General features: G+C 59.2%; 53 protein-coding genes (2 of these 53 cut by a window edge). 39 read left to right on the top strand and 14 right to left on the bottom strand.

The features are described from left to right. Positions 1-1,581, top strand: partial view of an FAD-binding dehydrogenase gene (locus WNZ14_RS11370; RefSeq protein ID WP_342868767.1) — the 3' portion only. The gene continues 72 nt to the left of window position 1, outside the view; only the last 1,581 of its 1,653 coding nucleotides appear in the window; its start codon lies off the left edge, out of view; the stop codon is at positions 1,579-1,581. Here WNZ14_RS11370 and WNZ14_RS11375 read toward each other — a convergent pair. Then, complete coding sequence (locus tag WNZ14_RS11375; protein WP_342868768.1) at positions 1,578-2,549, bottom strand: LysR substrate-binding domain-containing protein; 972 nt, start codon at positions 2,547-2,549, stop codon at positions 1,578-1,580. The genes WNZ14_RS11370 and WNZ14_RS11375 overlap by 4 nt on opposite strands. A gap of 96 nt (positions 2,550-2,645) precedes the next feature. Here WNZ14_RS11375 and WNZ14_RS11380 point away from each other — a divergent pair, with 96 nt between their 5' ends. The 14 genes from WNZ14_RS11380 to WNZ14_RS11445 all read left to right on the top strand — a co-directional run bounded on the left by WNZ14_RS11380 (position 2,646) and on the right by WNZ14_RS11445 (position 17,614). After that, on the top strand, positions 2,646-3,695 hold the full coding sequence (locus WNZ14_RS11380; RefSeq protein WP_342868769.1) for a class 1 fructose-bisphosphatase: 1,050 nt from the start codon (positions 2,646-2,648) through the stop codon (positions 3,693-3,695). 20 nt (positions 3,696-3,715) lie between these two features. After that, positions 3,716-4,585 (top strand): phosphoribulokinase, encoded by an 870-nt coding sequence (locus tag WNZ14_RS11385; RefSeq protein ID WP_342868770.1) that lies wholly within the window; start codon positions 3,716-3,718, stop codon positions 4,583-4,585. 10 nt (positions 4,586-4,595) lie between these two features. Further along, entirely contained in the window at positions 4,596-6,611 is a 2,016-nt protein-coding gene (tkt, locus tag WNZ14_RS11390; protein ID WP_342868771.1) for a transketolase, read from the top strand. Next, positions 6,608-7,087 (top strand): phosphoglycerate kinase, encoded by a 480-nt coding sequence (gene pgk, locus WNZ14_RS11395; RefSeq protein WP_342868772.1) that lies wholly within the window; start codon positions 6,608-6,610, stop codon positions 7,085-7,087. Before tkt ends, pgk begins: the two co-directional genes overlap by 4 nt. 12 nt (positions 7,088-7,099) lie before the next feature. Next, positions 7,100-8,179, top strand: coding sequence for a class II fructose-bisphosphate aldolase (fba, locus tag WNZ14_RS11400; RefSeq protein WP_342868773.1), 1,080 nt, complete (start codon positions 7,100-7,102; stop codon positions 8,177-8,179). Positions 8,180-8,209: 30 nt separating this feature from the next. Beyond that, a complete protein-coding gene (locus WNZ14_RS11405; RefSeq protein ID WP_342868774.1) occupies positions 8,210-9,673 on the top strand; it encodes a form I ribulose bisphosphate carboxylase large subunit in 1,464 nt (487 codons plus the stop codon). Positions 9,674-9,695: 22 nt separating this feature from the next. Further along, positions 9,696-10,088, top strand: a complete 393-nt coding sequence (locus WNZ14_RS11410; protein ID WP_342868775.1) for a ribulose bisphosphate carboxylase small subunit — start codon at positions 9,696-9,698, stop codon at positions 10,086-10,088. A gap of 72 nt (positions 10,089-10,160) precedes the next feature. Further along, positions 10,161-11,108: a CbbX protein gene (gene cbbX, locus WNZ14_RS11415; protein WP_342868776.1), complete on the top strand. Its 948-nt coding sequence runs from the start codon at positions 10,161-10,163 to the stop codon at positions 11,106-11,108. Further along, positions 11,105-11,779 carry a ribulose-phosphate 3-epimerase gene (rpe, locus tag WNZ14_RS11420; RefSeq protein WP_342868777.1) on the top strand — a complete coding sequence of 225 codons (675 nt, stop codon included), beginning with the start codon at positions 11,105-11,107 and terminating at the stop codon, positions 11,777-11,779. The genes cbbX and rpe overlap by 4 nt, the downstream gene beginning before the upstream one ends. A gap of 34 nt (positions 11,780-11,813) precedes the next feature. Next, positions 11,814-12,371 (top strand): thioredoxin family protein, encoded by a 558-nt coding sequence (locus WNZ14_RS11425; protein WP_342868778.1) that lies wholly within the window; start codon positions 11,814-11,816, stop codon positions 12,369-12,371. Continuing rightward, positions 12,368-13,090 (top strand): HAD-IA family hydrolase, encoded by a 723-nt coding sequence (locus WNZ14_RS11430; RefSeq protein WP_342868779.1) that lies wholly within the window; start codon positions 12,368-12,370, stop codon positions 13,088-13,090. Before WNZ14_RS11425 ends, WNZ14_RS11430 begins: the two co-directional genes overlap by 4 nt. 302 nt (positions 13,091-13,392) lie before the next feature. Then, positions 13,393-14,058 (top strand): Crp/Fnr family transcriptional regulator, encoded by a 666-nt coding sequence (locus tag WNZ14_RS11435; protein WP_342868780.1) that lies wholly within the window; start codon positions 13,393-13,395, stop codon positions 14,056-14,058. 174 nt (positions 14,059-14,232) lie between these two features. Then, the gene (locus tag WNZ14_RS11440) at positions 14,233-15,435 is read left to right on the top strand and encodes an arginine deiminase family protein (RefSeq protein ID WP_342868781.1); all 1,203 of its coding nucleotides are present in this window, start codon (positions 14,233-14,235) and stop codon (positions 15,433-15,435) included. Positions 15,436-15,607: 172 nt separating this feature from the next. Continuing rightward, a complete protein-coding gene (locus WNZ14_RS11445) occupies positions 15,608-17,614 on the top strand; it encodes a CocE/NonD family hydrolase (RefSeq protein WP_342870216.1) in 2,007 nt (668 codons plus the stop codon). Positions 17,615-17,638: 24 nt separating this feature from the next. Here the strand turns inward: WNZ14_RS11445 and WNZ14_RS11450 are convergent, their stop codons facing one another. Continuing rightward, positions 17,639-18,586: an alpha/beta hydrolase gene (locus WNZ14_RS11450; RefSeq protein WP_342868782.1), complete on the bottom strand. Its 948-nt coding sequence runs from the start codon at positions 18,584-18,586 to the stop codon at positions 17,639-17,641. An 83-nt stretch (positions 18,587-18,669) separates the two neighbouring features. On the opposite strand from WNZ14_RS11450, the gene WNZ14_RS11455 reads away from it, so the two are divergent. Then, entirely contained in the window at positions 18,670-19,389 is a 720-nt protein-coding gene (locus WNZ14_RS11455) for an HAD family hydrolase (protein WP_342868783.1), read from the top strand. On the opposite strand, the gene WNZ14_RS11460 is transcribed toward WNZ14_RS11455, so the two are convergent. Genes WNZ14_RS11460 through WNZ14_RS11470 form a run of 3 tightly spaced genes read right to left on the bottom strand, consistent with a single transcriptional unit; the run spans position 19,390 to position 22,915 of the window. Further along, positions 19,390-21,027: an ABC transporter ATP-binding protein gene (locus WNZ14_RS11460; RefSeq protein ID WP_342868784.1), complete on the bottom strand. Its 1,638-nt coding sequence runs from the start codon at positions 21,025-21,027 to the stop codon at positions 19,390-19,392. It abuts the gene before it with no gap. Beyond that, the gene (locus WNZ14_RS11465; protein WP_342868785.1) at positions 21,024-21,938 is read right to left on the bottom strand and encodes an ABC transporter permease; all 915 of its coding nucleotides are present in this window, start codon (positions 21,936-21,938) and stop codon (positions 21,024-21,026) included. The genes WNZ14_RS11460 and WNZ14_RS11465 overlap by 4 nt, the downstream gene beginning before the upstream one ends. Continuing rightward, complete coding sequence (locus tag WNZ14_RS11470; RefSeq protein WP_342868786.1) at positions 21,935-22,915, bottom strand: ABC transporter permease; 981 nt, start codon at positions 22,913-22,915, stop codon at positions 21,935-21,937. The genes WNZ14_RS11465 and WNZ14_RS11470 overlap by 4 nt, the downstream gene beginning before the upstream one ends. Before the next feature lie 394 nt (positions 22,916-23,309). Here WNZ14_RS11470 and WNZ14_RS11475 point away from each other — a divergent pair, with 394 nt between their 5' ends. After that, entirely contained in the window at positions 23,310-24,917 is a 1,608-nt protein-coding gene (locus tag WNZ14_RS11475; RefSeq protein ID WP_342868787.1) for an ABC transporter substrate-binding protein, read from the top strand. 96 nt (positions 24,918-25,013) lie between these two features. Here the strand turns inward: WNZ14_RS11475 and WNZ14_RS11480 are convergent, their stop codons facing one another. The 7 genes from WNZ14_RS11480 to WNZ14_RS11510 all read right to left on the bottom strand — a co-directional run bounded on the left by WNZ14_RS11480 (position 25,014) and on the right by WNZ14_RS11510 (position 32,883). Continuing rightward, on the bottom strand, positions 25,014-25,439 hold the full coding sequence (locus WNZ14_RS11480; protein WP_342868788.1) for a PACE efflux transporter: 426 nt from the start codon (positions 25,437-25,439) through the stop codon (positions 25,014-25,016). Between the two features lie 137 nt (positions 25,440-25,576). Beyond that, positions 25,577-27,160, bottom strand: a complete 1,584-nt coding sequence (locus tag WNZ14_RS11485; RefSeq protein ID WP_342868789.1) for an indolepyruvate oxidoreductase subunit beta family protein — start codon at positions 27,158-27,160, stop codon at positions 25,577-25,579. 3 nt (positions 27,161-27,163) lie between these two features. Further along, the gene (locus WNZ14_RS11490) at positions 27,164-29,311 is read right to left on the bottom strand and encodes an indolepyruvate ferredoxin oxidoreductase subunit alpha (RefSeq protein WP_342868790.1); all 2,148 of its coding nucleotides are present in this window, start codon (positions 29,309-29,311) and stop codon (positions 27,164-27,166) included. A 35-nt stretch (positions 29,312-29,346) separates the two neighbouring features. Then, positions 29,347-29,943 (bottom strand): VOC family protein, encoded by a 597-nt coding sequence (locus WNZ14_RS11495; protein WP_342868791.1) that lies wholly within the window; start codon positions 29,941-29,943, stop codon positions 29,347-29,349. A gap of 55 nt (positions 29,944-29,998) precedes the next feature. Beyond that, entirely contained in the window at positions 29,999-30,490 is a 492-nt protein-coding gene (locus WNZ14_RS11500) for a MarR family transcriptional regulator (protein WP_342868792.1), read from the bottom strand. Continuing rightward, a complete protein-coding gene (locus tag WNZ14_RS11505) occupies positions 30,487-32,064 on the bottom strand; it encodes an NAD(P)/FAD-dependent oxidoreductase (RefSeq protein WP_342868793.1) in 1,578 nt (525 codons plus the stop codon). The genes WNZ14_RS11500 and WNZ14_RS11505 overlap by 4 nt, the downstream gene beginning before the upstream one ends. Before the next feature lie 27 nt (positions 32,065-32,091). Then, positions 32,092-32,883 carry a cyclase family protein gene (locus tag WNZ14_RS11510; RefSeq protein ID WP_342868794.1) on the bottom strand — a complete coding sequence of 264 codons (792 nt, stop codon included), beginning with the start codon at positions 32,881-32,883 and terminating at the stop codon, positions 32,092-32,094. A 138-nt stretch (positions 32,884-33,021) separates the two neighbouring features. Between WNZ14_RS11510 and WNZ14_RS11515 the strand changes: the two genes are divergently transcribed. From WNZ14_RS11515 to WNZ14_RS11620, 22 genes are all read left to right on the top strand, one after another. Continuing rightward, complete coding sequence (locus WNZ14_RS11515; RefSeq protein ID WP_342868795.1) at positions 33,022-34,596, top strand: NAD(P)/FAD-dependent oxidoreductase; 1,575 nt, start codon at positions 33,022-33,024, stop codon at positions 34,594-34,596. A 26-nt stretch (positions 34,597-34,622) separates the two neighbouring features. Then, positions 34,623-36,155: an ABC transporter substrate-binding protein gene (locus WNZ14_RS11520; RefSeq protein WP_342868796.1), complete on the top strand. Its 1,533-nt coding sequence runs from the start codon at positions 34,623-34,625 to the stop codon at positions 36,153-36,155. A gap of 63 nt (positions 36,156-36,218) precedes the next feature. After that, the gene (locus tag WNZ14_RS11525) at positions 36,219-37,229 is read left to right on the top strand and encodes an ABC transporter permease (RefSeq protein ID WP_342868797.1); all 1,011 of its coding nucleotides are present in this window, start codon (positions 36,219-36,221) and stop codon (positions 37,227-37,229) included. Continuing rightward, positions 37,222-38,073, top strand: a complete 852-nt coding sequence (locus WNZ14_RS11530; protein WP_342868798.1) for an ABC transporter permease — start codon at positions 37,222-37,224, stop codon at positions 38,071-38,073. The genes WNZ14_RS11525 and WNZ14_RS11530 overlap by 8 nt, the downstream gene beginning before the upstream one ends. After that, positions 38,070-38,948, top strand: a complete 879-nt coding sequence (locus WNZ14_RS11535) for an ABC transporter ATP-binding protein (RefSeq protein ID WP_342868799.1) — start codon at positions 38,070-38,072, stop codon at positions 38,946-38,948. The genes WNZ14_RS11530 and WNZ14_RS11535 overlap by 4 nt, the downstream gene beginning before the upstream one ends. After that, positions 38,938-39,777 (top strand): ATP-binding cassette domain-containing protein, encoded by an 840-nt coding sequence (locus tag WNZ14_RS11540; RefSeq protein WP_342868800.1) that lies wholly within the window; start codon positions 38,938-38,940, stop codon positions 39,775-39,777. The genes WNZ14_RS11535 and WNZ14_RS11540 overlap by 11 nt, the downstream gene beginning before the upstream one ends. 70 nt (positions 39,778-39,847) lie before the next feature. Then, complete coding sequence (locus WNZ14_RS11545) at positions 39,848-41,002, top strand: aminotransferase class V-fold PLP-dependent enzyme (RefSeq protein WP_342868801.1); 1,155 nt, start codon at positions 39,848-39,850, stop codon at positions 41,000-41,002. Positions 41,003-41,265: 263 nt separating this feature from the next. Next, positions 41,266-43,560, top strand: coding sequence for a bifunctional salicylyl-CoA 5-hydroxylase/oxidoreductase (locus WNZ14_RS11550; protein ID WP_342868802.1), 2,295 nt, complete (start codon positions 41,266-41,268; stop codon positions 43,558-43,560). A gap of 2 nt (positions 43,561-43,562) precedes the next feature. After that, positions 43,563-44,324, top strand: a complete 762-nt coding sequence (locus WNZ14_RS11555; RefSeq protein WP_342868803.1) for an SDR family NAD(P)-dependent oxidoreductase — start codon at positions 43,563-43,565, stop codon at positions 44,322-44,324. Beyond that, positions 44,321-44,821 (top strand): MarR family transcriptional regulator, encoded by a 501-nt coding sequence (locus WNZ14_RS11560; RefSeq protein ID WP_342868804.1) that lies wholly within the window; start codon positions 44,321-44,323, stop codon positions 44,819-44,821. Before WNZ14_RS11555 ends, WNZ14_RS11560 begins: the two co-directional genes overlap by 4 nt. A gap of 4 nt (positions 44,822-44,825) precedes the next feature. Continuing rightward, complete coding sequence (locus WNZ14_RS11565) at positions 44,826-45,629, top strand: enoyl-CoA hydratase family protein (RefSeq protein ID WP_342868805.1); 804 nt, start codon at positions 44,826-44,828, stop codon at positions 45,627-45,629. Further along, positions 45,629-46,795 (top strand): acyl-CoA dehydrogenase family protein, encoded by a 1,167-nt coding sequence (locus WNZ14_RS11570; protein ID WP_342868806.1) that lies wholly within the window; start codon positions 45,629-45,631, stop codon positions 46,793-46,795. Before WNZ14_RS11565 ends, WNZ14_RS11570 begins: the two co-directional genes overlap by 1 nt. Before the next feature lies 1 nt (position 46,796). Then, positions 46,797-48,425, top strand: a complete 1,629-nt coding sequence (locus WNZ14_RS11575) for an AMP-binding protein (RefSeq protein ID WP_342868807.1) — start codon at positions 46,797-46,799, stop codon at positions 48,423-48,425. Between the two features lie 37 nt (positions 48,426-48,462). Continuing rightward, positions 48,463-48,873: a RidA family protein gene (locus WNZ14_RS11580; RefSeq protein WP_342868808.1), complete on the top strand. Its 411-nt coding sequence runs from the start codon at positions 48,463-48,465 to the stop codon at positions 48,871-48,873. A 4-nt stretch (positions 48,874-48,877) separates the two neighbouring features. Further along, positions 48,878-50,071, top strand: a complete 1,194-nt coding sequence (kynU, locus tag WNZ14_RS11585) for a kynureninase (RefSeq protein WP_342868809.1) — start codon at positions 48,878-48,880, stop codon at positions 50,069-50,071. Continuing rightward, the gene (gene kynA / locus WNZ14_RS11590) at positions 50,068-50,910 is read left to right on the top strand and encodes a tryptophan 2,3-dioxygenase (RefSeq protein WP_342868810.1); all 843 of its coding nucleotides are present in this window, start codon (positions 50,068-50,070) and stop codon (positions 50,908-50,910) included. The genes kynU and kynA overlap by 4 nt, the downstream gene beginning before the upstream one ends. 143 nt (positions 50,911-51,053) lie before the next feature. After that, positions 51,054-52,145, top strand: a complete 1,092-nt coding sequence (locus WNZ14_RS11595) for a cupin domain-containing protein (protein WP_342868811.1) — start codon at positions 51,054-51,056, stop codon at positions 52,143-52,145. 70 nt (positions 52,146-52,215) lie between these two features. Beyond that, a complete protein-coding gene (locus WNZ14_RS11600; RefSeq protein WP_342868812.1) occupies positions 52,216-53,418 on the top strand; it encodes an ABC transporter substrate-binding protein in 1,203 nt (400 codons plus the stop codon). A 145-nt stretch (positions 53,419-53,563) separates the two neighbouring features. After that, complete coding sequence (locus tag WNZ14_RS11605; protein WP_342868813.1) at positions 53,564-54,337, top strand: ABC transporter ATP-binding protein; 774 nt, start codon at positions 53,564-53,566, stop codon at positions 54,335-54,337. Further along, on the top strand, positions 54,334-55,053 hold the full coding sequence (locus tag WNZ14_RS11610; protein WP_342868814.1) for an ABC transporter ATP-binding protein: 720 nt from the start codon (positions 54,334-54,336) through the stop codon (positions 55,051-55,053). Before WNZ14_RS11605 ends, WNZ14_RS11610 begins: the two co-directional genes overlap by 4 nt. Beyond that, entirely contained in the window at positions 55,050-55,940 is an 891-nt protein-coding gene (locus tag WNZ14_RS11615; RefSeq protein WP_342868815.1) for a branched-chain amino acid ABC transporter permease, read from the top strand. Before WNZ14_RS11610 ends, WNZ14_RS11615 begins: the two co-directional genes overlap by 4 nt. After that, positions 55,940-56,884 (top strand): branched-chain amino acid ABC transporter permease, encoded by a 945-nt coding sequence (locus tag WNZ14_RS11620; protein ID WP_342868816.1) that lies wholly within the window; start codon positions 55,940-55,942, stop codon positions 56,882-56,884. Before WNZ14_RS11615 ends, WNZ14_RS11620 begins: the two co-directional genes overlap by 1 nt. Before the next feature lie 20 nt (positions 56,885-56,904). Here the strand turns inward: WNZ14_RS11620 and WNZ14_RS11625 are convergent, their stop codons facing one another. Further along, a complete protein-coding gene (locus WNZ14_RS11625) occupies positions 56,905-57,342 on the bottom strand; it encodes a thioesterase family protein (protein ID WP_342868817.1) in 438 nt (145 codons plus the stop codon). Between the two features lie 172 nt (positions 57,343-57,514). Further along, positions 57,515-57,671, bottom strand: partial view of a host attachment family protein gene (locus WNZ14_RS11630; RefSeq protein ID WP_342868818.1) — the 3' end only. Its footprint extends 254 nt past the window's final position; only the last 157 of its 411 coding nucleotides appear in the window; its start codon lies off the right edge, out of view; its stop codon occupies positions 57,515-57,517.

The following is a 57,671-nucleotide window of genomic DNA, read 5'->3' on the forward strand; positions in this document are numbered from 1 at the left end:
CGTGGCACACGAGTCACGATCCTCGATCAGGAGCCCGAGAATTCTCTGGGCGGGCAGGCCTTCTGGTCGCTTGGCGGGCTGTTTCTGGTCGATACGCCGGAACAGCGGCGGATGGGCATCAAGGACAGCCGCGAACTGGCGCTGAGTGAATGGATGGGCTCGGCCCAGTTCGATCGCGAGGAAGATTACTGGCCGCGCAAATGGGCCGAAGCCTATGTGGATTTTGCCGCCGGCGATATGCGGCCCTGGCTGCATGAGATGGGGATGCGGTGGTTTCCGATTGTTGGATGGGCGGAGCGTGGCGGCTCCTTTGCCGATGGCCATGGCAATTCCGTTCCGCGCTTTCACATAACCTGGGGTGTTGGCCCCGGCACAGTTGAGCCGTTTGAGAAACGCGTGCGCGCTCATGTGAAGGCGGGACTGATTGACCTCAAGTTCCGGTATCGCTGCTCCAGCATCATAACTGAAAACAATGCCGTCAAAGGCGTGTCTGGCGAGATCTTGGCGAATGACGCCAAGGAGCGCGGACAATCGACAAGCCGCGAGATCGTCGGCGAGTTCGAGTTGCGTGCGCCGAGTGTGCTGGTGACGTCGGGCGGCATTGGTGGAAACTTCGATCTGGTACGCAAGTCCTGGCCGCGCGACCGGCTGGGCGAACCACCGCAGGATATGATCGCAGGCGTGCCTGCGCATGTTGATGGTCGGATGATTGCGATCACCGAAGCGGCCGGCGGTCGGGTGATCAATGCCGACCGGATGTGGCACTACACCGAAGGCGTCAAGAACTGGAACCCGATCTGGCCCAATCACGGAATCCGCATTCTGCCCGGTCCGTCGTCGATGTGGTTCGATGCGGAAGGAAACCGGCTCAGGCCGCCATGCATGCCGGGATTTGACACGCTGTCGACGCTCAAAGAGATCCTTTCGACCGGGCATGACTATTCCTGGTTTGTGATGACCCAGAAGATCCTCAAGAAGGAAGTGGCGCTTTCGGGGTCCGAGCAGAACCCGGACTTCGCTGCCAAGAGCTGGCTCAAGGTTATCCAGCAGCGTCTGTTGAACAAGAAGGCGACACCGGCGGTCGAGGCCTTCAAGCGGCATGGCGAGGATTTCGTCGTTGCCGATACGCTGGAAGACCTTGTTGCAGGCATGAACAGCAAGGGTGGTGACCTGATCGATCTAGATAGATTGCGAGCGCAGATCGCGGCGCGGGACAGCCAGATCGACAACCCTTTCACCAAGGATGCGCAACTGATGGCGGTTCATGCCGCGCGCAACTACCGTGGCGACAAGTTGATGCGCACGGCAAAGCCGCACCGGTTGCTCGATCCCGCAAACGGACCGCTGATTGCGGTCAAGCTGCACATCATCACCCGCAAGACGCTTGGCGGGTTCGAGACCGATCTCAACGGTCAGGTGCTCAATGCGCAGGGCGAGCGGATAGAGGGGCTGTTTGCCGCCGGTGAAGTCAGCGGCTTTGGCGGTGGCGGTTATCACGGCTACAACGCGCTGGAAGGCAGTTTCCTCGGGGGCTGCATCTTCTCGGGCCGCCAGGCCGGGCGCGGCGACGCGATCGCTTAGCTTTGCTGGGGCTTGCCGGAGAGCTGGTTGCTGGCCGGTGCCGCCTGATAGGGCTTGCTCAGTACCGGCAAAAGGCTAGGGCCGCGCAGCCTGAGGAAATCATCCAGCGCCTGCAGGGCTGGCGTCGAAGATCGGCTGGCATGACGGATTGAATACCATTGCCGCCGGATCGGGGTTTCCACCACATCGAGGATCACGATGCTGCCGGCCCTGCATTCCTGCTCGATCGTATGGCCTGAAATGAAGGCGATCCCCAGTCCGGCGATCACGGCCTGCTTGATGGTTTCGTTCGAATCCATTTCCGTCGGCACTGTGCGCAAGCCATCAAGTGTGTCTGACATGAAAAACTCGAAGGACGACCGCGTGCCCGAACCTCGCTCCCGGACAATGAATTTCTGTTCGGCCAGTTCTTCCTTGCTGATGTCGAGCTGGCCCACCAGCGGGTGATCCGGACTGGCGATGAAGACCAGCGGGTGATCGCCGAACAGCGTGGCGTTGACCTTGAAGTTGGTCGGCGGTCGTCCCATCAGGGCGACGTCAATATCGTGATCGTGCAGCTTCCGGATGATCTCGGAGCGGTTGGCTGCGACCAGCGTCATCGACATGCCCGGGTGGACCGCGGTGAAGGCAGCGATGACCCTGGGTGCAAAGTACTTTCCGGTTGACACCACGCCGAGCCTTATGGTGCCCGCAGCAACACCTCTATGGGCCTGAACGGTTTCTTCAAGCGATGTCAGCTCGTTGATCACCCGATAGGCGGTATCAATTGCGACTTGGCCGATTTCGGTTGGTTGTGATCCGGATTTTGAGCGCAGGAACAGCTGGCAGCCGAGTTCCTGCTCCAGTTGCTGGATCTGCAGGGTGACCGCAGGCGACGTCAATCCAAGCGCTCGGGCAGCCGCGGATATCTTTCCGTGTTTCTGAATGGCGAGAAGAGTGCGCATCTGGCGCAGGGAAATGTTGAGCATGTTTTATGTAAGAAAAACTTATGTAAACTGTCAATAAGTTAAAATTTACATACATAAGAATTCATTTATCCATTGTGGCCAGGGAGGAATGCCACAATGTCAGGTCAGTCGCTGCTTGCCTTTTTGCGGTCTGGATCGTTTGCCCAGAAACCGCACAGTGACGCCATATCGGCAACGATCGGTGCCCTGGCTCAGGCTGCTCTTGACGTGCGCAAACTCACAACGCAAGGCGCGCTCAATGCCGGTTTCGCTTCGTCGCGCGGCAGTGAAAACTCCGATGGCGACATCCAGAAAGACCTGGATGTGGTGGCGGACGGGATCTTTCTCGAGGCTATCCGCCAGGTTCCCGTCGCCCTCTACGGATCAGAGGAAAGCACCGGTGCCATCCTTATTGATCCAGAGAAGCCGCTGGCGCTGGCAATCGATCCGCTCGACGGATCTTCCAACATTGAAACCAATGTCTCGATCGGGACCATCTTTTCGATAATGCCGGTTTTTGGCGATCCGAAATCCGATCCGGAGCAGTCTTTCCTGCAACCGGGAACCAGCCAGCTGGCCGCCGGGTTCTTTATCTATGGGCCGCAACTGGCGCTGGTTCTGACAGTGGGGTCGGGCACACGGATCTTCATCCACTCAAGCAGGTACGGCGATTTCATCGAGGCCTACGATTCCGTCTCGATCCCGATGCACGCCTCCGAGTTTGCCATCAACGTGTCCAATTACCGGCACTGGGAAGCACCTGTCCGGCTTTACATTGATGATTGTTTCGCAGGCGCTGAAGGCCCGCGGGAAAAAGATTTCAACATGCGCTGGATCGCATCGCTGGTGGCTGATTGCTACCGCATTCTGATCCGCGGCGGCGTGTTCCTGTATCCCGCCGACAGCCGCAAGGGCTATGGCTCAGGGCGTATCCGGCTGGTCTATGAAGCCAATCCGATCGCGTTCCTGGTCGAGCAGGCCAATGGCCTGGCCACCGATTCCATTCACCGCATCCTCGATATCACACCGTCCAGCCTGCACCAGCGCGTTCCGCTGGTGTTCGGCTCGCGAGCAAAAGTCGAGCGGGTGGCCCGCTATCATGTCGATCCCGAGATGATGAGCGAGCGCTCACCCTTGTTCGGCAACCGGGGTCTTTTCAGGGTCTAATTTTTCAGGGTCTTTTTCTCATGTCAGCCAAGTTTCCCATCATCTCCATCACCGGATCGTCAGGCGCCGGCACCACGACGGTCGAGCAGACGTTCAAGAAGATCTTTGCCCGCGAGAAGATCACTGCCTCCTTTATTGAAGGCGATGCGTTTCACCGGTTTGACCGGCAGACGATGAAGGACAAGATTGCCGACGAGAAGGCGATGGGCCGTGATTTCACGCATTTCAATTCGGAAGCCAATGAGCTCGCAATCCTCGAAGGCGTGTTCGAGGAATATGGAAGGCGCGGCAGGGGCCGGACGCGCCATTACATCCATGATGACGATGAAGCCGAGTGCTACGGCGTTGCGCCCGGCACTTTCACCGAGTGGGAGGAATTCGGCGACAGCGATGTGTTGTTTTACGAAGGACTTCACGGCTACGCTGTTACCGACGAGGTCAATCTGGCGCAGCATTGCGATCTGAAAATCGGCGTGGTGCCGGTGATCAACCTCGAATGGATCCAGAAGATCCATCGCGACAAGGCCGCGCGTGGCTATTCCACCGAGGCCGTGACCGACACGATCCTGAGGCGCATGCCCGACTATGTGCTTTACATCTGCCCGCAGTTCTCGCTGACCGACATAAATTTCCAGCGCGTGCCGATTGTCGATACATCGAACCCCTTTGTCGCGCGCTGGATCCCGACGCCGGCTGAATCGATCCTGGTGATCCGCTTCGCCAATCCGCGCGGCATCGATTTTCCTTACCTGCTGTCGATGATCCAGAACAGCTACATGTCGCGCGCCAATTCGATTGTTGTGCCGGGCGACAAGCTCGATCTCGCCATGCAGCTCATTTTCACGCCGCTGATCCACAAGCTGGTCGAGCGCAAGCGCCGCATGTCCTGAGGAGGCTTACATGAACGTAACGCAGAATGTTTCCGCTCCTGATGTTGTCAGCGAACGCGACATGGCGAACTCCATCCGGTTTCTGGCAATGGACGCAGTCCAGGCCGCCAATTCGGGCCACCCCGGCATGCCTATGGGTATGGCCGATGTCGCCACCGTCTTGTTCAACCGCTTCATCAGGATCGATCCTTCAATGCCCGATTGGACGGACCGCGACAGGTTCGTGCTGTCAGCTGGCCACGGCTCGATGCTGATCTACGCCATCCATCATCTGCTCGGCTATTCCGACATGCCAATGGAGCAATTGAGACACTTCAGGCAGTGGGGATCAAAGACACCGGGACATCCCGAATATGGGCACACGCTCGGTGTCGAGACCACCACAGGGCCTTTGGGGCAGGGGATAGCGACAGCGGTCGGAATGGCCATTGGCGAAGAGATGATGGTCGCACGCTTCGGCAAGAAGCTTGTCGATCACTACACTTACGTCATCTGCGGTGACGGTTGCCTGCAGGAAGGCATCAGCCACGAGGCAATCGATCTCGCCGGTCACCTCAAGCTCAAGAAGCTGATCGTGCTGTGGGACGACAACGAGATTTCCATCGACGGAGCCACCTCACTCTCCACGTCGATGAACCAGCCGATGCGGTTCAAGGCCGCGGGCTGGGATGTTCAAAGTGTCGACGGCCATGACCCTGAGGCGATTGCGGCTGCGATCGAGAAGGCTCGCAAGAGCACCAAGCCGTCGCTGATCGCCTGCCGCACCACCATCGGGAAAGGCGCGCCGATGATGCAGGGCTCGCACAAGACCCACGGTGCGCCACTGGGCAAAGAGGAAATTTCGAGAGCCCGGGAAGCGCTCGACTGGCCCTATGAAGCCTTCACAGTTCCCTCTGTCATCAAGTCTGCCTGGGAGGCGGTTGCTGCGCGCGGTGAGGCTGCCCGGAGCCAGTGGCAGCAGCGTCATGCAAGCGCACGAAACGCCGCAGCGTTTGACCGGATGGTGTCGGGCGAACTGCCTGAGAACGTGTTCCGCAAACTGGCTGCCTTCCGCAAAGAGCATCAGCAGAAAGCCACCAAGGTCGCGACCCGTCAGGCATCGCAGATGGCGCTTGAGGTGATCAATGGCGCCACCACGCTGACGATCGGCGGGTCGGCGGATCTGACCGGATCAAACCTGACGCAGACATCGCACACCGAACCCATTGGTTCCCGCCGGTTCAAGGGCCGCTATCTTCACTACGGCATCCGCGAACACGCGATGGCAGCCGTGATGAACGGGCTGTCGCTGCATGGCGGCTTCATTCCTTATGGTGGCACGTTTCTGGTATTTTCCGATTACGCCCGCGGCGGCATGCGGCTGTCGGCGCTGATGCAGCAGGGGGTGGTCTATGTGCTGACGCACGATTCCATCGGACTTGGCGAAGACGGTCCGACGCACCAGCCTGTCGAGCATCTGGCTATGCTGCGCGCAACGCCTAACATCAATGTCTACCGGCCCGCCGACATCATTGAGACGGCAGAGTGCTGGGAGCTGGCGCTGAGGGATCGGTCGACGCCGAGCGTGCTGGCGCTGTCGCGTCAGGGGCTGCCCATGTTGCGGGAGACCGGTTCGGCTGAAAACCTTTCTGCACGCGGCGCCTATGTGTTGCACCAGCCGAAGGGCAAGCGGGACGTCACGCTTCTTGCGACCGGATCGGAGGTCGAGATTGCGCGTAAGGCGTCGTCTCAACTGTTGGACCTGCATGGTGTCCGCGCCGCGGTTGTCTCTATGCCATGCTGGGAGAAATTTGCGGTGCAGGATCAGCTCTACCAAAAGAATGTTCTTGGAGCCGCCCCGCGCATCGCGGTTGAAGCGGCTGCCCGGATGGGCTGGGACCGCTGGATCGGACCAGACGGCGCATTTGTCGGCATGGACGGATTTGGCGCTTCGGCGCCTGCGACCGAGCTCTACGAGCATTTCGGGATCACGGCCGACCGCGTGGCCAGTCTGGCCCTCGATCTTGTCGGGAGGTCCGGATCATGATGGGCACAATGGATCTCGAGGGGCAAACTGTGCTGGTCCGCTCTGACTTGAGCCAGGGGTTGGATGGCAGATTCGCAGCCTATCTGCGCGATCTCGCTGAACGCGGCGCCCGGGTTGCTGTGATCGCCGGATATGACAATCCCGGCGGAGATGTGAACCCGACGCTGTCGTTGCGCCATCTGGTGCAGCCGTTGCAGAGCTTGACCGGAATGCCCGTGCATTTTGTCGGCGACAGCGTCGGTCCGGTCGCTGAATCGGGTCTTGCCGCAACGCCTGCCGGCGCGATCGCGCTTCTCGAGAATTTGCGGTTCCATCCTGAAGCCCAGCGTCGCAGCAGAACCTTCGCCATCCGCCTGAGCGCGCTTGGTGATTTCTTCGCCGTGCCCGGCGGCATGCCCGAAACCGCATCGATCTGGATCCGGGAACTGGCGAAACTGCTGCCTGAACCGACACCCAATCTCGCGCCTTCAGCCTGACAGGAGATCCCAATGGCCCGTATCACCCTTCGTCAATTGCTCGATCACGCCGCAGAACAGAGTTACGGCGTGCCGGCCTTCAACATCAACAATATGGAGCAGGGGTTTGCCATCATGGAGGCAGCCAAGGCTTGCAATGCGCCGGTTATCATGCAGGCGTCGCGCGGCGCCCGCTCCTATGCCGGCGACATCATGCTCTCCAAGATGATCGACGCGCTGGCGGAAATGTATCCCGAGATACCGCTCTGCCTGCACCAGGACCATGGCAACAACGAAGCCACCTGCATGACCGCGATCCGTCATGGCTTCACCTCGGTGATGATGGACGGCTCGCTCGAAGCAGACATGAAGACGCCGGCGTCGTATGATTACAACGTCGCGATTACCGAACGGGTGGCCAGGGTGGCGCACTGGGTTGGCGCTTCGGTGGAGGGCGAGCTGGGTGTTCTGGGCTCGCTTGAAACTGGCGAGGCGGAAGCGGAGGACGGATCGGGCGCGGAAGGCAAGCTCTCGCACGATCAGCTGTTGACCGATCCGGACCAGGCGCTGGATTTCGTTCTTCGGACCCAGGTCGATGCGCTGGCAATCGCCTGCGGCACCTCGCACGGCGCCTACAAGTTCTCGCGCAAGCCTGATGGTGACATCCTGGCGATGAACGTGATCGAGGCGATCCACCGCAAGATCCCGGATACGCATCTGGTCATGCATGGTTCCTCTTCGGTGCCGCAGGAATTGCAGGACATCATCAACGAGTTTGGCGGCGAGATGCCGCAGACCTTTGGGGTTCCGGTCGAGGAGATCGTCCGCGGCATCCGGCATGGCGTGCGCAAGGTCAATATCGACACCGATTGCCGCATGGCGATGACCGCGCAGTTCCGCAAGATCGCCACCAGCAAGGCAACCGAGTTCGATCCGCGCAAGTTCCTCAAACCGGCCATGGACGCCATGCGCGATCTTTGCCGTGAGCGGTTCGAAGCCTTTGGAACCGCCGGACAGGCATCGAAAATCAGGGTGATCGCCATGGATGACATGGCGGCACGCTACGCAAGTGGCGCGCTCGATCCGCAAACTGCAGCTGCCAGGGCTGCCTGAAAAAGAGATTCAAACAGAAAGGTCAACGCCATGAATACGGACGCAAAAACCGAGATCAAGGGCAAGGAACGCTACAAGGCCGGCGTGCTCAAATATGCGCAGATGGGCTATTGGGACGGCGACTATGAGCCCAAGGCCACCGACCTGATCGCGCTGTTCCGGATCACACCGCAGGAGGGCGTCGACCCTATCGAAGCCGCGGCTGCGGTGGCGGGTGAGAGCTCGACTGCGACATGGACCGTGGTGTGGACCGACCGTCTGACGGCCTGCGACCAGTACCGGGCCAAGGCCTACCGGGTAGACCCGGTGCCGGGGCAGGATGGGCAGTATTTCTGCTATGTGGCCTATGATCTGATCCTGTTCGAGGAAGGCTCGATTGCCAATCTGACCGCGTCGATCATCGGCAATGTGTTTTCGTTCAAGCCGCTCAAGGCTGCGCGGCTTGAGGATATGCGGTTCCCGGTCGCCTACTGCAAGACCTTCAAGGGGCCGCCCACGGGCATCGTGGTGGAACGCGAACGGCTCGACAAGTTCGGCAAGCCGCTGCTGGGTGCCACGACCAAGCCGAAGCTTGGCCTCTCGGGCAAGAATTACGGCCGCGTGGTCTATGAGGGCCTCAAGGGCGGTCTCGACTTCATGAAGGATGACGAGAACATCAACTCGCAACCGTTCATGCACTGGCGCGACCGGTTCCTCTACTGCATGGAGGCGGTCAACAAGGCGTCAGCCGAGTCCGGCGAGATCAAGGGCCACTATCTCAACATCACCGCCGGAACGATGGAAGAAATGTACCGGCGCGCCGAGTTCGCCAAGGAACTGGGCTCTGTGATCGTCATGGTCGACCTGATCATCGGCTGGACCGCGATCCAGTCGATCTCGGAATGGTGCCGTCAAAACGACATGATCCTGCACATGCACCGCGCCGGCCACGGCACCTACACGCGCCAGAAAAACCACGGCATTTCGTTCCGGGTGATAGCCAAGTGGCTGAGGCTCGCGGGCGTCGATCACCTGCATTGCGGCACGGCGGTGGGCAAGCTCGAGGGCGATCCGCTGACCGTGCAGGGCTACTATAATGTCTGCCGCGAAACCCACAACACGGTGGATCTTCCGCGCGGCATCTTCTTTGATCAGGACTGGGCCGACATCAAGAAGGTGATGCCGGTGGCCTCGGGCGGCATTCATGCCGGCCAGATGCACCAGTTGCTCGATCTGTTCGGAGACGATGTGGTGCTGCAGTTTGGCGGCGGAACCATAGGTCACCCGATGGGCATCCAGGCGGGGGCAACGGCCAACCGTGTTGCGCTCGAGGTCATGATCATGGCCCGCAACGAGGGCAGGGACATCGCCAATGAAGGCCCTGAAATCCTGCGCTCAGCTGCCAAATGGTGCAAGCCGCTTGAAGCTGCGCTCGAGACCTGGGGCAACATCACCTTCAACTACACCTCGACCGATACGTCGGACTATGTCCCGACGCCGTCGGTCTCCATGTGAGCCAGATTGAGGAGACCACACAATGCGTATTACCCAAGGCTGCTTTTCCTATTTGCCAGACCTGACCGACGAACAGATTTCCGCGCAGGTTGAATATTGCCTGTCGCGCGGATGGGCTGTCGGCCTCGAATACACCGACGACCCGCATCCAAGGAACACCTACTGGGACATGTGGGGCCACCCGATGTTTGATCTCAACGATCCGAAGGGTGCGATGATGGAGCTCGATGATTGCCGCAAGGCGCATGGCGACAGCTACATCCGGATCAATGCGTTTGATTCCTCGCGCGGGTTTGAAACGGTGATGATGAGCTTCATCGTCAACCGCCCGAAGGAGGAGCCCAAGCTGCACATGATCCGCACCGATGCGCGCTCGCGCAGCCAGAACTATTCCTGGGACGTGGTGCGGCGCTGATCTGACCGCTGACCGACTTCAATCCGTTCGCCCTCTCAGATGGGCGGACGGCAATGCTGATGGAGAGAGCAGATGACTGAGGCCGCCGACACGATTGCGCCCGATGAAACACAGGCAAAGCCTACTGCGATTGATCTGCGCGTGGAATACGAGAAGTCCGGTGTCGCAGAGGTGTTGGCCGAGCTTGACCGTGAGTTGATCGGCCTCAAACCGGTCAAGCAACGGATTGGCGAAATCGCCGCCATGCTGATTGTCGAGCGTGCCCGCAAGGCGATGGGGCTCAGCCATGAAACGCCGACACTGCACATGAATTTCGCCGGCAACCCGGGGACCGGCAAAACCACGGTGGCGATGCGGATGGCCAATATATTGCACAGGCTCGGCTATGTCCGCAAAGGTCATCTGGTGTCGGTCACCCGCGATGATCTCGTCGGCCAATATATCGGCCACACTGCGCCCAAGACCAAGGATATCCTGAAGAAGGCGATGGGCGGCGTGTTGTTTATCGACGAGGCCTATTACCTCTACCGGCCGGACAACGAACGCGATTATGGACAGGAAGCCATCGAGATCCTGCTGCAGGTGATGGAAAACAACCGTGAGGATCTGGTGGTCATTCTGGCCGGATATTCAGACCGGATGGACAAGTTCTTTGAAAGCAATCCAGGCTTCCGCTCGCGCATTGCACATCATATCGAGTTTCCTGATTACGGTGATGAAGAATTGCTGCAGATCGCGGATGGCATGCTGGCGCAGCAGAATTACCAGTTCGATGATGAAGCCCACGATCTGATGCAGCGCTATGTGCGGCTGAGAAGGCAACAGCCGCATTTTGCCAATGCCCGATCAATCCGCAATGCGCTTGACCGGGCCCGGCTGCGGCAGGCTAACCGGCTTTTCGTAACTTCCACCGGACCGGTGACCGCGAAGGAGCTCTCGACCATCACCGCCGAGGATCTGAAAGTCAGCCGCGTGTTCACCATGGGCATGCCCGACGGCCAGCCTGAGGCGGGAGCATGAGGTCAACCATCATCGCGCCCTCGGTTCTGTCGGCTGATTTCTCCCGGCTCGGCGAGGAAATCGAGGCCGTGGTTGCGGCAGGGGCGGACTGGATCCATCTCGATGTGATGGACGGACATTACGTGCCCAACATCACCTTTGGGCCGCCGATCATCAAGGCCGTGCGCAACCGCACCGACAAGATCTTCGACTGCCATTTGATGATCGAGCCATGCGATCCGTTTCTGGCAGCTTTCGCTGATGCAGGTTGCGACATCATCACCGTGCATGCCGAAGCCACCAAGCACCTCGACCGGTCACTGCAGGCGACCCGTGATCTCGGCAAGAAGGCCGGGGTGTCGCTCAATCCATCAACGCCTGAAAATGTACTTGAGTATGTTCTTGAGCGGCTTGATCTTATCCTGCTGATGACGGTCAATCCCGGCTTTGGCGGCCAGACATTCATCCCTGCAGTGGTCGACAAGGTGGCGCGGGTGAAGAGCATGATCGGCGAACGGCCGATCGACATTGAAATTGATGGCGGCGTGACGCCAGAAACTGCGCCGCTGGTGGCGGCTGCCGGCGCAAATGTGCTGGTTGCGGGCTCCGCGGTGTTCAAGGGGGGTACACAGGCGGCGTACAAGACCAATATAGAGGCTATCCGGGCTGCATCGGACTGCGCCATGCGATAAGACGTAGACTGGTGATTGATTGAGGAGATGAGGAATGGCTGCAATCCCCCCGCTATGCGACTTTGGCTGGAAACCTGGCAACGCCACCTTGCGCGGCGTGGACGGCACTAATCACAGCATCCTTGCTGAGGCCGGGCCGAATGGTCTGGTTGTGGCCTTCATCTGCAACCATTGCCCCTATGTCAAAGCGGTGATCGACCGGATCGTGCGTGATGCCGACGAGCTGGCAGGCCTTGGCGTGGGGTTCGTTGCCATCTCTTCCAATGATGTGGATGCCTATCCGGAAGATTCGTTTGAGAACATGAAGATCTTCGCCGATGCGCACCGGTTTCCGTGTCCGTATCTCTATGATGCGGATCAGTCGGTGGCGCGGGCCTGGGACGCGGTCTGCACGCCGGATTTCTTTGGCTTCAATTCGGCGATGGAACTGCAGTATCGCGGTCGGCTTGACGCGTCGCGCAAGCAATCGGGACCGGAGGATCTGCGCCGGGACCTTTTCGAGGCCATGCGGCAGGTGGCTGAAACCGGCAAGGGTCCGGCAGAGCAGGTTGCCTCGATGGGCTGCTCGATCAAATGGAAGGAAACTGCGTGACCGAGATTTTTGCGAGTGACGACGACCGCCATGGATGGCCGCAAGCCATCCTCTTTGATCTCGACGGGACGCTGATCGACTCCGCGCCAGATATTGCGGCCGCGGTGAATGAGCTTTTGTCAGGCGACGATCTGCCGACACTCAGCGTGGATGCGGTTCGGGGCATGATCGGCAACGGGGTTAAGAAGCTCGTCGAGCGCGCCTATGCGTCCCAAGGCAAGCCGGTTGAAGGTGACGCGTTGAATACCGTGACCGGCCGGATGATGGGGATTTACGGCAAGCATCTCACAAAGGCCACGACCGCCATGCCCGGAGCGCTGGAGTTGATCGCCGCCTATCACGATGCCGGCGTCAAGATTGCCGTGGTCACCAACAAGCCAGAAGCTTTTACCCACGAGATTTTGAAGCATTTCGGGATCGATGGCCAGGTTGATGTGGTGGTCGGGGGGGACACCGGTCCGGCGCGCAAACCTGAGCCGGACATGCTCTATCACGCGCTTTCGGTTCTGGGGTTGCCGGTCAGTCGTGCCCTGATGGTTGGCGACAGTCCGGCCGACATTGGTGCGGCAAGAGCTGCGAAGATGGCAAGTATTGCTGTGCATGGCGGCTACACCAACGTTCCTGTCGATCAGCTCGGGGCAGATGTTGTAATCTCCGACCTGACCGGCTTGGCCAGCGCGATTGAATTTCTCAAGGCACCGGTCAAGGGGCAAAGCTGAGCTCACGGACCGGTTTCCAGTACGGTCATGAGAGCCATTTATGCTTGCACTTAGTTCCCCATTCTCAATCAAAGGTCGTGTGAAGCGGTCCTCTGTGCTTCATTGTCAGCGCGATTGATGCTAGGAGAACGCAGGTGGGCAAGGCTGTTCCGCGATAGGATCAGTCATCTGGTAGACACGCGCCCCGAACAAGCAAGGATCAGCATATGAACTCTGTTGCCGATGTTGCCTGTCTATGCGGAAAATGCACGAAATGCCCAGTTTACAACCGATCCGTTTGCAGCGCGGCCTCTGAAGAGGCGATGGTGCAGCTCGACCGTATTTCTCACATGCGGAAGTTTTCCCGTGGCACTGTCATTCAGGCGCAAGGCGAAGCCTGCGATATCGTGGGCAATATTGTCGAAGGCGTGGTCAAGCTTTCCAGCGCATCGGCCAATGGCGATGATCATATTGTCGGCCTGCTGTTTCCGTCAGACTTTTTCGGCCGCCTGTTTTCCGAGGAATTGCAGTTCTCCTATGAAGCGGTCACCGACGTGACGCTGTGCGCCATGAACAAGATGGATTTCGAACGTTTCCTTGGTGAGCATCCGGATGTTGAACACGAGATGCTAAAGGCAAAGCTTGATGAACTTGATGCGGTGCGTGAATGGGCGGCGATCACCAATGGCCATACCACGATGCAACGCGTCGCCACCTTGCTCTATGTGTTTTCGAGACGGTCGAAAAACCAGCATCTGGATATCACGGCGCCGACCCAGCTTGTCGTTCATGTGCCGCTCAGCCGCCGTGATATTGCCGACTATCTTGGAACGACACCAGAGACGTTGAGCCGCAATATCCAGACCCTGGCGCGGGGCAAGGTCATCCGCATCATCAACGCCAAACATTTCGAACTGCTCAACCCAGGCGAGCTGATCAGACATTCGGGCGAATCCCGCGCCGATCTCGACAGGATCGCTTCCCATTGAGCGCCCCGGCGCCTGGCGCAATCGCGCCGGTCAGATGACTGGAAATTCCATTCTTCGACAACACAACCAAGCGAGATGCCGAGGCATTGACGCTCATCAATGTGAACACCGCGCTTTAGGCCGAGCATGATTTGCACAGACCCTGGCCACTTTTGCCTCGGGAGTGGGGAGAACATGGTCAAGGCAGGCACAGCAATCTCGGTGATCGACGACATTGGCGTTTTGAAGGAGGCTCTCGTTCAGGGGCCGTTTTGCAATCCTCTTGGGGAAACGACCGGGCTTGCAGAAGACGAGAGCCAAGAGGCGGCGCAGCAACATGGGCGACTGGTGCGGGAACTTGAGACGGCTGGTGTGACCGTCCGGCATCTTGATGCGCAACTTTATTCCGCCCTTGGATTTGCTGATGCGCGAGACTGGATTCTCGAACGACGGATTTCTGAATTGAAGGGTGATCAAAGCGGATCCTGCGATATCATTTCGTGGTTGAGCGAGCAGCCTGCCCAAGCACTGACAGGCTATCTGATGGACGGCATGTACGATGCTGATCTGCCTGCCGGTCTTGCTCGTCCGCATGAAGGCGCCACCCAAGACGACGGATGGTTCATCGCGCCGCTTGCCAATGTTGCCAATTTGGGCGGATGGTTTTGCGTCATCGGCGGTGGCGTGCTGTTGTCCCAACCGGAGCTGCAGCAAAGCCGTGCTGCGGCAATAACCGCGGGCGCGGTTCTCAATTTTGCACCAATGTTTGATCAATCGAGGTTTGAGTTCTGGTTGACCGCCGACGGCGCTGAGCGATCCTGCCCGCCGCTCGACGTAAATGACATCGCCATGCCGGGCGAGAGGGTTTGCGTCGCAGCAATAACCAAAGGCACAAGCGTGCGGGCGCTGTCATTGCTGGCAGAATCGCTGTTTCGGGAGAACAAGGCCGGGACAATGTTGTGGCTCGACCTGACCGGAACCGATTGTGCGTGCCTCGACGATTGCTTCCTGCCGCTCAGTCGCGAGTGCCTGCTTGTCGACATGAAGCTGCTGAAAACGGTCAATTCTTTCGTGGTGCGTGCCAATCATCGGGGCGCGGTCCTGGCGATCGAGGCCTGCAGAACGTCGTTCGTCGATGAGCTGGCACGGTCCATGGGGACCGCTGATCTTGTTCTGATCGACATGAAGCGGCAGCCTGAACCGGTCGCAGACGCGCTCACGCGGCTGGCGCCCATCGTCTTGTCGCCGGGGAGAATCATAGCGTTTGAGGAGCATGCAGCCGCATTTCGATTGCTCGAGCAGCATGGTGTTGAAATAGTGTCGACATTTCCGGGCGCTGCAGTTTCCGGTCAAGGAAAGGGCCCTCGCGGGCTGATGACAGCACTCCACGCCACCTAAAATTGGTGGAACAAAGAGATCCGCCGTCGGATCACTCCCGGATCATGGCGTAACGCGCCAATTGATTGGTTCTGTTTTGGAAATTTACCCAATCAACCATTGCATGACCCTGCACTGGCGTGACATTTTCCGGGCTGCTTATCTTTCCTGGAGACATATCGTGGCGTCATTCATGCCGGAAACACAGACCGCGTTTGGGCGCGAGGTTATCGAGATCGAAGACCAGCCAATCGAGATGCCTGATGGGTGCCGGTTGTCGGCTCGGATCTGGATGCCGAAGGACGCGGTTGAACAGCCCGTACCGGTGATTCTGGAGCATCTACCCTACCGCAAACGCGATGGCACAATCGTGCGCGACAGCCTCACCCATCCATGGATGGCAGGTCAGGGATATGCCTGTATCCGGGTTGATATGCGGGGGAATGGCGATTCCGAAGGTCTGATGACGGATGAATATACGCCGCAGGAATTGCAGGACGCTTGCGATGTCATCGCCTGGGCGACCGCACAGCCTTGGTGTTCCGGCACTGCGGGCATGATGGGGATTTCGTGGGGCGGGTTCAATTCGCTGCAGGTGGCAGCGCTCAGGCCGCCGGCGCTGAAGGCGATTATCACGATCTGCTCGACGGTTGACCGCTTTGCTGACGACATTCATTTCAAGGGCGGGTGTCTGCTTGGCGAGAATTTCGGCTGGGCAGCAAACATGCTGTCCTATTCATCGCGTCCGCCCGATCCGTTGCTTCTTGGACCGGGCTGGCGCGAGTTGTGGCTCAACCGGCTCAGGGAAATGCCGTTTCTGGCGCGCGAATGGATCTCGCGGCAGACGCGCGACGACTACTGGAAGCATGGCTCGGTTTGTGAAGATTACAGTGCTATCGAGGCAGCGGTGCTGTCTATCGGCGGTTGGCATGACGGCTACCGCAACACGATTTCGCATCTGGTCGAAAATCTCGACGCGCCTGCCAAAGGCATGGTCGGGCCGTGGATCCACAAATATCCGCACTACGCGGGACCCGAACCGCGGATCGGTTTTCTGCAGGAAGCCAAGCGCTGGTGGGACCATTGGCTCAAGGGCATCGACAATGGTGCCGAGAGCCTTCCGGCCTACCGGACTTGGCTAATGGACAGCATTGCACCAGAGCGATGGGTGGATGAGCGCCCGGGCCGCTGGATCGCGGAACCGGAATGGCCATCGGCAGGTATTGCGGACACTGTGCTGGCACTGGGGGATGGTACCCTTGGACCGTCGTCAATGACTGCACCGGTTCCGGTGTGTTCGCCGTTCGATTGCGGCAGCCAGGCGGGTGAGTACTTCCCCTTCGCATACGGACCGGAATTGCCGGATGAACAAACACCAGATGATCTGCGATCAGCCTGCTTCGATGGAGATGTGCTGGACATCCCGCTCGATATTGTCGGTGCCCCGAGCCTTGTGATCCGAGCCAGATCAGACAAGCCAATGGCGCAGGTGGCTGTGCGGCTTTGTGATCTGAGACCGGACGGAACCTCGGCGTTGATCACCATGGGCGTGTTCAACCTGACACACAGGAACTCAGCCGAGGATCCGGAACTTCTGACGCCTGGAGAGGCGTTTGAAACCACGCTCACACTCGATCAGATCGCCTATCGCATTCCGGCAGGCCATCGTTTGCGGATCGCAATCTCGACCAGCTACTGGCCGTTCATCTGGCCGGCACCTGAGCAGGCCACTGTGACGCTTGAGGCGGGGACATTGAAGCTTCCCTGCCGCTCGACGTCGGCTGATCAAGACGAATGCAGATTTGAAAAGCCGGTCGGGGCATCTCCATGGCGGCATGAAAACCTGAGGCCTTCCGCATCCACCCGGATTGCCGAGACCGATCCGGAAACCGGTGTGGTGACCACATCCATTTTCAATGACGCGGGCGAGGATCGCGATCTTGAGCATGGACTGATATCAGGCAGCACCACGTGCGAGCGCTGGTCGATCCACCCGGAAGACCCGCTATCGGCCACGGCCCATATCCGCTGGGAGCAGACCGGCGGGCGTGACAAATGGTGGACTGAAACTGTCGCCGAGATGGAGATGCGGTGTGATCAGGACTGGTTCTACATCACCGGAAAACTGGTGGCGACGGAGAACGACACGGTCATGTTCGAGAAGGAATGGGACGAACGGATTGCACGCCGGTTCGTCTGACCCAGAAGGCCAGGCGAATAAGGCTCAATAGGGCCATTCGCCTGCGCCAAGTGCCCTGATGCCGGCAATCATCCGGGTGAAGCTTCCGCGGGCACGGTCGACCGAGTGCCGGGCGCGAAGATATCCGTGGACCAGGCCTTTCTCCTCAAAGCAGAAGGCCTTGCCGCCGGCATTGATGATGTGAGCGCAGTAGTCGGGACCATCGCCAGAGAGCGGATCGCACTCGGCGGTAAACACCAGCGTTGGCGGCATTTCCGTGAAGTCGGTCGCGGCAAGTGGCGTAAAGGAAGGGTCATCAGTCGGGGAGGCGCCACCTGAGCGCAAGTCGTCATAGTAGATCATGTCGGCGGTCGACAGCATCGGGGCGTTGGCCTGGTTGACAAAGCTGCCTTTGCTGGTGTCGGCACCGAGCGCCGGGTAGATCAGCACCTGTCCCGCTGGAACCAGCTCTTCGCCCCGGGTTGCCCAGCACACAGCTGCTGCCAGATTGCCGCCTGCGCTGTCGCCGCTGATGATCACAGGATGCCCGGCGGCGTGGGCCACGAAGCGGAAGGCTGCCAGTGCATCGTCAAACTGGGCCGGGTACAGATGCTCTGGCGCCAGGCGGTAATCGACGGCAACGACCGCGTATCCGGTCTGGTCACAGAATTCCGCGCAAATGCTGTCGTGGCTTTCCAGTCCGCCGAGGATGAAGCCACCGCCGTGGAGATACAGCACGGTTGCTTCGGGCGCGCCGGATGCAGGCAGATACTCTCGAACCGGAATCGGGGTCGCGGGGCCAGGAACTGAATAGTCACGAACCGTCACGCCTGAGGGACGACCTGCGTCAAACGCCTTGCACAAATCGTCATAGACGCGGCGCTGGCCCTGATAGTCGAGGTCTGTTGCATTTTCGGGGTAGAACGCGGTCGACTTGTCGATGAACGACCAGGTTTCGTCATCCAGCAAGGTGTCGTACGGAATAGGGCGCAACGGATTGTCCTTAAAGTTCATGGTCTCGGTGTTGACGCCCATGCAATCGCGAGGCACAGCTTCTGTCAAATCGGAAAAGCATTATGACATGGAAATTCAGTAACGAGATCAAGGCAATCCTGTTCGACAAGGACGGCACTCTGGTTGATTTCGACAGGACCTGGGCTGCAACCAACCGCAAGGCGGCATTGATCGCGGCTGATGGTGATGCGGCATTGGCTGATATCCTGCTCAACGAATGCGGGATGGACCCGGCTACCGGCAAGACCCGGGCGGACAGCATGTTTGCTGCCGCCAATGCCAACGAAATTGCCGCGCATATGGTCGAGCATGGCAGCCCGGTAGAGCCTGAAAAACTGGCCCGGCTGCTTGATCAAGCCTTCGTCGAAGGTGCGGATACGCCTTGGCCGATCTGCGACCTCGACGCCCTGATGCGGACGCTGGCCGACGCCGGGCTGTCAATTGGCATCGCCTCGAGCGACGGTGAAGCGAGCATACGGCGCACGGTCGAGGTGCTGGGCCTCTCGTCACATATCAATTTCATCGCAGGCTATGACAGTGGCCACGGCCCCAAGCCGCAGCCGGGCATGTTGCGTGCTTTCGCGTCTCATATGGGCATAACGCCTGGCGAAGTCGCCATGGTTGGTGACAACCGGCACGATATGCAAATGGCACGGGCCGCCGGCGCAGGTGCTGCGATCGGCGTCTTGTCCGGAACGGGGTCCGAAGAAACGCTGACGGATCTCGCGGATGTGCTGATCGGCTCGGTCAGCGACCTGCCTGGCTTGCTGGTGCGCGCGTAATCAGGCCTTGGTTTCTTGCCCGTCCGTGCGCGCCGCCAACAGGTTGGTGAGCCAGTCGGGATCCATTTCGGGGACTGAAGACAGAAGCAACTGGGTATACTCGGGGAAGGGCGGCGACAGGATTTCGCTCTTGAGGCCCTGTTCAACTACCTTGCCCTCGAACATCACCACGATCTCATCTGATATCGCCTGCACGGTGGCGATGTCATGGGTGATGAAAAGATAAGTGATGTTGTACTTCTTCTGCAGCCGCAGCAGCAGTTTCAGAATGCCTTCCTGAACGATCTGGTCGAGCGCCGAGGTGACTTCATCGCAGATGATGATGTCCGGTCTGGCCGCCAGCGCGCGGGCAATGCAGATGCGCTGTTTCTGGCCGCCGGAAAGTTCGGACGGCAGCCTGTCCATGAAGCTCTCATCAAGCTCGATCATGTCCAGAAGTTCGAGGATCCGCTCCTCGCGCTCCTTGCCATGCAGGCCGAGGTAGAACTCGAGAGGCCTGCCGATGATGTCCTCGACGGTCTGACGCGGGTTCATCGCCGTATCGGCCATCTGGTAGATCATCTGGATGCGTTGCAGCTGATCCTTGCTGCGATCCTTCAAGGCGGCGGGCAGGGGCTCGCCATTGAATGTCACGCTGCCACTGAGCGGTGGCAGCAAGCCAGTCATCACCCGAGCCGTCGTCGATTTGCCCGAGCCCGATTCGCCGACCACTGCCACGGTTCGCCCGCGCGGCAGTTTGATACTCACATCGTGGAGAACCTTGAGCGGACCATAGGCAGCGTCGACGTTATCTATCGAGAGGACGATATCGTCGCCTTTGACTTCCGGCTTTTCGAGCGCCCGGACCGACCAGAGAGATTTGGTGTATGGCTGTTCCGGCTTGGTCAGCATCTGCCGGGTCGGGGCTTCCTCGACCTCCTCGCCGAACCGAAGCACGTGGATGAAGTCGGCCATCTGGGCAACGACTGCCAGATCGTGGGTGATGTAGATGGCAGCCGTGTTGAATTCCTCGACGATGTTGCGCATCGACGCCAGAACCTCAACCTGGGTGGTGACATCAAGTGCCGTGGTCGGTTCGTCAAAGATGATCAGATCCGGCCTGGGCGACATTGCCATAGCGGTCATCACGCGCTGCAACTGTCCGCCAGAAACCTGATGCGGATAGCGGTTGCCGATGGTTTCGGGATTGGGCAATTGCAGGGCCCTGAACAACTCTATCGCGTCCGTGCGGGATTCAGCGTCCGGCCTTATTCCACGTCTTGTGGCGGCCTCTACAGTCTGATCGATCAGCCGGTGCGCGGGGTTGAAGGACGCAGCTGCGGATTGCGCCACATAGGCAATGCGGGTTCCCCAGAGCTTGCGTTTTTCCCGGTCGCTGGCCTTTGCCAGGTCAATGCCGTCGAACATGATCGAGCCGCCGGTCAGTTTGCAGCCGGGCTGGGTGTAGCCCATGGCCGCCTTGCCGAGAGTGGATTTGCCAGCGCCTGATTCGCCAATCAGCCCCATGATCTCGCCGCGGCGAAGCGTCAGATCAACGCCCTTGATGATCGGGTGCCATTGTTCGTCGGAAAAACCGTCGATGCGGATGTCACGCATCTTCAGCAGGATATCGTGGTTGGGTTCGGTTGTGTCGGTCATTCGCGGAGCCCGCTTGTTTTCTGCAAGAACCAGTCAACGATGAAGTTGACCGCTACCGTCAGCAGCGCGATTGCCGCAGCCGGTAGAAGCGGTGTGATGGCCGCAGTGATGTCGTATTTGGCAAACTGGATCAGGGATGCGTTGGCGCGAACCATGGAGCCCCAGTCAGCGGTAGGTGGCTGGATGCCGACGCCAAGGAATGACAGCGCCGCGATAGTCAGGAATACGAAACAGAACCGCAGTCCAAATTCGGCAACCAGCGGCGGCATGATGTTGGGCAGGATTTCCCGGCGCATGATCCATCCGAGGCCTTCGCCACGCAACTTCGCGGCTTCCACATAGTCCATCACGGCCACATTGACGGCGACGGCGCGGGTCAGACGGAAGACGCGGGTGGAATCCAGCACCGCGATAATCATGATCAGGCTGGTGATGGTCGATCCGAAAATCGACAGGAGCATCAGAGCGAAGATCAGGCTTGGAATCGCCATAAGCACATCGACAAACCGGCTTAGTACCTGATCGAGCCAACTGCGGTTGATGGCTGCCACCAGGCCGAGGCCGCCGCCAATAAGAAAGGACAAAAATGTTGTCGCAAGCGCAATGCCCATGGTGTTGCGCGCGCCGTAAATCAGTCGGGTGAGCACATCGCGACCGATCTGATCGGTGCCGAAAAAGAACTCGTCACCCCACGGTGCAAAGGCCACGGAATGAATTTCGGCCTCGCCATAGGGCGCGAGGACATCGGCAAAGATGGCCACGAGAATATAGAGGCTGACGACAATCATGCCGAACCAGGCGCTGGGCGGTGCAGACTTCATCAACAGTGTGAACCGCTCGAAGCCGCTGCGGCGTTTGCGAACCACCGCGACTTCCGCGGAGGCTGAGTAAGTGTCGGGTTGCTCGCTCATCGTGGGTGCAACAATCGCGGGTTGGTGACGATGCCGATAATGTCGGCAGTCAGGTTCAACAGGATATAGGTGGCGGCGAAGATCAACGCGCAGGCCTGGACAACCGGGATGTCGCGGCTGGTCACCGCGTCAACCATCAGCTGGCCGATGCCGGGGTAGACGAACACCACTTCGACAACGACCACGCCGACAACCAGATAGGCGAGGTTGAACGCGATCACGGTTGCGATCGGCGCCCACGCATTTGGCAGGGCATGCTTGAGGATGATCTGGGATCGTGATGCCCCCTTGAGTCGCGCCATTTCGATGTAGGGGCTTGCCAGAAGATTGATGATCGCGGCGCGGGTCATGCGCATCATGTGCGCGACAATGACCAAAGTCAGGGTCAGCGCCGGAAGCGCCACCCGGTAGAGCCTTTCGCCAAGAGCGGTCGAGGCATCGATATTGGCAAGCGACGGGAAGACCGGCCACAGCGACGCGAGAAACAGGATCAGGATATAGGCGACAAAGAATTCTGGTGTCGAGATCGTGGTCAGCGTCAAGCCGTTGACGATCCGGTCATAGGCCGTGTTTCGGTAAAGGGCTGCGGTCAATCCAAGGAAAAGCGCCAGCGGTACGGCTATCAGTGCCGTTACGCCTGCGAGAAAAAGCGTGTTCCAAAGCCTTGGCATGACCAGCGCGCTGACTTGCCGTGAACGGTCCTGGCCCGATGCGTTGCGGCCTGAAAAAGATGTTCCCAAGTCGCCCTGCAAAACAGAGCCGACCCATTCGAAATATCTCACCGGCGCTGACTTATCCAGGCCTAGTTCCTTCCGGAACGCCGTCACGGTTTCCTGGGTTGCGGCCTGGCCGAGCACCGCCTCACTGAAATCTCCCGGTAGCATTGAAATGGAACTGAAAATGATTGCTGAGACAACGAAGAGGGTCGCGATCCCCATCCCGAGTCTTTTCAATATGGTCGACAGCACAGCGTTCAAACGCAAAATCTCCTTAGTTGCCGGTGGTCTTACCGCCACCTGTCCAAGTCAACCAGAGTGATTGGACTCCGTTCGATTGGCATTGGTCGACATTGTTGTCCAGTGGAGCGCGCTTGTAAACCGGCTGATCGGATATGAGGACAGATAAGCTGTGGAGGTACTCGCATGGCGTGCACGATCAGCTTGAAGCTAACTGACGCATTGCTAAAGTGAGCCTTAAGTGTGCCTTAGCACTACATTTTTTGGTCTCCATGGGCTATAGCGTCCTTATCACCAAGCCCTGTCTGGCTGTTGACAAACGCATTTGGCAGGACAGGATAGGGAAATCCTCAACGGCGTCGCGTAACGCGCTACGCTGCAAGTCCAAAAATTTGGGAACCAACGGAGACGTACCATGAGAGATGAGTATCTGAAAAAACAAGCGCGCTGGCTCAGCGAAGGTCAGATTGGCCGCAGGCAGTTCATCAAGGCTGCGATTGCAGCCGGCCTGGCAGTTCCTTCTGCAATGACGCTGGCGACGGATGTGCTCGCGGCAACACCCAAGAAGGGCGGCAAGCTGCGCCTTGGTTCATCCTACGGCTCGACCACGGACGCTTTGGATGCAGGCACCTCTGAGAATGGCATGACGCAGGCAATCGTTTACGCTCGCGGCAACCACCTCACCGAAATCAACAACGACGGCAAGCTGATCCCGGAACTTGCGGAAGCTTTTGAACCTTCCAATGGTGCAAAGACTTGGATGTTCGACCTGCGCAAGGGTGTTGAGTTCCACAACGGCAAGACCATGACTGCCGATGATGTCATCGCCACATTCAACTATCACCGTGACGAAAATTCCAAGTCGGCCGCCAAAGGCCTTCTTTCCGCGGTCAAGGAGATCAAGAAGGACGGCGAAAACCGGATCGTTTTTGAACTCGAAGGCGGCAATGCAGACTTTCCTTACATCGTCTCTGACTACCACATCATGATCATGCCTTCGGAAGACGGCAAGATTGGCGATGCAAACAGCCCGATCGGTACTGGCGGTTACATCGTCGAGAATTACGAGCCGGGCGTGCGGATCCTGATGAAGCGCAACCCCAACTACTTCAAGGAAGGCCGTGCGCATTTTGACGAAGTCGAGATGATCACCCTTTCGGACACGACGGCGCGTCAGAACGCCATCATGAACGGCGATGTCGATTTCATCGACAATGTCGATCCGAAGACGGTTGCCCTGCTTGGCCGGGTGCCGACGCTTGATATTCTCAAGACCAACGGCACGCAGCATTTCACCTTCCCGATGCGCGTCAATGCAGCGCCGTTCGACAACTACGATCTGCGCATGGCGCTCAAATACGCTATCAAGCGTCAGGAGCTTGTCGACAAGATCCTGCTCGGAAACGGTGAAGCCGGCAATGACGTACCGGTCAATGCTTCGATGCCGTTCCTGAACACCGAACTGCCGGTGCATGATTTCGACGCCGAAAAGGCTGCCGAACACTACAAGAAGTCGGGTCATTCGGGTGCGATCCAGCTGTCTGTTTCTGACGCTGCCTTCCCGGGCGCTGTCGATGCAGCTCAGTTGATTGCAGCTTCGGCAAAGGAAGCCGGAATCGAGATCGAACTGGTGCGCGAGCCGAGCGACGGCTACTGGTCCAACGTCTGGAACAAGAAGCCTTGGTCTGCCTGCTACTGGGGCGGTCGTCCGACCCAGGACTGGATGTATTCGGCAGCCTACACGTCGGATACGGAATGGAACGATACCGCCTGGAAAGACGGCGAGTCCGCCGACAAGTTCAACAAGCTGGTGGTCATGGCGCGTTCGGAAACCGACGAAGCCAAGCGCAAGGACCAGTACTGGGAAGCGCAGAAGCTTCTTCAGGACGATGGCGGCGCCATCATCGCCATGTGGGCAAGCTTTATTCACGCCCATGGCAAGGGCCTTGCACATGACGAGGCAGTCGCTGCCAACTGGCAGAGCGACGGCAACAAGCTTGCCGAACGTTGGTGGTTTGCCTGATCTCAGGCCCTGACTGATTAGAATTCGGCCGCGGAGCGATCCGCGGCCGTTTTCGTTTTTGGGAACTGGTTCAACCGCTTGCCAGTGTGCCCGGCCTCAGGAACCGGGTGTTGCCGGAACGGGGAACACCAGATCGTAAGCCCAATTGAAGATGAATGTGTAGATCAGGTAAGATCCCGCGAAGGAGACGTCCATCAGGAATGCCTCGATCAGGCTGACGCCCAGATACCAGGAAATGAACGGCAATAGAATGAGAAGCAGTCCGCCTTCAAACAGCAGGGTATGGAAAATGCGCATGGCAACAGACTTGCGCGGATCCCCGGTAATCTTGAGCAGGGCGTGGTCGAATATCAGATTGTAAAGATAGTTCCAGCCGGTGGCGATTGTGGCGCTGACCACGGCGACTACGCCAATTGTGTCGAGAGACAAACCGAAGACCCAGGCTCCGAGCGGTGTAATCAGCACGAGGGCAATGATTTCAAAACTCAGCGCGTGGCGGATCCTGTCCCCGGTGGTTCGCATGGAAAGTCCCTCATCATCACCGGGTCATCCCGATCATACTTACCGGGCCTGGAGGACGTCATTGTCTACCCTGTCACCCAAGACCAAGTCATGGGGTAGCGGAACAATTCTTGTCCATATTAGCAATTGTTCCGGCTTCAGTTTTGCAGCGCGTTTTCGGGCTGCCCGGCAAAGGAGCGGACGGTTTTGAGTGCGCCTTCAAGCTGATCGCCTTTTTCATCAGCAAGAGCGGCCTCGCGCAGCAAACGGCACCAATGGGCAGCGTCGTCACGGCCTGCGAGCAAGGCCACGCCGTCCATAACCCGGTCGAATTTTGACAGCCCGCGCGTGTGGGTGTCTGAGTACCCCTTGACCAGGCGGCGGTTGCGCAAGGTCTCGACCGCGAGCGCATAATCGATCTTGCGATAGCCGAGCGCCTTCTCGAGCCAACCTTCCATATGTTCGGTCTCGATTGCGTGCCGCAGGGTGCCGCGACGATACTTTCGAAGTCCGCCAAGCACATAGAGCTGGGCAAAGGGAAACAGCCTGTCTGTCCGCAGGCGACGCCCCTTGTTGACCATCTTGTCAACCAACCGCATTGCGCTCTGGCTGCCCGACAGTCGCCGACCCAACCCGGACGGCATCATGCCGACGATCTCTTCGGCACGCGGGTGCATGAATTCTGTCAGTTTCATCTGCGAGCCCTGGGCCGGGGCTATTTCCGTGCGCACACGGGCAAAGCGGCTGCCACGCGTCTTGAGGTCGGCTACTCTGAAGACGTCGTCATAGGCCATTGCCTTGGCAATGTACTTGGCGGCCTCAAGGGTCAGTTCGTGACCCTTGGCATCATCGTCATGGCCAAGCACCTTTTCGAGCCGGTCGAGATACTCCTTGCCATAATCCAGGTCCTGAAAATCCACCACCGCGCGCAGGCCGGTCAGAGCCATGTCGCGCACGGGGCCGGGCAGGGCGGTGGCGCGGGCTTCAAGCGCGTTCCATTTTTCAATCAGGTGCTCGGGACCTGCGGGTGTGTTGCCCGCTGCCGTCTTGGTGTTTCCTGACTGAGGGCGTTCGACCCGGCCGCCGGCTGCAGCTTCAAACCCTGATGCGAAGGCGCGCAAACTGGCATTGACGCCACGGCCGGAGGCCTTGATCGCAGCTTCGAAACTCTCACGGTCGAACGGCAATGCCCCAGAGCCCGCGAGGGCACCAAACAGACTTGCCGAGATCATCGATCCGGCATCGACCGCCATTTTCTCCATGTCGAAGGCGATGAACCTCCGGGAAGAGATTTCAGCCGCTGCGATCACTTCCTCGGAATCGGCGATGCCGTCGCCCGGCACCATTTTCTCCGACACTGCCAGCGCGCGGTGGGATGAAGCGATCAGGGTGGTGCGGTCCGGGGTCACGAAACCGCGCATGATGGCACGTCCTGCCTCCATCATCTCGGCAGCAACCAGAATGTCGACGTCGCCGGCTGCCGGCAACAGTGAGAACACCGGCAGACGCTCCTGAGCGGGGGCCATTTCCATGTAGTAGATCGTGGCGCCGGTGCGCTGGGCCACGCCAGCAACCGAGGTGGCCTGAACGACATAGCCATTGCGGTGGGCGCAATCCTCGATCCAGTTGGTCAGCACGCCGCCGCCCTGACCGCCGACGGCCATGATCGCCAGCTTGATGATCTGATCAAGTGCGGGATCTTGCTGCTTGGGACTAAATTCGGATGTGGTGTTGAGTGCCATGGGTCAGATCCGGACGAATTCGATGCGGCCGCGCGAGCGGCGATTTTGCAGCCAGGCAATGGTGCGGCTGGTGAATGAGCCGAGCGTGCGTTCGAGCCAGCCCGGATTGTGCACAACATCGGCGCGGAAGAATGAAGGGCAGAGCACCGCGGCATCGGCCACTTCGCCGCAATTGCCGCAACCGACGCAGCTCTGGTCGATGCTGGCGACAGGATCATCCCGCAGCGGATCGTCGAGCTTCTTCAGCGATAATGACGGGCAGCCGGAGAGGCGGATGCAGGCGTGATCGCCTGTGCAGATGTCTTCATCGATGCCGAAGCGTGGTTTCTCGACCCGACGTCCTTCCTTGATCGCCTTGTTCATCAAGGGCTTCTCGCGGCGCTGCTTGTTGAGCATGCATTCCGACGAGGCGACGATGACCTTGGGGCCGACATGATCGGTGGTCAGCGCCTCTGTCAGAATTTCCCGCATCTTGGGGACATCATAGGTGCGGTCGAGCTGGCGTACCCATGTGACGCCGACACCCTTGACCGCGTCGGCGATCGGATGGCCGGTGGCCTTTGTCGGATTGTCTGCGCGAGATGACAGGATGTCCTGGCCGCCAGTGGCAGCGGAGTAGAAATTGTCGACAATGACGATGACGCCATCGGACTTGTTGTAGACCGCGTTGCCGATTGAGGACGACAGGCCGTTGTGCCAAAAGCCGCCATCGCCAAGGATGGAGATCGAGCGTTTGTCGCCGCCGCCATCAAACGCAGCATTGGAGGCGGGGCCCAGGCCATAGCCCATGGTCGAGCCACCGATCTCGAAGGGCGGCAGGCTGGCGAACAGATGGCAACCTATATCGCCTGCGATCTGGTGCTTGCCGAATTCCTGCTCGGTCATCTTCAGAGCGGCAAAGATGGGCCGTTCCGGGCAACCGGTGCAGAACCCCGGGGGGCGCATGGGCACGGTTTGGGACAGATCGGGGAGAGCGGGCTTCTGGTCGGAGTTGGGCGCACGCAGGCGCGCCGGCAGCAATTCGGGGGCCGCTTTCTTCAGGAATGCCTCGATACCGTCGAGCATCACCTGGCCGGTGTATTCGCCGGCCATCGGCAGCATGTCCTTGCCGTGAAGGCTGATCGTCTTTCCGGCCTTGTAGAGTGCTGAGCCATAAGCCTGTTCGATGAATTCCGGCTGGCCTTCCTCGACCACCAGAACCGCAGACTTGCCTTCGCAAAACTCGAAGAACTCGTCAGGAACCAGCGGGTAGGTGACGTTGAGCACGTAGAGCGGGACTTCCGTGTCACCGTGAATGTCAGCCAGGCCGAGGCGTTGCAACGCACGGATCACGCTGTTGTACATGCCACCCTGCAGCACAATGCCGACCGGTGCTTCCTTGGGGCCAAACATCTCGTTGAGCTTGTTCTCGACGATGTATTTCAGTGCTGCCGGCCAGCGATTGTTGATCTTGTCGTGTTCCTGCAGATAGGACATCGGCGGCAGCACGACGCGGGCGTAATCGCTGCGCGGATTGGCAAGCGCATCCTTGACGGTAAAGGGCGGGCGCTTGTTGTCCTTGGCTGCAAAACTGCCGGTGACATGGCAGGAGCGGATACGCACCATCAGCATGACCGGAGTGTTGCTGGCCTCGGACAGCTCAAAGCCCTGATGCACAGACTGAACGATGGAAGGCAGGTTGGGGCGCGGGTCGAGCAGCCACATCTGCGATTTCATCGCAAACGCGTGGCTGCGCTCCTGCATGATTGAGGAGCCTTCGCCGTAATCCTCGCCGATGATGACCAGCGCTCCGCCGGTGACGCCCGAAGACGACAGATTGGCCAGAGCATCGGAAGCGACGTTGACGCCGACCGGGCCCTTGAAGGTGACTGCGCCGCGGATCGGGTAATGCACCGAAGCAGCCAGCATCGCAGCGGCAGCGGCTTCGGACGCATTGGCCTCGTAGCGGACGCCAAGATCGGTCAGGATTTCCTCGGCGTCGGCGAGAACGTCCATGAGATGGCTGATCGGGGCACCCTGATAGCCGCCGACATAGCCGACGCCGGCTTCAAGCAGCGCTTTCGTCAGCGCCAGAATACCCTCGCCGGAGAAGGTTTCGCCTTCACCGACCTTGAGTTTCTGGACTTCCTTGGCGAATGAACGTTCAGCCATCTGGCACCTCTAACTGCTTGAATCTGGATCCGGCCTTACTTGGCCGGTTCGGTGTTGGACCAGAGAACCGGTCCCCCGTCTTTTTCGTAGGCCATGCCATTGGGGAAGGAGATGGCCTCCATCTGCAGGCCCCATGGCGCGAAGAAATAGATGATCGACTGTCCTGCCGCCGGACCCTCGTTGACCGGGAAGGGACCCATCAAAGTGCGGATTCCCTTGTCCTTGAAGTAGGCCGCGGCTGCGTCAATGTCATCGACGTAGAAGGCGATGTGACGTCCGCCTATATCACTGTTGCGCGGCGTGACCGTCTTCTGGTCGGGCGCGTCGTAATCGAACAGTTCGATATTGCTGCCGAAACCGCAGCGCATCAGAGTGATCTGGTTGACAACGGCCCGCGGGTCGACATCAAGCAGGTCCTTCATGAAGTTGCCCGTATCATCACGGTAGGGGCCAAATGAAGTGGCCTTCTCGCATCCAAGCACATCGGAAAAGAAGGTTTCGGCCTCGGCGATATCAGGAACGGTCAACCCGATATGATTGATACCCCTTACACCGGGCAGCGTGTCTGCCTGGGCGGAAAAAGTCCCTACGGCCAAGGCAATAGCGGCGGCAGCTAGAATGCAATGCTTCATTCGACTTCTCCTGGGTTGATTGGTTGGGTTAAGTTGATGCGGTGTATTCAGCCGGTCAAAAGTCGTGTTTTCTGATGTTCTTGAGCATCTTCTGCAAAGTGGTGACGAAGGCCTGTCGTTCTTCATCGGAAATGCCCTTGAACATCTCGGCATAGTTCCGCGCCATGGATGGCCAGAGCTGATCAAGTGCTGCACGTCCAGTTTCGGTTATGCCTATCCGCGTCACTCGACTGTCGTTTGCATCTGGATCGCGCCGGACGAGCCCATCTGAAACAAGCTGTTCAAGTGCCCGGCTGAGCGTTGACTGTTCGACCACGGCATAGACTGCAAGCTCACTGATCGGCAGCGCGTCGATGACCGAGAGCACCGCAAGTGCCCTCATTTTCGGCGTCGTCAGCCCAAGATCGGTCATCTCCTGCCGCAGCTCTGCATTGTAGCGGCCCATGATCCTGTTCATCAGATAGGGGGCGAAATTGGACAAGCCGATTTCGCCAAGTCGCTGCAAGGGTTGGGACTTTTCGATTTCCGGGGTATCGATCTCGTTCATCCGCCCAACCTCTTGGCAAGCAGGAGGCCCGAGCCGCCACCGAGCCCGGGGCCCGGATGGGTCGAGGCGCCAATGTGGTGCAGGTTTTCAACCGCGGTAGCGTTGTTCTGGCTATGGGAGAATGGCCGCCAGATGAAGAACTGGTCCAATGCGCAGGATCCACCATACGGATCGCCGCCTACCAGATTGATGTTCATGGCTTCGAGATCGACCGGAGAGTAAGCCTTGCGGGCGAGAACGCTGCCGGAAAATCCCTCGATATGGGCGGCGAGGATCGCTTCGATGCGGTCGGCGAAGGCTTCGCGGGTGGCTTCGCTCCAGACGCCATCGGTGGCAATCTCACCTGCGGCATCGCCCTTGATGCTGCGAGGTGCATCGGGAATCTGCAGCCAGAGGACAGACTTTCCTTCCGGGCATCGTGTTGGGTCAAGGCGGTGTGGCTGGCCAACGCAGATGGTCGGTGCCACCGGCAGCATTCCGCGCTCGGCCTCGTTGGAGGATTTGGAAACGGAATCTATGCTTTCGGCCAGATGGATGAGCGCGACGTCGTCCAGACCAGAAGTCTTCCAGCGGATCGGGCCATCAATGGCGTAGTGTAGCTGGAAATTGCCCCGGCCATGACGAAACTGGCTCAGGTCGGATTTAACTGCGTCAGGAAGTGTTTTGGTGTCGTCGCGTAAAAGCCGGTTGTAAAGCTGTCCGGGCGCGACTGAACAAATCACATGGGTACCGGAAATCTCGGTTCCGTCGGCAAGCCTGACACCGGATGCCTTGCCATTGTGCACAAGAACCTGATCGACATCGGCATTGGCGCGCAATTCGCCGCCTTTTTCCTCGATCAACCCTTTGAATGCTGCGACTGCCTGACTGGCGCCGCCCTTGACCACGGGAGCGCCTGCCGCTTCCAATGCGAAGGCAATGACCTTGCCCATCTGGCCGCCATAGGCGGATTCGGTGGTCAGGCCCGTGTGCAGCGCCCATGGTGCCCACAGGGCTTGCAGCATTGGTGAGGCGTAGGTGGTTTCAAGCCAGGCACGGGTCGGCCGCAGGGCCTGTCCCATCCAGGCGGCGAGGCCGCGAAGTCCGCGCTTCCAGGCCTGACTTGCCAGAAGTTTGGCTGTCGGCCAGCTCCAGAGCTCTCCGCCGAGCAGGGCGAACAGGAACGGTGCGTCTGCCTCGATTGCTCCGACATCGGCGCCGTGCCTATCGCCGTCACCGGCCGAGAGCGCATTGAAGGTCTTGATATTGGCGGCCCGGTCGGTGGTCATGACCAGCGAGGAGCCGTCAGGCCGCAGCACCGCAGTCGGGTGCGGCGTATGGCAGAACTCCAGACCATGCCGCGCCAGATCAGGTCCGAGCGCGGCATGGGCGGGGGAGGTAAGGAAAAGCACGAAGGTTGCCGCCATGACATCATGGTGGAAGCCCGGCAAGGTGATTTCCTCGGTGCGCAGGCAGCCGCCGAAACGGTCTGCGCGTTCGAGGACCAGCACGCGTTTCCCTTTTGAGGAAAGCATGGCCGCAGCAACGAGCGCATTGATCCCGCTGCCCACAATGATGTGGTCAAAATCTGCCATTGTCCTGGTCTCCGGCTGGGACGTGCCTTAGCCGCGTGCAACCAGCGCCATGGCGCGGATTGGGCTTCCGGTTCCCTTGACAATCTTCAGCGGCGCAGCGATCAGGATCGCGCCCTTGGGCGGGAGTTTGTCAAGATTTGCCAGCGAGGCGAGGCCGTACTTGTTGGCCGCATGCAGCAGATTGTGCGCAGGGTAGGGCGGCTCCATGCCGCCGGCCTGGCCGGCGTCGGTGCCGATGCACTGATTGCCCCAACCAATCACGCCCTTCGACAGGATGTACTGAATGCAGTCGACTGTCGGGCCAGGCGAATGCGGACCGGTTTCGTCGGCATTGAGATAGGCCGCTTCATCACCTGCGCGGGCGTCCCAGTCGGAGCGCATCACCACCCATTCGCCGGGCTTGATCTCGCCATGCTTGGCTTCCCAGGCCTTAACGCCAGCCGCATCGAGCAGGAAGTCAGGGTTCTTGGCCACTTCAGCCGAGCAGTCGATCACGTTGACCGGTGCAACGAAATTCTGTGGCGGAATGGAATCCGTATAACCGTCAGCGTAGTCCTTCCCGGTGATCCAGTGATGTGGCGCATCGAAATGGGTGCCGGAGTGCTCGCCGATCTTGAGCCAGTTCCATGCAAAGAACGGACCGTCGCTGTCATATTCGGAAATCTTGTGAATTTCGATCTTGGGCGTGTTCTTGGCGAAATCTTCTGGCAACTGGAGAAGTGGCGTGTCAGGTCCGAGCGGTCCGGAGAGGTCCACAACCTCGACTTTTCCCTCAAGCAGCATTCCGGCGAGATGACCTAGTGTTTCTACAGCGTTCATCAGTGATCCTCCTGTGACAGGCGTGTTTTTGGGTTTCAGCTAAGGTCCCGTAGGCCGGGATCTGTGTCTGCGATAAATAGATGCTAGACAGAATAATATGCATTTGCAATTATAAATCTCGAATGGAGATTTGCTTTGGTGCAGAGCGAGTATGACGCGATAATTGTTGGTTCTGGCGTGAACAGTCTGGCCTGTGCAGTCCATCTGGGCGCGAAAGGCTGGCGGGTTGGCGTGTTTGAGCAGGCCGAAACAGCTGGCGGAGCCATCAAGACGCTTGAATTGACCGAGTCGGGCTTTCGCCACGACTGGGCGGCGATGAATCTCAGTCTTTTTGCTGGATCAGGCTTTTTCAAGGCTTATGGTGAGGATCTGATCGGGCGCGGACTTGAGTTCGCGCCTGCTTCACATTGTTTTGCCAGTGTTTTCGATGATGGCAAGTGGCTGGGTGTGAGTACTGGCCCTGGCGAGACGCGCGCACGCATCGCCGCATTGTCCGAAGCGGACGCGAAGGTGTGGGATCAGCTGTGTGCGGATTTTCCGGGCACTGCGGAGTATGTTTTTGCCTTGCTGGGAAATCCCATGCAAATGCATATACAAGGCAAGCTGTTGGCAAAGGCGCTTTTCCGGAAAGGCTTTTCCTGGACTGCAGATCTTGTGCGGCTGTTGCTGTCCACGCCACGCAAGTGGTTGTCGGAGACATTTGAATCCGATCAGGTTCGTGCGACCATGGCGGCCTGGGGCATGCATCTTGATTTCGCGCCCGACATGGCCGGCGGGGCGGTGTTTCCCTATCTCGAATCGATGGCCAACCAGAATTTCGGCATGGTCATCGGCAAAGGTGGCGCGGACACGGTCACGCGGGCGCTTGTATCAAAGATCGAGGCATCCGGCGGTGAGGTCCATTGTGGCAGCAAGGTTGCTCGGGTCATCCGGGAGGGTGGCAAGGCGGCCGGGGTTGAGCTTGCCGACGGTACGAAGATAAAGGCCAAAAAGGCGGTCATCGCCAATGTCGCGCCGAGCGGGCTGATGTCGCTGCTTGAAGGCGGCTCCGGAGATGCCGGGTTTGACCAGAAGATGACAAAGTTTGTCCATGCGCCAGGAACGATGATGATTCATCTGGCCTTGGATGGCCTTCCGGACTGGAAGGCGAGCGAAGAGCTCAAGACATTTGCCTATGTGCACATCGCGCCGTCTCTTGACCAGATGGCGCGCACCTATCAGCAGGCGGTCGCCGGACTGTTGCCGGATGAGCCAATCCTCGTTGTTGGTCAGCCGACCACCGTTGATCCAAGTCGTGCGCCCGAGGGCAAGCACGTGCTCTGGGTTCAGGTGCGGATGGTCCCGGGCGAGATCCGGGGTGACGCTGCGGGCAAGATCACGCAGACCGATTGGGCAGAGGTCAAGGACATCTATGCCGAGCGTGCGCTGGATATCATCGAACGGCATGCTCCGGGTACGCGAGCAAAGATAATCAGTCGCGCTGTCATTTCGCCGCTGGACCTGGAGGCCGACAATCCGAACCTTGTCGGCGGCGATCAGGTTGCGGGCAGCCATCATCTTTCACAGAATTTCCTGTTTCGTCCGGCCTTGGGCCACGCCACGGGAAAGACCCCCGTCGAGGGTTTGCATCTCACCGGTGCAAGCGTCTGGCCGGGGGCGGGCACCGGAGCGGGTGCAGGTTATATGCTCGCCCAGAAACTGGGCGGGAAATGAACACCCAAAAAAACAGGGAGAACAGCATGAATCAGATTTCTCGTCGCACAGTGCTCAAGGGCACGGTCGCGGCAGTTGCCATTGGCGCTTTCGCCGGACCTTCGTTTGCCCAGGGCATCGAAGAGCTTGTCATCGCCTATAACGTCAATTTGCCGTCCTGGGACCCGACCGTCGGTCCTTCGGCAGTCAACCCGACCATCCAGGGCATTTACCAGTCGGTATTCGACCAGTTCATCCTGCAGAAGCCTGACCTTTCGCCTGCGCCGGGCCTGCTCACCGAATGGGGCTGGAACGATGACAAGACCAAGGTGATGATGACAGTGCGCGAAGGCGTGACCTGGCACGATGGCTCGCCGTTCACTGCGGAAGACGTGGCCTGGTCGCTGCGACGCGCAGCTGATGAGAAGACCGGCAACCCGATCCAGTTCGTCTGGTCGACGCTGGCCAACATCAAGGCCGAAGGCAATATGGTGACCGCGGATGTCGCCCGTTTCGAGCCTACCATCTTCAAGTGGATGTACTTCCTGACCGGCTATGTGCTGCCCAAGGCGTACTATGAAAAGGTCGGCGCGGACGGCTTTGAAGCTGCGCCCATCGGCACTGGCCCCTACATGGTCGACAAGTTCGAACGCAACGCGTTCGTGCGGCTGAAGGCCAACCCGAACTACTGGGGCGGCAAGCCGGACTTTGAAACGGTCACCATCAAGTTCGTGACTGATGCCGCATCCCGCGTTGCCGAAATCGAATCCGGCAATTCGCATGTGACGCTGGAAATGCCTTATGAAGAGTATGACCGTCTGAAGGGCGGAAACGGCATTGCAGGAACCGCAGCGCCGATTTCCGACATCGGCATGATCTTCCTCAACGACATTGATGTGATGCTGGATCCAAACGTACGCATGGCTGCTGCCATGTCGATCGACAAGCAGCTGATCATTGATCGCCTGCTTTCGGGCTATGGCGTTGCCATCGATACGTTGGAAACTCCCGAGTACTCGGCCTACGATGCTTCGATCAAGGTTCCTTACGATCCTGAAAAGGCCAAGGAACTGCTGGCTGCTTCCGGCTATTCGCCGGAAAACCCGGTCAAGTTCAAGATCCAGACAACACGCGGCTTCAAGCCGAAGGATTACGAAATGATCCAGGCCATTGTCGGCCTGTGGCGCAAGATCGGCATCGAGGCTGAAATCGAAGTCTACGAAATCGCCAAGCATTACGAATTGCGTGCAGCCGACCAGCTGGCGCCTGCCGCGTTCTACAACTGGGGCAACTCGGTCGGCGATCCGACGACATCGACCGGCTTCGCGATGTTTGGACCTTCGCCTCACTCGGTGTGGGACGGACAGGATCTCATCGACATGATCGGCCCGCTCTGGGGCGAGGGTGACGAGGAGAAGCGTATCGACGGCTGGAAGAAGGTCGACAAGTACATTGCCGACAACGCGCTGGTGATCCCGCTGCTGCAGTATGTGCAGCCGATCCTTCATGCGTCGGGCGTTGAAGTCACCCCGCATGCATCGGGCGCTCTTCTGCCGCATCTGATGAAGCGCGCTTCCTAAGCGTCAAACCAATGCACGGGCCGCCGCCTTCGGGTGGCGGCCCCTTTTTGCAGGATATCCATCTTGAAATTGTTGCGCGCGATTCTGCTACGCCTTGCGACCATGTCGGTCACCTTGATCGGGGCGGCGGTGGTGGTGTTCTTTGTCATCCGTGTGGTGCCGGGAAACCCTATCGCCATGATGTTGCCCCCGGGTGCGACGGATGAGGATGTTGCCCGTCTGACCGCGCTCTATGGACTGGACAAGACCATCATCGAGCAGTTCTGGATCTGGCTGACCGGGGTTTTCCACGGCGATTTCGGCACCTCGATCTCGCTGCGGCAGCCGGTGATGCCCCTGGTGCTCGGACGGCTTCCGGCGACGCTTGAACTGGCGATCTTTGCGCTGGTGATCGCCGTGGTGATCGGCGGCATTCTGGCGCTGACCGGCGTCAGGCACCGCGAGACGCGCACCGAAACGGCTATTGATGTCGCCAATGGCGTAGGTCTTTCAATCCCGGACTTTCTCTGGGCACTGATCCTGATCGTGCTGTTTGGCGTGCTGATGCCGATTTTTCATATATCGGGCAGGATTTCACCTTCGCTGGATCTGCCCTTTGTCACGCAATTCTATGTGTTCGAGAGCGTCGCGCGGTTGCGCTTTGATCTCTGGTGGGACCTGCTCAAGCACATGTTCATGCCCGCCCTGGCGCTGGCCATCCCGCTGGCCGCGATCATCAGCCAGTTGCTCAAGCAGTCGCTCAAGGAAACCATGCATCTCGACTATGTGACGCTGTCTCGCACCAAGGGGTATAGCGAAAATCATGTGATTCTGTCCGAGGCGCTGCCCAATGCGGTTCTGCCGACGCTGACGCTGATCGGGGTTCAGTTCACGTTCCTGATCGGTGGCACGGTGATCATCGAACGGCTGTTTTCCTATGAAGGGCTCGGCAACATGGCGATCGATGCGGTGATCAACCGCGATCTGCCTCTCATTCAGGGGATCGTGATTGTCTTTGCCCTCCTGTTCACCGTCATCAATCTGGTTGTCGACATGACCTATGCGCTGCTTAATCCGAGGCTGCGTCATGCTTGATGGCCGCGGTTCAATCAAACGGCGTCTTGGCGCACGGTTGTGGCTTTCGGGCACATGGCTTGGCATCATGGCTCTGCTGGCGCTTTTGGCGCCGCTTGTCAGCCCGCATGACCCGCTGGCGCAGGACCTGTTTGCCGGGCGTCTGCCGCCGTTCTGGATGAGCGGCTCGGATCCAGCCTATCTGCTGGGGACCGACAGCCTCGGGCGGGACGTGCTGTCGCGCCTGATCCACGGTGCGCGGATCGCGTTTTCCGTGGCGCTGGTTGCGGGACTTGCGACGGCGTTTGTCGGATCGTTGCTTGGTCTGCTGGCAGGCTATATGCGCGGTTGGGTCGATGTTGCGATCTCGCGACTGGTCGATATCTGGATGGCGTTCCCGCCGGTTCTGTTCGCGATCCTGCTGATCGCGGTGCTGGGCACCGGGCTGACATCCATCATAATCGCCATCGTGGTGATTGACTGGACCCGGTTCTGCCGTGTGGTTCGGGCCGAGGCGATGAACCAGTCGGCGATGGACTATGTCTCGAGTGCGGTCGTTGCCGGTCGGCCGCGGCGCGATATCCTGTGGCGGGAAATCCTGCCAAATGTGCTGCCAACGATTGTCGCGTTGTCGACGCTCGAAATGGGCATCGCCGTGATTGTCGAGGCAATCCTGTCGTTTGTGAACCTGTCGATCTCGACAGACGCGCCGACCTGGGGCGGGATGATCGCCGAGGGGCGCACCTCGATCCATCAGGCCTGGTGGGTGCTCGCATTCCCGCTCGGCATCCTCTTTCTGACCGTCCTGTCCTTCAGCCAGTTTGGCGAAGGGCTCAAGGACCGCTTTGATCCGGTGCTGCGATGAGTGCGTTTCTGACAGTCAACAATCTATCGGCGGCGCTGCACGGTTACGATCAGCGGGTCCTCAGATCGGTGTCGTTCAGCATTGATACCGGCGAAGTCCTCGGACTCGTGGGAGAAAGCGGCGCCGGCAAGAGCATGATCGGCAAGGCAATCCTGGGGATTCTGCCCTCTGCAATCTCGATCATCGAAGGCGAGATCCTGCTCGACGGGCAGGATCTGCAAAAAATGAAGCCTGCCGACCGCCGGCGGTTGATCGGGGCTACGGCGGCGTTGATCCCTCAGGATCCGTTGACTGCGCTCAACCCGTCGCGACGGATCGAACCACAGATCACCAACCGGCTGGTCGATATTCTCGGTTGGACCAAGGCGGATGCGCGGGTTCGCGCGCTCGAGCTGCTCAACGAGGTTTACATCGACAATCCCGAACGGGTGATGGGCAGTTATCCGCATGAATTGTCGGGCGGGATGCGTCAGCGCGTACTGATCGCCTCTGCGTTTGCAGCCAATCCCAAGCTTGTTATCGCCGATGAACCAACAACTGCGCTCGATGTGACCGTTCAAAAGCAGATCCTGCGGCTGATCCGCGAGCTGCAGGCGCGCCATGCCACAGCTATGGTCTTCGTTACCCATGATCTGGGTGTGGTCTCGAAAGTCTGTCAGCGGTTGTCTGTTCTCTATGGCGGCAAGATCGTGGAAAATTCCAGTGTGCCGGACTTTTTTGAAGGACCCAAGCACGCCTATTCCCGCGCCCTGCTGGCAGCGACGCCGAAATACACTGATCCGGGTGCATCGCTGCTGCCGGTCGATGAGGCGGTGATCGAGGCGGTTGCCGCCGAGGTTCTGGTTGCCGACAAGGAGTGGCGAGATGGCAGATGATATGGCTACACCCGGAGCTACGGCGCCAGACAACATTCTGTTTTCGGCCCGATCGCTCGAGGTGGCGCTGCCGGATATGGCGGCGAAACCGGTTTTTGGCCGGGCGCCGCTGATCCGCATCCTCAACGGTATTGATGTCGACATTACCCGTGGTTCGGTGCTTGGCATTGTGGGTGGGTCTGGTTCAGGCAAGTCAACGCTTGGGCGGGCGCTGTTGCGGCTGATCGAACCAACCGCCGGAACCATCCTGTTTGACGGTCAGGATATTACCCACCTGAATGAAGATGCTTTGCGGCCGATCCGCAGGCGCATGCAGATGATCTTTCAGGATCCGATGTCGTCGCTCAATCCACGACGTCGCGTCGGCGCTATCATCGCCGACCCGATGCAGATGCATGGTTTTGATGCAATTGATCGCCGCGTCGATGACGCGCTTGATCACGTTGGCCTGCCGCGCGGTTTCCGTAGCCGGTATCCGCATGAACTCTCGGGTGGCCAGCGGCAGAGAGTGGGCATAGCGCGTGCGATCGCGCTGAAGCCTGAATTTATTCTGGCGGATGAAATCGTCTCCGGGCTTGATGTGTCGTCACAGGCGCAAGTGCTCAATGTGCTTGCCGAGCTGGTGAAGGAACTCGGGCTGACGCTGGCGTTCATCAGTCATGATCTGTCGGTCATCCGGCGCCTGTGCAACCGGGTCATGGTTTTGCAACGCGGCACCATCGTCGAGTATGCCGAGGCCGACCGCCTGTTTGATGCGCCGCAGGCCGCTTACACGCGCGAACTGCTCGACGCCATTCCGTTGCCTGATCCACAGCAGGCGAACTGGTAGACTTGCCAGCTTACAGACAAGATGATGGGCCAGCGAACGCAGGGCGGCGTCGCGGACCGGGGAGAATGAGATGACTTTACAGACCAGCCACACAAGTGCCGGGCAATCCGACGGCGACGGTTACATGCTTTACCATTCGATCGGTCAGTATCCGGGCAAAGCGGCTGACATGAAAGCTGCACTGTCGGATTTTGCCGATTGCTGGGCTGCGCCGAACGACGAGCAATGGGGCTATGCGCTTGGACAGCGCCAGCGGTTCATCGACCTTTGGAGCCAGTTGCTCAGGGCGCCATCGGCGTCACTGACCACGACCGAGAATGTCACATCCGCGCTGGCCGCGTTGATCATGGCACTGCCGCGCAAGGATCTCGAGGGCAGGGTGGTGCTGGTCGCCGGCGACTGCTTTCCGAGCCTTCACTTTCTGCTGACAGGCCTTGCCGAGCGATACGGTTTTGAGCTGCGTACGGTCAAACTTCGTGATGGCGCGAACTGGGTCGAGGACGAGGACGTGATGGCAGCCTGGGGACCCGAGGTTGGGCTTGCCTTGCTCACCTGGGTCAGTTCCACCTCTTCGCACAGGTGCGATCTTGGTGCTCTGGTGGCGCATGGTCGCAAGCAGGGGTCGCTGATTGGCGTCGATATCACACAAGCCGCAGGGCTGATGGACTACGACTGCCTGGCCGTGGCTGCAGATTTCGCGATTTCGACCAGTCTCAAATGGATGTGCGGATCTCCGGGCGGCGGCATCCTGCAGGTGATGCCTGATGTGATCGCAAGGTGTCAGCCAAGCCTCAGGGGCTGGTTCAGCCAGGAGAACATATTCTCCTGGGACATCAACGCGTTTTCCTATGCGCCAGACATTCGCCGATTTGACAATGGCACACCTTCGGTGATGGCTTGCGTGGCTTCCGTGCCCGCGCTTGAGTGGCATGCGGCGCAAGATTGGGGCAAGCAGCTTGAGAAGAACCGCGCCTTGAGCGATGTCATCATCGCCGCCGCCGATGAGGCCGGTTTTGAACTGGCCTCGCCACGCGATCCGGAACAGCGCGGTGGAAGCGTCATGGTGCGTTTGTCTGATGCGGACGCCGCCCAGGCATTGCTCTCCAGACTGCGCACAGTTTCGGTGTTCGCCGATGCACGCGGCGCTATCCTGCGGTGTTCGCCTGGATTCATGACCACGCAAGTGGGTGTGGACAGGCTGATAGCTGCTTTGAAAGCTGCCTGAACCGCAAGTCTGTCCGTTGCCTAACCGTATTTCTTGACCGGGCGTTCAAGTGCGCTACTTCGCCGCTTATCGGGTATCTTCTCGCTCGTATGAACGCAGGGTGCGCCATGCTTGTGTCCTGCTTGGCGGAATGAAATTTCCATTCCGAGGAAAAGTGTTTTCCGGCTGACAGATATATTGTGGCTTAAAAATTTTATGCTTGAAATATATTCGTTGGAGCGTAGGATTGCCAGCAATTGAAACTTGTCTGGAGGTGCGGAATTATGAGAATCGTTTGTCTGGGTGGCGGTCCTGCCGGTCTCTATTTCGCGATCTCGATGAAGCTGCGCGATCCGTCGCATGAAGTCGTGGTTATCGAGCGCAACAAGCCTGATGACACGTTCGGCTGGGGCGTCGTGCTTTCCGACGAGACACTCGACAATCTGGCAGAAAACGATGCCAAGAGTGCTGCATCGATCCGCGAGCATTTTGCCTATTGGGACGATATCGCGGTTCTTTTCAAGGATACCAAGACCGTGTCCACCGGTCACGGTTTCTGCGGCATAGGGCGCAAGAAGATCCTGCTCCTGCTGCAGGCGCGGGCGAAGGAGCTTGGTGTCGAGCTGCGCTTTGAAACCAATGTTGCCAGCGCTGCCGATTATGCCAAGGATTTCGATCTGGTGGTGGCGACGGATGGCCTCAATTCGCATACCCGCACCGAATTCGCCGACAAGTTCCAGCCTGAAATCGATATCCGCAAATGCCAGTTCGTTTGGCTCGGGACACATCAGAAGTTCGATGATGCCTTCACCTTCATCTTCGAAGAGACTGACAAGGGCTGGGTCTGGGCTCACGCCTATCAGTTTGACAATGAGACCGCGACTTTCATCGTGGAATGCAATCAAGAGACATTCGAGGCTTATGGCTTCGGCGAGATGAGCCAGCAGGAAACGATCGCAGCTTGCGAAAAGATCTTCGCCAAGCATCTTGGCGGTCACAGCCTGATGACCAATGCCACCCACATTCGCGGGTCGGCCTGGATACAGTTCCCGCGGGTTCTGTGCGCACGCTGGAGCCACGAGAACATCGTGCTCATGGGCGATGCGGCAGCGACCGCGCATTTCTCCATCGGTTCCGGCACCAAGTTGGCGCTCGAAAGCGCCATCGCACTTGCCGATTATCTGCATTCGGAGCCAACCCTGCCGAAGGCATTTGAGAAATACGAAGAGGATCGACGGCTTGAGGTCTTGCGTCTGCAGTCGGCCGCGCGCAACTCGATGGAATGGTTCGAGGAAATCGAGCGTTACTTCCACCTCGATCCGGTGCAGTTCAACTATTCGCTGCTGACCCGTTCGCAGCGTATCAGCCACGAGAACCTCAGGCTTCGCGATGCTGACTGGCTGGAAGACGCCGAGCGCTGGTTCCAGACGCAGGCGGAGGTTTCCACACAGGCGCCGGTGCGGCGGCCAATGTTTGCGCCCTACAAGCTGCGCGACATGGAGCTCAAGAACCGGATCGTGGTCTCGCCGATGGCGCAGTACAAGGCTGTCGACGGTAGCCCCACCGACTGGCATCTGGTCCATTATGGCGAGCGTGCCAAGGGCGGCGCCGGTCTTGTCTATACCGAGATGACCTGTGTGTCGCCGGAAGGCCGGATCACGCCGGGTTGCCCGGGGCTCTATGCGCCGGAGCACGAGGCGCAATGGAGCCGGATTGTGAATTTCATTCACACCGAGAGTGAATCCAAGGTCTGCATGCAGATCGGTCATGCCGGCGCCAAGGGCTCCACCCAGCTTGGCTGGGAGATCATGGATGCGCCGCTCAAGGACGGCAACTGGCCGCTGCTTTCGGCATCCGATGTGGCCTGGTCGTCAGCCAACCAGACGCCGAAAGTGATGACCCGCGAAGACATGGATATGGTTCGCGACCAGTTTGTTGCTTCAGCCCAGATGGCCGAGCGCGCTGGCTTCGACATGATCGAGCTTCACATGGCACACGGTTATCTGTTGTCGTCGTTCATCACGCCGCTCACCAACCGACGTGAAGATGAATATGGCGGCAGTCTGGAAAACCGCATGCGCTACCCGCTTGAGGTCTTCCACGCCGTGCGCGCGGTCTGGCCTGAGAACAAGCCGATCTCTGTTCGCATCTCGGCCAGTGACTGGGTTGAAGGCGATGGCGTCAGCCCGCAGGAAGCCGTCGAGATCGCGCGCATGCTCAAGCAGGCTGGCGTTGACATCTGCGACGTCTCTGCCGGGCAGACATCGAAGCAGGCACGCCCTGTGTACGGGCGCATGTTCCAGACCCCGTTTGCCGACCGGATCCGCAACGAGGCGCAAATGGCGACCATGGCTGTTGGCAACATCTACGAGCCAGACCATGTCAATTCGATCCTTATGGCGGGCCGCGCCGATCTGGTTTGTCTCGCGCGTCCGCACCTGGCCAATCCCTACTGGACGCTGCATGCGGCCAGCGCACTGGGTGACCATGACGAGAAGTGGCCCGATCCGTACCACCCTGGTCGCGACCAGATGTGGCGGCTCGCCGAGCGTACAGACACGATGCTCGGGAAGGTCTGACAATGTCGGAACTGATGGGGCATCATGCGATTGTCACCGGCGCCGGATCGGGCGCCGGCGAAGCGATTGCGCTGGCGCTTGCACAGAAGGGCGCGCGGGTAACCGCAATCGGACGGCGCTTGGCGCCGCTTGAGGCCCTTGCCGCTCAGGATGACCGCATCACTGCGGCTTCCGCTGATGTCACCGATGCGGATGCAATGGCTGCAGCGATCGAGGCGGCAGTGCAATTGAACGGTGCGCCAACCATCGTCATCGCCAATGCTGGATCAGCTGAAAGTGCTCCGTTTCATCGCATGGATGCTGCGCTTTTCCGCGCGACGCTTGACGTCAATTTGACCGGCGTTTTCAATACCTTCCAGGCGGCTTTTTTGAAAATGAATCGGGCGCAGCCGGGTCGCATGATCGCGATTGCCTCGACCGCCGGATTGAAGGGCTATGCTTATGTTGGCGCCTATTGTGCTGCCAAGCACGGCGTGGTCGGGCTGGTGCGCAGCCTGGCTCAGGAGCTCGCCAAGACCGGAGTGACGGTCAATGCGATTTGTCCGGGGTTTACGGACACGCCGATGCTGCATCGCTCCATTGACAACATAGTCGAAAAAACCGGACGATCACGTGATGAGGCGGAAGCTTCGCTGCGGGATGTCAATCCGCAGGGCAGGTTCATACAGCCGGAAGAAATTGCCGAGACAGTGCTATGGCTCTGCAGCGATGCTGCGGTTTCCGTCACCGGTCAGGCCATATCTCTATCGGGAGGAGAGACATGAGCGACAATTCTGCACTGCTGGCAGATGCGAGCAATACAGTTGCCTTGGATGCCGCAGCGTCCAAAGCACGTTTGCGGCTTTGGCTGAAGCTTCTGAAAGCAACGAAACATGTCGAGGCGGAGCTTCGCGAGAACTTGCGTACGGGTTTCGATACCACGCTGCCACGATTTGACGTGATGGCAGCACTTTACCGCATCGAGCCGGGCCTCAAGATGAGCGAACTTTCGAGCGTGTTGCGGGTCTCCAACGGCAATGTCACCGGCATCGTCGACCGGCTGGTGGACGACGGCATTCTGGTGCGCATCCCGGTGGACAATGACCGCCGCGCGACAACCGTGCGATTGACCCAGGCGGGACGCGAACAATTCGAGGCAATGGCTGCCAGTCACGAAGGCTGGATCGACAGCCTTCTCGATGGCATCGACGTATCGGAGGTCCAGCACCTGTCCGATCAACTCGAATGCATTGCCCGAAAGAGTACCAAGGGAGAGGACTGAACCCATGCCGACTGACGCCCCCGTCAATTTCCGACTGACACTTACCGATGGCATTGCCGAGGTTTCGCTTGACCGGCCGGATAAGAAAAATCCGCTGACCTTCGAAAGCTATGCAGAACTGCGCGACTGGTTTCGCGGACTGGTCTACCGGGACGATGTCAAGGTTGTGGTCTTTGGCTCGAATGGCGGCAATTTCTGCTCGGGTGGCGACGTGTTCGAGATCATCGGGCCATTGCTCGACAAGGATATGAAGGGCCTGCTTGAATTTACCCGGATGACCGGCGATCTGGTCAAGGCCATTGTCGGCTGCGGCAAGCCGGTGATTGCAGCGGTCGACGGTGTATGTGCCGGCGCCGGTGCCATTATCGCCATGTGCAGCGATCTGCGGATTGCCACGCCGGAAGCCAAGACAGCGTTTCTGTTCAACCGGGTCGGACTTGCTGGCTGTGATATGGGCGCTTGCGCCATCCTGCCGCGGATCATCGGTCAGGGGCGGGCAGCCGATCTGCTCTACACCGGACGCTCGATGAGCGCCGAAGAAGGCGAAAGCTGGGGCTTCTACAATCGCGTTGTCGCGGCGTCGGACATCGACGACGAGGCACGCAAGATGGCACGGCGCATTGCCGACGGGCCGACATTCGCCAACATGATGACCAAGACCATGCTGGCGCAGGAATGGAACATGGGCATCGAGCAGGCGATCGAGGCCGAAGCGCAGGCGCAGGCAATCTGCATGAAGACCGAGGATTTCCGCCGCGCCTATGAAGCCTTCGCATCCAAGCAAAAACCCGTATTCGAGGGCAATTGATGTCAGACCGCAGTTTCCTTCAATGGCCGTTTTTTGACGATGCGCACCGGCATCTGGCCGACCGCGTCGATGAGTGGGCCGCATCCGAACTGGCACATGTCGATCATTCCAACGTTGACGAGGCCTGCAAGACCCTCGTGAAGGCATTGGGCGACGCAGGCTGGCTCAAGCTGTCTGCCGTCGATCCGGATGATGAGAATTCGCGCATTGATGTGCGCAGCCTGTGCATCCTGCGCGAGACGCTGGCCCGCCATGACGGATTGGCTGATTTTGCCTTTGCCATGCAGGGCCTTGGCACCGGTGCGATCTCGCTGTTCGGCAGACCTGACCAGAAGTCCAAGTGGCTGTCTCAGACCCGCGCAGGCAAGGCCTTGTCGGCGTTTGCGCTATCCGAGCCTGCATCTGGTTCGGATGTGGCCAACATGGCGATGACGGCTGTGCGGGACGGTGAGGATTACGTTCTCAATGGCGAGAAGACCTGGATATCGAATGGCGGCATCGCCGATGTCTATTGCGTCTTTGCCCGCACCGGCGAGGCGCCCGGCGCCAAGGGGCTTTCGGTCTTTATCGTGCCCGCTGACACGCCGGGTCTCGAGATCGCCGAGCGGCTGGAGGTGGTTGCACCACACCCGCTGGCGCGGCTCGCCTTCAATGACTGCCGGATCCCGGCATCGGCGATGATCGGCAATCCCGGTGACGGCTTCCGCATCGCCATGTCAGTGCTTGACGTGTTCCGGTCCACCGTTGCCGCCGCAGCTCTCGGCTTTGCCCGCCGCGCGCTGGACGAGAGCCTGAACCGCGTTAGCGAGCGAGAGCTTTTCGGGGCGCCGATGAGCGATCTGCAGATGGTGCAGGGGCACATTGCGGACATGGCTCTCGATGTCGACGCGTCGGCGCTGCTGGTCTACCGGGCGGCCTGGCTCAAGGATCAGGGCGCGCCGCGGGTCAGCCGCGAGGCGGCGATGGCCAAGCTTTACGCTACAGACCATGCACAGGACGTGATCGACAAGGCCGTGCAGCTGCATGGCGGCGACGGCGTGCGCAAGGGCCACATTGTTGAAAGCCTCTACCGCGAGATTCGCGCGCTCAGGATTTACGAGGGCGCGTCGGATGTTCAGAAAGTCGTGATTGCACGGCAGACATTGGCGAATTCCAAAGGAGTGTAATGTGCTGGGACCATCGGGCCATATCGACACCTTCACACGTGACAACCTGCCTCCGGTCGATCAGTGGCCGGAGCTGAAGCTCGATGGTTTTGATTACCCCGAATGGCTCAACTGTGGCTATGAGCTCACGGACGCGATGGTTGCCAAGGGATTTGGCGATCACACCGCACTTATCGGCAATGGCCGGATCAGGACCTACAAGGAACTGACCGACTGGACCAACCGGATTGCCCATGTGCTGGTCGAGGATTACGGGGTCAAGCCGGGCAATCGCATCCTGATCCGCTCTGCCAACAATCCGGCGATGGTAGCGGTCTGGCTGGCTGCGACCAAGGCCGGCGCTGTCGTGGTCAACACCATGCCAATGCTGCGCGCCGTTGAACTGAGCAAGATTGCTGACAAGGCGGAAATCTCGCTGGCGCTGTGCGACACGCGGCTGATGGAAGAGATGGTCGCCTGCGCCAAGGACAACAAGTTCCTCAACAAGGTCGTGGGTTTTGATGGTACGGCCAATCATGATGCCGAACTCGATCGGCTGGCACTGTCCAAGTCCGTCCGCTTTGAGACGGTGAAAACCGGCCGTGACGATGTCGCGCTGCTTGGCTTCACCTCAGGCACTACCGGGATGCCGAAGGCGACGATGCATTTTCATCGTGACATGCTGATCATCGCTGACGGCTATGCCAAGGAAGTGCTGGGCGTTACGCCTGAGGATGTCTTCATCGGCTCTCCGCCACTGGCTTTCACCTTCGGTCTTGGTGGCCTGGCGGTGTTTCCGCTGCGATTTGGAGCGGCTGCGGCGCTGCTCGAGCAGGCGACGCCGGCCAACATGGTCGAGATTATCCAGAACCACAAAGCAACAGTGTGCTTCACCGCCCCGACCGCCTATCGCGCCATGCTTGCGGCGATGGAAGAGGGGGCAGATCTGTCCTCTCTGCGCGCTGCAGTCTCTGCTGGCGAAACCTTGCCGGGGCCGGTCTATGATCAATGGATGGCCAAGACCGGAAAGCCGATGCTCGATGGCATCGGCGCCACCGAGATGCTGCATATCTTCATCTCCAACAGATTTTCCAATTCGCAGCCTGCCTGTACCGGTTTGCCGGTCGCGGGCTACGAGGCGCGGATTGTCGACGAGACCATGCAGGAGTTGCCACGCGGTGAGGTCGGCCGATTGGCTGTGCGCGGACCGACCGGTTGCCGCTATCTGTCGGACCCGGAGCAGCAGCAGAAATATGTCCGCGACGGCTGGAACCTGACGGGCGACTCCTTCACCCAGGACGAGACCGGGTTCTTTCACTTTGCCGCCCGCAGCGACGACATGATTATTTCCGCCGGCTACAACATTGCCGGACCGGAAGTTGAAGCCGCTCTGCTGGCGCATTCCGATGTGGCCGAATGTGCAGTCATCGGCATTGCCGACGAGGCGCGCGGGCAGATCGTCCAGGCGCATGTGGTGCTCAATAGCGGCATTGAAGCCGATGAGATCACCACCAAAAGGCTGCAGGATCACGTCAAGGCGACAATCGCACCTTACAAATATCCCCGGTCAGTGATTTTCACCCAGACATTGCCCAAAACCCAGACCGGCAAGATCCAGCGTTTCCGGCTCCGCTCAGAAGATGATGCCTGAGCTGAGCCTTCCAACGACATAAACGAGGAATTTCATCATGATAGAAGCAGTCAATCCACCGGATTGGGAAAAGCCGAAGGGCTACGCAAACGGCATGCTCGTTGACGGCGAACGGCTTTACACCGGCGGCCAGATTGGCTGGAACAAGGATCAGGTTTTCGAGCACCACGATTTCGTGGGCCAGCTTGAGCAGACACTTGCCAACATTGCCGCGATCGTGAGCGCTGCGGGCGGCGAGGTCAGTGATATCGTGCGGTTGACCTGGTTCATTACCGACAAGGCCGAATACATGGCTCGCCAGAAAGATGTCGGCGCTGCCTATCGCAAGGTGATGGGCCGGCACTTTCCGTCGATGTCGGTGATTGTTGTTGCCGGCCTGATCGAAGACGAGGCAAAGGTCGAGATCGAGGCAACAGCCGAAATCGGAAAATCCCGGAAGGAAGCGTGAAGCCATGAGCAGTTTTCAGACGAGGCGGGACTTGTTCGAATTGCCGGACGGGATCACCTATCTCGATGGCAATTCGCTCGGACCGTTGCCAAAGGCCGCGGTTGAGCGGGCGCGTGCGACGATGGCGGACCAATGGGGTCCGATGCTGATCACGGGCTGGAACAAGGCCAAGTGGATGGAACTGCCGTCGCGTCTGGGTGACCGGATTGGCCGCCTGATCGGCGCGCCCGGCGGCAGCACCATGGTTGGCGACACGCTGTCCATCAAGGTCTACCAGGCCGTCGCCTCGGCTGTGGAGATGCGACCCGGACGCAAGCTCGTTCTTTCCGACAACGGCAATTTCCCAAGCGATCTGTATATGGCTGATGGCCTGCTCAAGAGCCTGGGGCAGGGGCTTGAGCTTAAGGTCGTGGATCCCGAAGCGGTTGCCGAACATATCACGGAAGACGTGGCCGCGGTGATGCTGACGCATGTCGACTATCGCACCGGTCGTGTGCATGACATGAAGGCGATTACCGACAAGGCGCATGATGCCGGCGCGATCATGATCTGGGATCTGGCGCACTCGGCTGGCGCTCTGCCGATTGATCTGACTGAGTGCAATGCCGATATCGCAGTTGGCTGCACATACAAGTATCTCAACGGCGGCCCTGGTGCGCCGGGTTTCATCCATGTCCGTCCGGATCTCATAGATCAGGTCCGTCCGGCGCTTTCCGGCTGGCTTGGGCATCAGGCGCCGTTTGCGTTTGATCTTGATTACAGGCCGGGCGAGGGCATCAGCCGGATGCGGGTCGGAACCCCGCCGGTGATCCAGATGGCGGTTCTGGACGCGGCACTCGATGCCTTTGACGGCGTTGACATGAATGACATTCGTGAACGCTCGATCGAGCTGTCTGAACAGTTCATCTCGGAAGTCGAGGCCGGGTGCAAGGACGTGACGCTTGCAAGCCCGCGCGATCCGCAGGCGCGGGGATCGCAGGTCTCGTTCCGCTTCCACGAAGGCTACGCTGCGATGCAGGCCCTGATCGCCCGCGGCATCATCGGTGACTTCCGCGCGCCCGACATCATGCGGTTTGGCTTCTGCCCGCTCTACAACACGCCCGCCGATGTCAGCCATGCGGCCGACGCACTTTGCGAAATCATCGCTACCGGCGAATGGGACCAGCCGGCGTTCAAGACCCGAAATGCGGTCACATGAGCGAGGGCAAAGACTACGACCCTTCGCAAGAAGGTGCCGAGATGAACTTCGATGGGCGCATGTCCTATGGCGATTATCTGTGCCTGGATCAGGTGCTGGGTGCTCAGAAAACCCGGACCGACGCCCATGACGAGATGCTGTTCATCATCCAGCACCAGACATCTGAATTGTGGATGCGGCTGGCTATCCACGAGATTTCAGCTGCGCGCGCTGCGATCCGTTCGGATGAATTGCAGCCTGCGATGAAGACGCTTTCGCGCGTCTCGCGGATATTTGAACAGCTCAATTCGGCATGGGACGTGCTGCGGACCATGACACCGTCCGACTATACCCATTTCCGCAACAAGCTCGGTCAGTCGTCCGGGTTCCAGTCGCTGCAGTACCGGATGATCGAATATGCCCTGGGCAACCGCAACCACGCGATGATGCGCCCGCATGCGCATGTTCCTGGAGCCCTTGCAAAGCTCGAAGCTGAACTTCTCGAACCCAGCCTGTATGATGAAGCGATACGGCTCGCGGCAAGGCGTGGCATTGCAATGCCAGAAGAGGTTCTGGCCCGCGAAGTCCGCACCACGCACGAGATCCATGATGGCGTGACTGCCGGCTGGAAAACCGTTTATGAAGCGCCCGAGACCTATTGGGCGCTCTATGAGGTTGCCGAGAAACTTGTGGATTTGGAAGACTATTTCCGGCGATGGCGCTTCAACCATGTCACTACCGTTGAACGGGTGATCGGTCTCAAACGCGGCACCGGCGGAACCGGCGGGACGAGCTATCTCAGGCGGATGCTTGATGTCGAGCTTTTTCCCGAATTATGGCGTGTGCGAACCGAATTGTAGGTTGTCTTCATCGCCGCTCAAGGCCACTATTTGAGCCTTGAAATATCCTTTCGGTTCGATAGTGTCCGGTCGCTGTCAGGTTGTTGGGTTTCGCATCGCGTTCGACAATGATGACGGTTTTGCCTTTTAAATTGGAGTTTGGGTTGGATACGCGCGCAGAAATCAGGTTGCCGACGTCAGAACTGCGGGACGATCTGCCGTTCTTTACCAAGACGCTGAAAATGCGCCTCGACATGATTTATCCGGCCGATGATCCGGAGGTGGCTGTGCTTTCAGGGCACGGGCTTCGGATTCGTATCCAGAAGGGTGCGCCGGAAGCACCGGGAACACTGCGTATCCTGACCGATGACCCTGATGGATTTGCTGACGGCAAGCGGGAATTGACCGCGCCGAACGGCACGCGCATCGAGATCGACGAACTCAATCCGCCGATGGTTCTGCCACAGACCGAGCACGCCTTCGTGGTTCGCCGGCTGGCTGATCAGGCACCGTGGGTGATCGGACGCGCCGGTATGGAGTATCGCGACCTGATACCGACCCGGCTTGGCGGCGCGATGATTGCCTCGCATATCCGGGTGCCGGACGGACCGGTGCCCGATATGGTGCATTTCCACAAGGTCGGATTCCAGCTGATCTTCTGCATCAGCGGCTGGGTTGATGTGCTTTATGAAGATCAGGGCGGCATCCGTCGTTTGACGGCGGGCGACTGCTTCATCCAGCCTCCGCAGATCCGCCACAAGGTGTTGCATGCGGCTGACGGGATCGAGGTGATTGAAATCGGTGTTCCAGCGGAGCATGTCACCGAAATTGATCACGCTATGGAATTGCCTACGCCGCATGAGCGTCCGGATCGCGAGTGGGATGGCCAGCGCTTCGTTCACAGCCTGGCGAAAGAGGGTGTCTTCAAGGCCTTCCGTGTTCCTGGTTTTGAAGCGCGCGACACCACGATCAACGCTAACACCAAAGGTGTCGCCTCGGTCATGGTGGCGCGGCCATCAGGTTCGGGTACCTCGGTCTGGACCCGGCACGAAGGCGATATCCTGTTCAATTTCGTGATGTCGGGCAGCATGGTGCTGGAAGGCGAGGGCAAGGAGCCTTATCGTCTTGAAAAAGGCGATGCTTTTGTCATTCCGCCGCGGATGGCAACGCGCTACAGTGATCCGAGCAATGATCTTCAATTGCTGGAGGTCTCGCTTCCCGGTTCGTTTGAAACACACGTCGTGGACGAAATCTGAGCGTTTTATGATAGCAGCCCGCGAGGCGCTCACGTAGCATAGGGCCAATAAATCAATGGGAGCAAAAAGCATGAAAAAGACAACATATGCATTGGCGATCGCGGCGTTGCTCGCGTCCAGCGCGTCAACCCTTGCCGCCGACACCAAGGTTGGTCTGCTGATGGATATCACCGGCCCGATCGCAAGCTTCATTCCGCCTTTGCAGAATGCGGCGAACCTGGCGGTCAAGCAGGTCAATGAACAGGGTGGTCTGCTCGACGGCCAGGCTGTCCCGGTTTACGGCGACACCACCGGCTCGTCGCAAGGCGCGGTTGATGCCGCGGGCAAGCTGATCAACATCGAGAACGTGCCAATCATCATGGGTGCGCTTATGTCAGGCACCACGATCGCTTCGGCCGAGGCTGCAGCGATCCCAGCCGGTGTCGTCCAGATCTCGCCTACCGCCACGTCGCCGGCGATGACTGACATCAACGACAATGACCTGCTTTACCGGATCGTGCCTTCGGACAACTTCCAGGGCAAGGTTCTGGCCAAGATGGTGATGGACGAAGGCCTGACCAAAGTGGCCGTGACCTTCGTCAACAATGATTACGGCGTCGGTATCGGCGGCACTTTCGTCGAAGCCTACAAGGCGCTCGGTGGTGAAGTCGTGGCCGAGGTCAAGCACGAGGAGAAGAAGAACTCCTACCGCTCTGAACTTGCGACCCTTTCGAAGGCCGGCGGCGACGCGCTCGTGGTTATCGCCTATGCAGGTGATTCCGGTGGCAAGATCGTCAAGCAGGCGATTGAAGGCGGCCTGTTCACCAAGTTCGTCGGCACCGATGGTCTGCGCGACGAAGCGCTGATCGCTGATATTGGCGCCGAGGCACTGGCAACGTCGTTCTTCTCTGCACCGACATCGCCTGCGGACAACCCGAACCAGGCCAAGCTGCATGAGGCCTACACTGCTGCCTACAGCGAGCCTGCAGACAAGCCCTTCGTCGACCAGACCTATGACGCCACATTCATGGCATTGCTGGCGATCGAACAGGCAGGTTCTGCCGACCGCACAAAGATGGCTGCAGCCCTGCGCTCGATCGCTTCGGCACCCGGTGAAAAGGTTGGCCCTGGCGAATGGGAAAAGGCCAAGGCGCTGATCGCGGATGGCAAAGACATCGATTATGACGGCGCCGGCGGCAGCTATGACTTTGATGAGAACGGCGATGTTGCCGGCTTCATTGGCAAGTTCGTCGTTGACGGCACGGTCTACAAGCAGATCGAGATTGTTCAGTAATACGGCCTGAACCGGTCTGAAACTTCAGCCCCTCCCTGCGACAAGCGGGGAGGGGCATAAACAAAGCGCGAGCCATCCGACCGCGAAAATGCCGGTCCGGAAAGGCGTCGCCAGCGGCTGTAGCAAGCCGCAATGTGGGGCGTAGATGATATCAGTTGAGCATGTGAAGGTGAGCTACGGCGGCCCCAATGTCGTCGATGACGTGAGCTTTGACATTCCTGCCGGAAAGATAACCGGTCTGATCGGGCCAAATGGCGCTGGCAAGACCACGATGTTCAATGCAATCGCCGGTCATGTTGCGCTCGCAGGGGGCCGCATCCTGCTTGAGGGCAAGGACATTACAGGGCTTCAGCCGCACCAGCGTGCTGCCCGTGGGCTCGCGCGCACCTTTCAGATTCCGCATGAGTTCTCACAGCTGACTGTAATCGAAAACTTCATGGCGGCAGCTGCCACGCCGATTGGGGAGAACGTGTTCAACGTCATCTTCAGGCGCGGTCGTTTTGCCGAGGAAGAGGAAAAGACCTACCGCGCGGCGCGCGACATGGTGACTTTCCTCGAGATCGATCAGGTCAAGGATGAGAAGGCGGGCAACCTGTCCGGTGGCCAGAAGAAGCTTCTGGAACTGGGCCGGGCCCTGATGCAGAAACCCAAGATCATTCTGCTCGACGAGATCGGCGCTGGCATCAACCGCACGCTGCTCGCAAAGATTTCCGACAAGATCCTGCTCCTGAACAAGCAGCAAGGGCTGACCTTCTGCCTGATCGAGCACGATCTCGATTATGTCTCCAAGCTCTGTGACGAGGTTATCGTGATGGCTCAGGGCACCTTGCTGACCCGTGGGGCGGTCGACGACGTGCGCCAGGACGCCCGCGTTATCGAAGCCTATTTCGGCGGCGGAAAATACGAGGCCCAGTCATGAGCGCGCTTTTGTCCGTCAAGGGACTGACCGCTGGCTATGGTGGTGTGCCGATCATCGAGGACGTCAATCTTGATGTGGCCGAGCACGAGATCGCAGTCATCATCGGGCCGAATGGCGCTGGCAAGTCCACGTTGCTCAAAACCATATTTGCGCTGACAGCGCGCTCGGAAGGCGACGTCTCCTTCGGTGAAAAGGACATTACAGGCCTCAAGACGGCGCAACTGGTACCGCTCGGTATTTCCATGGTGCCGCAAAGCCGCAACGTGTTTCCGACGCTGACTGTCGACGAAAACCTCGATGTCGGCACCTATGCAGCCCCGCCCAAGGACAAGGATGCTGTGCGCGAGAATGTGTTGTCGCTGTTTCCCGATCTGCGTGGCAAGCTGGGGCAGGCGGCGGGTGAATTGTCCGGCGGGCAGCGGCAGATGGTGGCATTGGGCCGGGCTCTGATGAGCGAGCCGAAGCTATTGTTGCTCGATGAGCCGACAGCCGGACTGTCGCCAGCCTATCTCGAGATCATTTTTGACCTGCTGCTTGATATCCGCAAGCGTGGCGTGACCATCCTGATGGTGGAACAGAACGCCAAGCAGGCGCTCAGGATCGCCGACAATGGCCATGTGCTGGTCAGTGGCAAGAATTTCATATCAGGAACGGGGGAGGCGCTGCTCAATGACGATGCGGTGCGGCGGTCTTTCCTCGGAGGTGCAGCAGCGTGATTGACTTCATCAACCTCTATCTGGTTCCGGGACTGACCATCGGCAGCGTCTACGCGCTTGGCGCAGTGGGTATCTCGATGATCTTCGGTATTCTCAGGTTCGCCCATTTTGCCCATGGCGATCTGATGACCATCGGTGGCTACGGCGTGCTCACCGCAGTCTGGTTCATCCCGGTGCATCCGCTGCTGCTGCTGCCGTTCGGCATTGCGCTGGCAATTGTCTCGGCGCTGGCGGTGGACCAGTTCTTCTACAAGCCGTTGCGCAAGCTTCCGACCATCTACACGGTGATTGCCTCGTTCGGGGTGGCGCTGATTTTCCGGTCGCTGGCACAATTGTTCTGGAGTTCGGGCAATCAGGTTTTCATCTCGGGCGTTCGCATGCCGGTGGTGCTGTTTGATACGTTCCGGATTTCCGAACTGCATATGCAGGTCATCCTTCTCACCCTGATCATCGCGATCGGGCTGCATTTCTTCCTGACCCGTTCGAAACTGGGCCGCGCCATGCGTGCGGTGTCGGACGAGCCCGAACTGGCGGCTGTCGCGGGGCTCGACACCGAACGCGTGATCCGCTGGACCTGGGTGATCGGAGCGTCGATGGCTGCGACCGCCGGCGTCTTTGCCGGCATGGACACCTCGATGCATCCAAATCTTGGCTGGAACCTGCTGCTGGCGATGTTTGCTGCCGCCGTGCTTGGTGGCATCGGCAAGCCGATGGGCGCCATTGCCGGCGGCCTGATCATCGGCATTGCCGAGGAAACCGCGACATTTACCTGGCTCAGCGACGAGCCGCTGATTTCGCCGTCCTACAAGTCCGCCGTGGCCTTCTTCATCATGGTGGCACTGCTTCTGTTCCGGCCGCAGGGCCTGTTCAAGGGGAGGCTTCTGTAATGGAACTCACCGGCCTGTTTTTCTATCTGGTCAGCGTGCTGATCGCTGGCGGCATCTATGCAGTGCTCTGCCTGGCTTTGAATGTGCAGTGGGGCATGGGCGGCCTGTTCAATGCGGGCATCGCGGGGTTCTTCGCCGTCGGTGCCTATGCATCGGCGATTGCAACAACCGCCGTGTCGTCCAAGCATCTGGGCGGCTTTGCGCTGCCGATTCCGTTCGGTCTTGCGGCGGCGATGATCGTTGCCGGCGTAACCGGCTGGATCGTCGCCAAGATCTGCGTCCGGCTGAAGAGTGACTATCTGGCGATGGCCTCGGTCGGCATCGCCGAGATCCTGCGGCTGGTGATTGTCAACGAATCCTGGCTCACCAATGGCAGCTTGGGCATCGCCGGTGTGCCGCGCCCTTTCGGCAATTTGGTGCAGGGCAGGGAGGCTGATCTTCTCTATCTCGTCATGGTCTGGGCTTGCGTTCTTGCCGTCTATGTTCTGTGCCAGCGGCTCTATGTCAGCCCATGGGGCCGAACGCTTCGCGCGATCCGCGACAATGAGGATTCGGCGCGGGCGGCGGGCAAGGATGTCGACTGGTTCCGGCTTCAGACCTTCGTGATCGGCTGCGCCATCATGGGCCTCGCTGGTGCCTTGTCGGCGCATTACTTCAAGTTCCTGTCGCCTTCGGCTACCGAGCCGCTGCTCGTGACCTTCCTTGTCTGGGTGATGTTGATGGCAGGCGGATCGGGCAACAACAAGGGCGCCATTGTCGGCGCGCTTGCGATCTGGTTCATCTGGTCGGCGACCGAGATCTTCACAAGTAGGCTGCCGCCTGAATGGATCACACGATCGTCCTATATCCGCATGCTGCTGGTAGGTCTGCTGTTGCAGTTCGTGCTGCAGAAATTTCGCTCCGGACTGGTGCCGGAGAAATCACCGAAAATCAGATCTGACTGACGCCAGGATAGCCCGCCGATTTACTCGGCGGGTTCTGCAGCGGGTTCGGGCGGCAGGAACGAGACCAGCTTGGCGCGGACTGCGTCGGGCCATGGAATAGATGTGTGCTGATCAAGGTGGCTCGCCGCCAGAACCTGCTTGCTGGTCCAGCGCTTCTCCTCGCCACAGAGCACCGTATGCTCGACGGTCATGGATGATCTTCCAACCTTGGTGACGGTAAGCTCGAAGGTCAGCTTGTCGCCGAAAAACGAGGGTTTGGAGAAATCGCAGGTCAGGTGCACCGTCGGCGTGCCCCAGCGTTCCTTCCAGATGATTTCGTGCCAGGGAAAGCCGATCGCCGCCCAGAACTCCTCGTTCACACCATTGAGCAGGTTCAGGTAGGATGGATAATAGGCGGTGCCGGAAATGTCGCAGTCACCGAAATGAAGCATGCGGTCGGTTGTAAAGCTAACGGTCATGATCCCCCCAAGACGCTATTGCCTTGCGGGTTTCGCATGCAGAGCGTGATGAGGCAACTCCTGAAGCTCTATCCGGAATCGGGCTGGTTGATGTGGGCGGGTGTCTAAGGCCGATGTGCAAACAAAAACGGCCGGGCGTCAGGCCCGGCCGTGTGTTTGCTCCTGGATAGTGTCAGAGCGCTGCGAGGATTGATTTCTCGATCTGGTCGGTGGTGTGGTTGACCAAGGTCTTGGGCAGTTCCAGCATGATCTTGTCAGTCACGCTGACATGCAGGCTGGGACGTGTTTCGCCGAGTGTTTCCGGGTCAAGCACGAGGATCAGGTTGTCG

The sequence above is a fragment of the Hoeflea sp. AS60 genome (genome assembly GCF_038900115.1).
Taxonomy (GTDB): Bacteria; Pseudomonadota; Alphaproteobacteria; order Rhizobiales; family Rhizobiaceae; genus Hoeflea.

Bases quoted from the DNA above. Each gene is read 5' to 3' on its own strand.
- WNZ14_RS11375 (WP_342868768.1), bottom strand. From the start codon at position 2,549: ATGCTCAACATTTCCCTGCGCCAGATGCGCACTCTTCTCGCCATTCAG.
- WNZ14_RS11380 (WP_342868769.1), top strand. From the start codon at position 2,646: ATGTCAGGTCAGTCGCTGCTTGCCTTTTTGCGGTCTGGATCGTTTGCC.
- WNZ14_RS11385 (WP_342868770.1), top strand. From the start codon at position 3,716: ATGTCAGCCAAGTTTCCCATCATCTCCATCACCGGATCGTCAGGCGCC.
- tkt (WP_342868771.1), top strand. From the start codon at position 4,596: ATGAACGTAACGCAGAATGTTTCCGCTCCTGATGTTGTCAGCGAACGC.
- pgk (WP_342868772.1), top strand. From the start codon at position 6,608: ATGATGGGCACAATGGATCTCGAGGGGCAAACTGTGCTGGTCCGCTCT.
- fba (WP_342868773.1), top strand. From the start codon at position 7,100: ATGGCCCGTATCACCCTTCGTCAATTGCTCGATCACGCCGCAGAACAG.
- WNZ14_RS11405 (WP_342868774.1), top strand. From the start codon at position 8,210: ATGAATACGGACGCAAAAACCGAGATCAAGGGCAAGGAACGCTACAAG.
- WNZ14_RS11410 (WP_342868775.1), top strand. From the start codon at position 9,696: ATGCGTATTACCCAAGGCTGCTTTTCCTATTTGCCAGACCTGACCGAC.
- cbbX (WP_342868776.1), top strand. From the start codon at position 10,161: ATGACTGAGGCCGCCGACACGATTGCGCCCGATGAAACACAGGCAAAG.
- rpe (WP_342868777.1), top strand. From the start codon at position 11,105: ATGAGGTCAACCATCATCGCGCCCTCGGTTCTGTCGGCTGATTTCTCC.
- WNZ14_RS11425 (WP_342868778.1), top strand. From the start codon at position 11,814: ATGGCTGCAATCCCCCCGCTATGCGACTTTGGCTGGAAACCTGGCAAC.
- WNZ14_RS11435 (WP_342868780.1), top strand. From the start codon at position 13,393: ATGGTGCAGCTCGACCGTATTTCTCACATGCGGAAGTTTTCCCGTGGC.
- WNZ14_RS11440 (WP_342868781.1), top strand. From the start codon at position 14,233: ATGGTCAAGGCAGGCACAGCAATCTCGGTGATCGACGACATTGGCGTT.
- WNZ14_RS11445 (WP_342870216.1), top strand. From the start codon at position 15,608: ATGCCGGAAACACAGACCGCGTTTGGGCGCGAGGTTATCGAGATCGAA.
- WNZ14_RS11455 (WP_342868783.1), top strand. From the start codon at position 18,670: ATGACATGGAAATTCAGTAACGAGATCAAGGCAATCCTGTTCGACAAG.
- WNZ14_RS11460 (WP_342868784.1), bottom strand. From the start codon at position 21,027: ATGACCGACACAACCGAACCCAACCACGATATCCTGCTGAAGATGCGT.
- WNZ14_RS11465 (WP_342868785.1), bottom strand. From the start codon at position 21,938: ATGAGCGAGCAACCCGACACTTACTCAGCCTCCGCGGAAGTCGCGGTG.
- WNZ14_RS11475 (WP_342868787.1), top strand. From the start codon at position 23,310: ATGAGAGATGAGTATCTGAAAAAACAAGCGCGCTGGCTCAGCGAAGGT.
- WNZ14_RS11480 (WP_342868788.1), bottom strand. From the start codon at position 25,439: ATGCGAACCACCGGGGACAGGATCCGCCACGCGCTGAGTTTTGAAATC.
- WNZ14_RS11485 (WP_342868789.1), bottom strand. From the start codon at position 27,160: ATGGCACTCAACACCACATCCGAATTTAGTCCCAAGCAGCAAGATCCC.
- WNZ14_RS11490 (WP_342868790.1), bottom strand. From the start codon at position 29,311: ATGGCTGAACGTTCATTCGCCAAGGAAGTCCAGAAACTCAAGGTCGGT.
- WNZ14_RS11495 (WP_342868791.1), bottom strand. From the start codon at position 29,943: ATGAAGCATTGCATTCTAGCTGCCGCCGCTATTGCCTTGGCCGTAGGG.
- WNZ14_RS11500 (WP_342868792.1), bottom strand. From the start codon at position 30,490: ATGAACGAGATCGATACCCCGGAAATCGAAAAGTCCCAACCCTTGCAG.
- WNZ14_RS11505 (WP_342868793.1), bottom strand. From the start codon at position 32,064: ATGGCAGATTTTGACCACATCATTGTGGGCAGCGGGATCAATGCGCTC.
- WNZ14_RS11510 (WP_342868794.1), bottom strand. From the start codon at position 32,883: ATGAACGCTGTAGAAACACTAGGTCATCTCGCCGGAATGCTGCTTGAG.
- WNZ14_RS11520 (WP_342868796.1), top strand. From the start codon at position 34,623: ATGAATCAGATTTCTCGTCGCACAGTGCTCAAGGGCACGGTCGCGGCA.
- WNZ14_RS11530 (WP_342868798.1), top strand. From the start codon at position 37,222: ATGCTTGATGGCCGCGGTTCAATCAAACGGCGTCTTGGCGCACGGTTG.
- WNZ14_RS11535 (WP_342868799.1), top strand. From the start codon at position 38,070: ATGAGTGCGTTTCTGACAGTCAACAATCTATCGGCGGCGCTGCACGGT.
- WNZ14_RS11540 (WP_342868800.1), top strand. From the start codon at position 38,938: ATGGCAGATGATATGGCTACACCCGGAGCTACGGCGCCAGACAACATT.
- WNZ14_RS11545 (WP_342868801.1), top strand. From the start codon at position 39,848: ATGACTTTACAGACCAGCCACACAAGTGCCGGGCAATCCGACGGCGAC.
- WNZ14_RS11550 (WP_342868802.1), top strand. From the start codon at position 41,266: ATGAGAATCGTTTGTCTGGGTGGCGGTCCTGCCGGTCTCTATTTCGCG.
- WNZ14_RS11555 (WP_342868803.1), top strand. From the start codon at position 43,563: ATGTCGGAACTGATGGGGCATCATGCGATTGTCACCGGCGCCGGATCG.
- WNZ14_RS11560 (WP_342868804.1), top strand. From the start codon at position 44,321: ATGAGCGACAATTCTGCACTGCTGGCAGATGCGAGCAATACAGTTGCC.
- WNZ14_RS11565 (WP_342868805.1), top strand. From the start codon at position 44,826: ATGCCGACTGACGCCCCCGTCAATTTCCGACTGACACTTACCGATGGC.
- WNZ14_RS11570 (WP_342868806.1), top strand. From the start codon at position 45,629: ATGTCAGACCGCAGTTTCCTTCAATGGCCGTTTTTTGACGATGCGCAC.
- WNZ14_RS11580 (WP_342868808.1), top strand. From the start codon at position 48,463: ATGATAGAAGCAGTCAATCCACCGGATTGGGAAAAGCCGAAGGGCTAC.
- kynU (WP_342868809.1), top strand. From the start codon at position 48,878: ATGAGCAGTTTTCAGACGAGGCGGGACTTGTTCGAATTGCCGGACGGG.
- kynA (WP_342868810.1), top strand. From the start codon at position 50,068: ATGAGCGAGGGCAAAGACTACGACCCTTCGCAAGAAGGTGCCGAGATG.
- WNZ14_RS11600 (WP_342868812.1), top strand. From the start codon at position 52,216: ATGAAAAAGACAACATATGCATTGGCGATCGCGGCGTTGCTCGCGTCC.
- WNZ14_RS11605 (WP_342868813.1), top strand. From the start codon at position 53,564: ATGATATCAGTTGAGCATGTGAAGGTGAGCTACGGCGGCCCCAATGTC.
- WNZ14_RS11610 (WP_342868814.1), top strand. From the start codon at position 54,334: ATGAGCGCGCTTTTGTCCGTCAAGGGACTGACCGCTGGCTATGGTGGT.
- WNZ14_RS11620 (WP_342868816.1), top strand. From the start codon at position 55,940: ATGGAACTCACCGGCCTGTTTTTCTATCTGGTCAGCGTGCTGATCGCT.
- WNZ14_RS11625 (WP_342868817.1), bottom strand. From the start codon at position 57,342: ATGACCGTTAGCTTTACAACCGACCGCATGCTTCATTTCGGTGACTGC.